This is a genomic window from Streptomyces capillispiralis (assembly GCF_007829875.1).
Taxonomy (GTDB): domain Bacteria; phylum Actinomycetota; class Actinomycetes; order Streptomycetales; family Streptomycetaceae; genus Streptomyces; species Streptomyces capillispiralis.
In genome coordinates, this window is sequence record NZ_VIWV01000001.1 from 3,855,643 (window position 1) to 3,912,579 (window position 56,937).

Annotated in this window: 48 protein-coding genes and 1 pseudogene (1 of these 49 only partly in view); 22 read left to right on the plus strand and 27 right to left on the minus strand. The window is 73.2% G+C overall.

Annotation, left to right across the window (positions count from 1 at the left end; all coding sequences use genetic code 11):
• Together FHX78_RS16440 and sigJ are read right to left on the minus strand one after the other, a co-directional pair.
• A protein-coding gene (locus FHX78_RS16440; protein WP_145868210.1) for an NAD(P)/FAD-dependent oxidoreductase crosses the window boundary here: on the minus strand, positions 1-971 show its 5' portion. Its footprint begins 256 nt before the window's first position; 971 of the gene's 1,227 nt are visible here — the first part of the coding sequence; its start codon is at positions 969-971; its stop codon lies off the left edge, out of view.
• Positions 972-1,064: 93 nt separating this feature from the next.
• Positions 1,065-2,009, minus strand: coding sequence for an RNA polymerase sigma factor SigJ (gene sigJ / locus FHX78_RS16445; protein WP_145868211.1), 945 nt, complete (start codon positions 2,007-2,009; stop codon positions 1,065-1,067).
• 51 nt (positions 2,010-2,060) lie between these two features.
• Between sigJ and FHX78_RS37475 the strand changes: the two genes are divergently transcribed.
• The 4 genes from FHX78_RS37475 (at position 2,061) to FHX78_RS16470 (ending at position 8,199) form a co-directional block, all read left to right on the plus strand.
• The gene (locus tag FHX78_RS37475; RefSeq protein WP_373313022.1) at positions 2,061-2,270 is read left to right on the plus strand and encodes an MmyB family transcriptional regulator; all 210 of its coding nucleotides are present in this window, start codon (positions 2,061-2,063) and stop codon (positions 2,268-2,270) included.
• A 531-nt stretch (positions 2,271-2,801) separates the two neighbouring features.
• Positions 2,802-3,872, plus strand: a complete 1,071-nt coding sequence (locus FHX78_RS16460; RefSeq protein ID WP_145868212.1) for an acyltransferase family protein — start codon at positions 2,802-2,804, stop codon at positions 3,870-3,872.
• A 107-nt stretch (positions 3,873-3,979) separates the two neighbouring features.
• Positions 3,980-6,301 (plus strand): esterase-like activity of phytase family protein, encoded by a 2,322-nt coding sequence (locus tag FHX78_RS16465; RefSeq protein ID WP_145868213.1) that lies wholly within the window; start codon positions 3,980-3,982, stop codon positions 6,299-6,301.
• A 317-nt stretch (positions 6,302-6,618) separates the two neighbouring features.
• The gene (locus FHX78_RS16470; protein ID WP_145868214.1) at positions 6,619-8,199 is read left to right on the plus strand and encodes a carbohydrate-binding protein; all 1,581 of its coding nucleotides are present in this window, start codon (positions 6,619-6,621) and stop codon (positions 8,197-8,199) included.
• 88 nt (positions 8,200-8,287) lie between these two features.
• On the opposite strand, the gene FHX78_RS16475 is transcribed toward FHX78_RS16470, so the two are convergent.
• Positions 8,288-9,421, minus strand: coding sequence for a sugar ABC transporter substrate-binding protein (locus FHX78_RS16475; protein ID WP_145868215.1), 1,134 nt, complete (start codon positions 9,419-9,421; stop codon positions 8,288-8,290).
• Between the two features lie 300 nt (positions 9,422-9,721).
• Here FHX78_RS16475 and FHX78_RS16480 point away from each other — a divergent pair, with 300 nt between their 5' ends.
• Entirely contained in the window at positions 9,722-10,639 is a 918-nt protein-coding gene (locus FHX78_RS16480) for an SCO2400 family protein (protein WP_145868216.1), read from the plus strand.
• Positions 10,640-10,672: 33 nt separating this feature from the next.
• Here the strand turns inward: FHX78_RS16480 and bla are convergent, their stop codons facing one another.
• Both bla and FHX78_RS16490 read right to left on the minus strand, forming a co-directional pair.
• The gene (bla, locus tag FHX78_RS16485) at positions 10,673-11,605 is read right to left on the minus strand and encodes a class A beta-lactamase (protein ID WP_145868217.1); all 933 of its coding nucleotides are present in this window, start codon (positions 11,603-11,605) and stop codon (positions 10,673-10,675) included.
• Between the two features lie 26 nt (positions 11,606-11,631).
• Complete coding sequence (locus FHX78_RS16490; protein WP_145868218.1) at positions 11,632-13,251, minus strand: penicillin-binding transpeptidase domain-containing protein; 1,620 nt, start codon at positions 13,249-13,251, stop codon at positions 11,632-11,634.
• Between the two features lie 85 nt (positions 13,252-13,336).
• On the opposite strand from FHX78_RS16490, the gene FHX78_RS16495 reads away from it, so the two are divergent.
• Complete coding sequence (locus FHX78_RS16495) at positions 13,337-14,302, plus strand: LysR family transcriptional regulator (RefSeq protein WP_145868219.1); 966 nt, start codon at positions 13,337-13,339, stop codon at positions 14,300-14,302.
• A complete protein-coding gene (locus FHX78_RS16500) occupies positions 14,299-15,201 on the plus strand; it encodes a serine hydrolase (protein ID WP_145868220.1) in 903 nt (300 codons plus the stop codon). Before FHX78_RS16495 ends, FHX78_RS16500 begins: the two co-directional genes overlap by 4 nt.
• 94 nt (positions 15,202-15,295) lie before the next feature.
• Here the strand turns inward: FHX78_RS16500 and FHX78_RS16505 are convergent, their stop codons facing one another.
• The 3 genes from FHX78_RS16505 to FHX78_RS16515 all read right to left on the minus strand — a co-directional run bounded on the left by FHX78_RS16505 (position 15,296) and on the right by FHX78_RS16515 (position 17,025).
• Positions 15,296-15,499 carry a cold-shock protein gene (locus FHX78_RS16505; protein WP_004985680.1) on the minus strand — a complete coding sequence of 68 codons (204 nt, stop codon included), beginning with the start codon at positions 15,497-15,499 and terminating at the stop codon, positions 15,296-15,298.
• A gap of 239 nt (positions 15,500-15,738) precedes the next feature.
• Entirely contained in the window at positions 15,739-16,116 is a 378-nt protein-coding gene (locus FHX78_RS16510) for a MerR family transcriptional regulator (RefSeq protein ID WP_145868221.1), read from the minus strand.
• A 180-nt stretch (positions 16,117-16,296) separates the two neighbouring features.
• Positions 16,297-17,025: a TetR/AcrR family transcriptional regulator gene (locus tag FHX78_RS16515; RefSeq protein ID WP_145868222.1), complete on the minus strand. Its 729-nt coding sequence runs from the start codon at positions 17,023-17,025 to the stop codon at positions 16,297-16,299.
• Between the two features lie 105 nt (positions 17,026-17,130).
• Between FHX78_RS16515 and FHX78_RS16520 the strand changes: the two genes are divergently transcribed.
• Together FHX78_RS16520 and FHX78_RS16525 are read left to right on the plus strand one after the other, a co-directional pair.
• Positions 17,131-18,327 (plus strand): cytochrome P450 family protein, encoded by a 1,197-nt coding sequence (locus tag FHX78_RS16520; RefSeq protein WP_145868223.1) that lies wholly within the window; start codon positions 17,131-17,133, stop codon positions 18,325-18,327.
• A gap of 279 nt (positions 18,328-18,606) precedes the next feature.
• Positions 18,607-18,978: a DUF6479 family protein gene (locus FHX78_RS16525; protein ID WP_145868224.1), complete on the plus strand. Its 372-nt coding sequence runs from the start codon at positions 18,607-18,609 to the stop codon at positions 18,976-18,978.
• Positions 18,979-19,009: 31 nt separating this feature from the next.
• Here FHX78_RS16525 and FHX78_RS16530 read toward each other — a convergent pair whose 3' ends face one another.
• The 4 genes from FHX78_RS16530 to thrS all read right to left on the minus strand — a co-directional run bounded on the left by FHX78_RS16530 (position 19,010) and on the right by thrS (position 24,146).
• Positions 19,010-19,777: an Ig-like domain-containing protein gene (locus FHX78_RS16530; protein WP_145868225.1), complete on the minus strand. Its 768-nt coding sequence runs from the start codon at positions 19,775-19,777 to the stop codon at positions 19,010-19,012.
• 187 nt (positions 19,778-19,964) lie between these two features.
• Positions 19,965-21,668, minus strand: a complete 1,704-nt coding sequence (locus tag FHX78_RS16535) for a glycoside hydrolase family 13 protein (RefSeq protein WP_145868226.1) — start codon at positions 21,666-21,668, stop codon at positions 19,965-19,967.
• Between the two features lie 178 nt (positions 21,669-21,846).
• Positions 21,847-22,830 (minus strand): nucleoside hydrolase, encoded by a 984-nt coding sequence (locus FHX78_RS16540; RefSeq protein WP_145868227.1) that lies wholly within the window; start codon positions 22,828-22,830, stop codon positions 21,847-21,849.
• 38 nt (positions 22,831-22,868) lie between these two features.
• Entirely contained in the window at positions 22,869-24,146 is a 1,278-nt protein-coding gene (thrS, locus tag FHX78_RS16545; RefSeq protein ID WP_308439671.1) for a threonine--tRNA ligase, read from the minus strand.
• Between the two features lie 243 nt (positions 24,147-24,389).
• Between thrS and FHX78_RS16550 the strand changes: the two genes are divergently transcribed.
• A complete protein-coding gene (locus FHX78_RS16550; protein WP_145868229.1) occupies positions 24,390-25,199 on the plus strand; it encodes a hypothetical protein in 810 nt (269 codons plus the stop codon).
• Between the two features lie 88 nt (positions 25,200-25,287).
• Here FHX78_RS16550 and FHX78_RS16555 read toward each other — a convergent pair whose 3' ends face one another.
• Both FHX78_RS16555 and FHX78_RS16560 read right to left on the minus strand, forming a co-directional pair.
• Positions 25,288-25,563 (minus strand): ribosomal protein L7/L12, encoded by a 276-nt coding sequence (locus FHX78_RS16555; RefSeq protein ID WP_145868230.1) that lies wholly within the window; start codon positions 25,561-25,563, stop codon positions 25,288-25,290.
• 133 nt (positions 25,564-25,696) lie between these two features.
• Positions 25,697-27,040, minus strand: coding sequence for a helix-turn-helix domain-containing protein (locus tag FHX78_RS16560; protein WP_145868231.1), 1,344 nt, complete (start codon positions 27,038-27,040; stop codon positions 25,697-25,699).
• 97 nt (positions 27,041-27,137) lie between these two features.
• Between FHX78_RS16560 and FHX78_RS36790 the strand changes: the two genes are divergently transcribed.
• The gene (locus FHX78_RS36790) at positions 27,138-27,302 is read left to right on the plus strand and encodes a hypothetical protein (protein WP_167531777.1); all 165 of its coding nucleotides are present in this window, start codon (positions 27,138-27,140) and stop codon (positions 27,300-27,302) included.
• Positions 27,303-27,597: 295 nt separating this feature from the next.
• On the plus strand, positions 27,598-27,969 hold the full coding sequence (locus tag FHX78_RS16565; RefSeq protein WP_229923908.1) for a DUF6401 family natural product biosynthesis protein: 372 nt from the start codon (positions 27,598-27,600) through the stop codon (positions 27,967-27,969).
• A 96-nt stretch (positions 27,970-28,065) separates the two neighbouring features.
• Here FHX78_RS16565 and FHX78_RS16570 read toward each other — a convergent pair whose 3' ends face one another.
• The 6 genes from FHX78_RS16570 to FHX78_RS16595 form a co-directional block, all read right to left on the minus strand.
• Positions 28,066-28,899, minus strand: coding sequence for a mechanosensitive ion channel family protein (locus FHX78_RS16570; protein WP_145868232.1), 834 nt, complete (start codon positions 28,897-28,899; stop codon positions 28,066-28,068).
• Between the two features lie 224 nt (positions 28,900-29,123).
• Positions 29,124-30,497 carry an extracellular solute-binding protein gene (locus FHX78_RS16575; protein WP_145868233.1) on the minus strand — a complete coding sequence of 458 codons (1,374 nt, stop codon included), beginning with the start codon at positions 30,495-30,497 and terminating at the stop codon, positions 29,124-29,126.
• Positions 30,497-33,124 (minus strand): vWA domain-containing protein, encoded by a 2,628-nt coding sequence (locus FHX78_RS16580; RefSeq protein WP_229923909.1) that lies wholly within the window; start codon positions 33,122-33,124, stop codon positions 30,497-30,499. The genes FHX78_RS16575 and FHX78_RS16580 overlap by 1 nt, the downstream gene beginning before the upstream one ends.
• Before the next feature lie 4 nt (positions 33,125-33,128).
• Entirely contained in the window at positions 33,129-33,491 is a 363-nt protein-coding gene (locus FHX78_RS16585) for an effector-associated constant component EACC1 (RefSeq protein ID WP_145868234.1), read from the minus strand.
• A gap of 51 nt (positions 33,492-33,542) precedes the next feature.
• Complete coding sequence (locus FHX78_RS16590) at positions 33,543-34,622, minus strand: hypothetical protein (protein WP_145868235.1); 1,080 nt, start codon at positions 34,620-34,622, stop codon at positions 33,543-33,545.
• Between the two features lie 63 nt (positions 34,623-34,685).
• Complete coding sequence (locus FHX78_RS16595; RefSeq protein ID WP_189908569.1) at positions 34,686-35,816, minus strand: PP2C family protein-serine/threonine phosphatase; 1,131 nt, start codon at positions 35,814-35,816, stop codon at positions 34,686-34,688.
• A gap of 210 nt (positions 35,817-36,026) precedes the next feature.
• On the opposite strand from FHX78_RS16595, the gene FHX78_RS16600 reads away from it, so the two are divergent.
• The 3 genes from FHX78_RS16600 (at position 36,027) to FHX78_RS16610 (ending at position 38,695) form a co-directional block, all read left to right on the plus strand.
• Positions 36,027-36,476: a hypothetical protein gene (locus FHX78_RS16600; RefSeq protein ID WP_145868237.1), complete on the plus strand. Its 450-nt coding sequence runs from the start codon at positions 36,027-36,029 to the stop codon at positions 36,474-36,476.
• Positions 36,477-36,558: 82 nt separating this feature from the next.
• On the plus strand, positions 36,559-37,584 hold the full coding sequence (locus tag FHX78_RS16605) for a hypothetical protein (protein ID WP_229923910.1): 1,026 nt from the start codon (positions 36,559-36,561) through the stop codon (positions 37,582-37,584).
• Between the two features lie 109 nt (positions 37,585-37,693).
• Positions 37,694-38,695 (plus strand): endonuclease/exonuclease/phosphatase family protein, encoded by a 1,002-nt coding sequence (locus tag FHX78_RS16610; protein ID WP_145868238.1) that lies wholly within the window; start codon positions 37,694-37,696, stop codon positions 38,693-38,695.
• A 57-nt stretch (positions 38,696-38,752) separates the two neighbouring features.
• Here FHX78_RS16610 and snpA read toward each other — a convergent pair whose 3' ends face one another.
• The gene (gene snpA / locus FHX78_RS16615) at positions 38,753-39,430 is read right to left on the minus strand and encodes a snapalysin (RefSeq protein WP_145868239.1); all 678 of its coding nucleotides are present in this window, start codon (positions 39,428-39,430) and stop codon (positions 38,753-38,755) included.
• A gap of 241 nt (positions 39,431-39,671) precedes the next feature.
• Here snpA and FHX78_RS16620 point away from each other — a divergent pair, with 241 nt between their 5' ends.
• Positions 39,672-40,613 carry a LysR family transcriptional regulator gene (locus FHX78_RS16620; protein WP_145868240.1) on the plus strand — a complete coding sequence of 314 codons (942 nt, stop codon included), beginning with the start codon at positions 39,672-39,674 and terminating at the stop codon, positions 40,611-40,613.
• A 29-nt stretch (positions 40,614-40,642) separates the two neighbouring features.
• Here FHX78_RS16620 and FHX78_RS16625 read toward each other — a convergent pair whose 3' ends face one another.
• Positions 40,643-42,715 (minus strand): PhoX family protein, encoded by a 2,073-nt coding sequence (locus FHX78_RS16625; RefSeq protein ID WP_145868241.1) that lies wholly within the window; start codon positions 42,713-42,715, stop codon positions 40,643-40,645.
• Positions 42,716-42,992: 277 nt separating this feature from the next.
• Between FHX78_RS16625 and FHX78_RS16630 the strand changes: the two genes are divergently transcribed.
• A complete protein-coding gene (locus FHX78_RS16630; RefSeq protein WP_145868242.1) occupies positions 42,993-45,056 on the plus strand; it encodes a VWA domain-containing protein in 2,064 nt (687 codons plus the stop codon).
• A 155-nt stretch (positions 45,057-45,211) separates the two neighbouring features.
• Positions 45,212-46,828 carry a methionine--tRNA ligase gene (metG, locus tag FHX78_RS16635; RefSeq protein ID WP_145868243.1) on the plus strand — a complete coding sequence of 539 codons (1,617 nt, stop codon included), beginning with the start codon at positions 45,212-45,214 and terminating at the stop codon, positions 46,826-46,828.
• A gap of 54 nt (positions 46,829-46,882) precedes the next feature.
• Here the strand turns inward: metG and FHX78_RS16640 are convergent, their stop codons facing one another.
• Together FHX78_RS16640 and FHX78_RS16645 are read right to left on the minus strand one after the other, a co-directional pair.
• A complete protein-coding gene (locus FHX78_RS16640) occupies positions 46,883-47,092 on the minus strand; it encodes a DUF397 domain-containing protein (protein ID WP_145868244.1) in 210 nt (69 codons plus the stop codon).
• Positions 47,089-47,385 (minus strand): annotated as a pseudogene (locus tag FHX78_RS16645) (Scr1 family TA system antitoxin-like transcriptional regulator); the annotation flags it as partial. The pseudogene FHX78_RS16645 and the gene FHX78_RS16640, both read right to left, overlap by 4 nt.
• Before the next feature lie 202 nt (positions 47,386-47,587).
• Between FHX78_RS16645 and FHX78_RS16650 the strand changes: the two are divergent.
• Both FHX78_RS16650 and FHX78_RS16655 read left to right on the plus strand, forming a co-directional pair.
• On the plus strand, positions 47,588-48,496 hold the full coding sequence (locus FHX78_RS16650) for an RpnC/YadD family protein (protein WP_189908564.1): 909 nt from the start codon (positions 47,588-47,590) through the stop codon (positions 48,494-48,496).
• 195 nt (positions 48,497-48,691) lie between these two features.
• Positions 48,692-49,057 (plus strand): PH domain-containing protein, encoded by a 366-nt coding sequence (locus FHX78_RS16655; protein WP_145868245.1) that lies wholly within the window; start codon positions 48,692-48,694, stop codon positions 49,055-49,057.
• A 170-nt stretch (positions 49,058-49,227) separates the two neighbouring features.
• Here the strand turns inward: FHX78_RS16655 and aspS are convergent, their stop codons facing one another.
• Positions 49,228-50,991 (minus strand): aspartate--tRNA ligase, encoded by a 1,764-nt coding sequence (aspS, locus tag FHX78_RS16660; RefSeq protein ID WP_145868246.1) that lies wholly within the window; start codon positions 50,989-50,991, stop codon positions 49,228-49,230.
• A 156-nt stretch (positions 50,992-51,147) separates the two neighbouring features.
• Here aspS and FHX78_RS16665 point away from each other — a divergent pair, with 156 nt between their 5' ends.
• On the plus strand, positions 51,148-53,295 hold the full coding sequence (locus FHX78_RS16665) for a SpoIIE family protein phosphatase (RefSeq protein WP_145868247.1): 2,148 nt from the start codon (positions 51,148-51,150) through the stop codon (positions 53,293-53,295).
• A 64-nt stretch (positions 53,296-53,359) separates the two neighbouring features.
• Here the strand turns inward: FHX78_RS16665 and FHX78_RS16670 are convergent, their stop codons facing one another.
• Together FHX78_RS16670 and FHX78_RS16675 are read right to left on the minus strand one after the other, a co-directional pair.
• A complete protein-coding gene (locus FHX78_RS16670; RefSeq protein WP_145868248.1) occupies positions 53,360-54,343 on the minus strand; it encodes a pirin family protein in 984 nt (327 codons plus the stop codon).
• A gap of 132 nt (positions 54,344-54,475) precedes the next feature.
• Positions 54,476-54,940, minus strand: coding sequence for an SseB family protein (locus tag FHX78_RS16675; protein ID WP_145868249.1), 465 nt, complete (start codon positions 54,938-54,940; stop codon positions 54,476-54,478).
• Positions 54,941-55,103: 163 nt separating this feature from the next.
• Here FHX78_RS16675 and FHX78_RS16680 point away from each other — a divergent pair, with 163 nt between their 5' ends.
• Positions 55,104-56,930, plus strand: a complete 1,827-nt coding sequence (locus FHX78_RS16680) for an acyl-CoA dehydrogenase (RefSeq protein ID WP_145868250.1) — start codon at positions 55,104-55,106, stop codon at positions 56,928-56,930.
• Positions 56,931-56,937 lie beyond the last annotated feature (7 nt).

A 56,937-nucleotide genomic window follows, 5' to 3' on the forward strand; every position in this document is an offset into this window, starting at 1 on the left:
TAGTAGCGCAGCGGCGCGTTCGGGAGCTTCCCGCCGGTCAGGCGGGCCGCGATGGAGTCGGCGGCCTGCCACGCGGTGGGGATGCCCGAGGCGCACGACATCCGCAGCGGCTTGCCGCCGGGGCCCATCGCCATGGCCGCGTCACCGATGGCGTACACGTCCGCGTGCGAGACCGAGCGCATCGTCCCGTCGACGACGATCCGGCCCGTGTCGGTGACCTCCAGAGCGGTGGCCCGTGCGATCGGGTGGACGGCGAAGCCGGTGGTCCACACGGTGACGGCGGCCGGGAGGGAGGTGCCGTCGGCGGTGGTGACGCGGTCGGCCTCGACGGCGGTGACGGAGGTGTGCTCGTGCACGGTGATGCCGAGTCCGTCGAAGACCTTCCGCAGGTGACGGCGGCCCTTCGGGGAGAGCCAGTCGCCGAGGCCGTCGCGGGCGGCGAGGGAGACGTCGAGGTCCGGCCGGGCCTCGGCGATCTCGGTCGCGGCCTCCACACCGGTCAGGCCACCGCCCACCACGAGAACGGACTGTCCGGCCTCCAGGCCCTTCAGCCGCTCGCCCAGCCGACGTGCTCCCGGGCGGCCGGCGATCTCGTACGCGTGCTCGGCGGTGCCGGGGACGCCCTGGTCGTTCCAGCCGCTGCCGAGGGCGTACACGAGGGTGTCGTACGCCAGTTCCGCCTCCCGGCCGTCGTCCGCGTCGAGGACGGCGACGGTCCTGCGGTCGGCGTCGACGCCGGTGACCCTCGCGATCCTCAGCTCCACCCCGGTACCCGCGAGCATGTCGCCGAGGGGGCGCGGCCTGAGCTGCTGGCCGACCGCGAGCTGGTGCATCCGGACGCGCTCGACGAAGTCGGGCTCGGCGTTGACGAGGGTGATGGCGACGTCATCGCGGTGCAGCCGCCTGGCGAGGCGTCCGGCGGCGACGGCTCCGGTGTATCCGGCTCCGAGGACGATGATGCGGTGCTGCATGGCGGGGCTCCTGTCATCGACGGGTTCGCCCCTTGAACCGGGCGGCCCGCCGTTTCCTGACAGGAGTGCGGTGTGACGCCGGTCACATGCCGGTCAGAAGGCGATGAGCAGGGGTTCGCCGTGGTCCGTGGCCGCCCACGCCCGGGTCGCGCGCTCCAGCTTGTCCGGGTTGACCTGGCTGCGGATGGCGGCGATCCCGTCGACGGTGGCCTCCAGACAGATGATGCCGACGATCCGCCCGTCGAGCACCGCGACCAGGGCGGGCCCGCCGTTGGCGGTCGTGGCGTAGATGCCGGGCGAGCCGCCGACCAGGTCGCGCTTGGCCTTGCCGGGCTTGAACAGGCCGCGCATGAACGTGGCGACCGCGAGGGCGCCTTCGAACGCCTTGGCGCGGGCCGGGACCTTCCCGCCGCCGTCCCCGATCGCGATGGCGTCCTCGGTGAGCAGCCGCACGAGCGGCTCGGTCCGGCCGCTGGTGGCGGCCGCGAGGAACTCGTCGACGATCCGCCGGGCGGCGGCCTCGTCGATCTCGGCACGGGCCCTGCCGTCCGCGACGTGCCGCTTGGCGCGGTGGAGGATCTGCTGGCTGGCGGCCTCGGTGATGCCGAGGATCTCGGCGATCTCCCGGTGCGAGTGGTCGAAGGCCTCCCGCAGCACGTACACCGCCCGCTCGTTCGGCGAGAGCCGCTCCAGCAGGACGAGGACCGCGTACGACACCGACTCGCGCTGTTCGGCGGTGTCGGCGGGGCCGAGCATCGGGTCGCCGGCGATCAACGGCTCGGGGAGCCAGGCGCCGACGTAGGTCTCGCGCCGGGCGCGGGCGGAGGTGAGCTGGTTGAGGCACAGGTTGGTGAGCACCTTGGTCAGCCACGCCTCGGGGACCCTGATGCGGTCGACGTCGGCGTCCTGCCAGCGCAGGAACGTCTCCTGCACGGCGTCCTCGGCCTCGCTCGCGGAGCCGAGGAGGCGGTAGGCGATGGCTTCCAGACGGGGCCTGGAGGCCATGAACCGGTCGACGTCGCTCATGGTCAGGGCCATGCCCGGATCCTAGCCCGCACCCGGCGCCCGGGACGGGCGCGGGCACACGAGCTGTGGCGCTCGGGCGCCGTCGGGGAGCACCGGGCCGCCCGCAAGACCGTCGACCACCCCCGCGTCGGCGCCGTGGTCCTGGACTCCGACGTCCTCGGTGTCGCCGGCAGCGACCTGCGGATCATGGTCTGCACGGCCCCGCCCGGCTCGGCGGACGCCGACCGTCCGGCGCTCCTGGACGCCGTGGGGACGCGGTCCCTCGTCGGGTGACCGACGGGGGCGCCCCCGGAGGCGGGGGGTGTCCCCCGGCCGTGTCGTGTCCGGCGATGCGGACCGGTGTGGCCCCGGGAGGCATGCGAGCGTGGTTTGCGGACAGGTGCACCGAGCTACTCCGACGCAGCCGGCAAGTGGGGAGCGATCTCGTTCATGGCCAAGGCACCGGACCCGACGACCGCGGAAGACATCGGACCGGAGACGCGGACGGCGGGAGCCGGAGCCCGAACCGGACCCGGAACCGGAGCCCGAACCGGACCCGGAACCGGAGCCCGGACCAGAGCCGGAACCGGGACCCGAACCGGAGCCCGAACGGGACCCAGACCCAGACACGGAACCGGAACCGGAACCCGAACCGGAACCCGAACCGAGGACGGAACCGGCACCGGAACCGAGGGCGGAACCGGCGCCCGGACCGGAGCCGGTGACCCCGCCCGGTCGTCCGGCCCGGCGACCGGGGCCCCCGGCCCCACCGCCACCCCGGCGGCGGACCGTGGCTTCCCGTCCGCGCTCGCGCACAGCGGACGCGTGCCCGCCCTGGACGGGCTGCGCACCTGCGCGGTCGCCCTGGTGGTCGTCTACCACGTGGCACCGGACCTGGTGCCGGGCGGCTCGGTCGCCGTGGACCTCTTCTTCACCCTCAGCGGTTTCGTCATCACCCGGCTGCTGCTCGCCGAGTACGCCCGCACCGGCGGTGTCGCGCTGCTCCCCTTCTACCGGCGCCGCTGGCTGCGGCTGGTCCCCGCGCTGCTGGTGCTGTGCGCGGTCTGCGCGGCGCTGTCGCTGACCACCTCGCTGTGGGGCTTCGCCGACTCCTGGCGGGCGGCGGGCGTGTCGGCGCTGTTCCTGGTCAACGTCGTACGGGCGACGGAGTCCGGCCCCTACTCGGACTTCACCGGACCGCTCGCGCACACCTGGTCGCTGGGCGTGGAGGAGCAGTTCTACCTGCTCTGGCCGCTCGTCCTGCTCGCCCTGCTGCGGTACACCCGGGCCCGCACGGTCCTGCTGTGCACGGCGGCCCTGTGCGCGCTGCCCGTGCTGTGGCGCTGCGCCCTGTGGGCCCCGGACGCGGCCCACCGCGTCTACAACGGCACCGACACCCGCGCCGACCAGCTGCTGGCCGGCGCGCTCGTCGCCGTGGTCCTGGCCCGGCTGCGCGCGGACGACCCCCGGCTGGCGCGGCTGCGCACCTGGGCAGGGCGGCTGGCCTGGCCCGCGCTGGGACTGCTGGCGCTCGTCGCCTGGCGGGTGCCGGTGACCGCGGACAGCGGGGCCTGGACGGCCGTCTGGTACACCGCCGGGTTCCTGGGGGTGGCGGTGCTCTCCGCCACCGTCGTCGCGGGGCTCGAACTGCGGCCCGGCGGATGGCTGTCACGGCTGCTGTCGCCGGCCCCCCTGGCCTGGACCGGCCGCCACCTCAGCTACGGCGTCTACCTGTGGCACTACCCCGTCGTACGGCTGCTGGCGTCCCTCGGCATGGAGGACGGACGGCTGCCGGCCACCGTCGTCCTGACCCTGCTGCTGGCCCTGCTCTCCCACCGCCTTGTCGAGGCGCCCTTCCTGCGCCGGGCCCACCGCCCCGCCGTCCGGCGCCCGTGATCTTCGCCGGTTGTTCACCCGGGCGCCCGCCGGTCCTGGCCCCCGGGTGCGACGATCCGGCTCCGCAGGGGGCACACCGCTCCGCGGCGGAGCACACCGGAGGAACGATGCTCGCGAAGAGAACCCACGCCGCGCTCGCGGCCCTGGCCGTGACCGCGGGCGCCCTGGCGGGCGCGGGCGCGGCGAGCGCGGATCAGCGCACCGGCGCGGACCGCACGCCGAAGCGCCCGCCGGCGTTCGAACGCACCGCCACCTACCCGGTGTTCCAGAACCGGCCCGCCGGACAGGACGCCGCCGCCGAGACCGTCGCCGAGATCTCCGCGGTCAGCGAGGACGGCCGCACCCTCGTCCACACCGACGCCGCCGCCAAGCGCATCGGCTTCCTCGACATCAGCGACCCCGGCCGGGTCAAGGGCCTCGGCACGCTGTCGCTGGCCTCCCTGGGCGACGCGGAGGACGAGCCGACCTCGGTGACCGTCGTCGGCGACCACGTGCTGGTCGTGGTGAACACCAGCGCGAGCCACGCGAACCCCTCCGGACGGCTCGACGTCGTCTCGCTGCGCACCCGCGAGCGGGTGGCGAGCCACGACCTCGGCGGGCAGCCCGACTCGATCGCGCTGAGCGAGGACAAGCGGTACGCCGCCGTCGCCGTCGAGAACGAGCGCGACGAGGACGCCGCCCCGGCCGGCGGCGAGGAGGGCGATCTGCCGCAGGCGCCCGCCGGGTTCCTGCAGATCGTCGACCTGAAGGGCGCCTCCCCCGAGGCGTGGGGCCTGCGCAGGGTGCCGCTGACCGGCCCCGACGGCTCCGCGCTGCCCGCGCTCGCCGCCGCCGGGATCACCGGACCCACCGACCCCGAGCCGGAGTACGTCTCCGTCAACGGCCGGGGGCAGCTCGCCGTGACGCTCCAGGAGAACAACGGCATCGTCCTGGTCGACCTGCGCACCGGGCGGATCACCAAGGCGTTCTCCGCCGGTACGGCGTCGGTGCGCGGCGTCGACACCGTCGAGGACGGGGTGATCGACCAGAGCGGCTCGCTCACCGCCGTGCCGCGCGAGCCGGACGCCGTCGCCTGGCTCGACGACCGCTATCTGGCGACCGCCAACGAGGGCGACTGGCGGGGCGGTTCGCGCGGCTGGAGCGTCTTCGACAGCCGCACCGGCAAGGTCGTCTGGGACGCCGGGAACAGCTTCGAGCACCTCGCCGCACGCCACGGACTGCTGAACGAGGGCCGTGCCGAGAACAAGGGCGCCGAGCCGGAGGGCCTGGCCGTCGCCACGTACGACGGTGTGCGCTACGCCTTCGTCGGCTCCGAGCGGAGCAACTTCGTCGCCGTCTACGACGTCAGCCGGCCCGGCAGGCCGGTGTTCCGGCAGGTCCTGCCGACCACCAACGGCCCCGAGGGGCTGCTGCCCGTCCCGTCGCGCGGGTTGCTCGCGGTCTCCAGCGAGGAGGACGACGCCGACGCGGGCGTGCGCGCCACGGTCAGCCTGTTCCGGCTGGGCGCGGGCACGCCCGCCTTCCCGTCCGTCGTCTCGGCGCCCGGTGCCGACGGCGCGCCGATCGGCTGGGGCGCGCTCGGCGCGCTGTCGGCCGTCCCGGGCCGCCCGCACGAGCTCTACACCGTCACCGACGCCGCGTACGCCACCACCCGCGTCCTCACCGTCGACACCCGGCGCGAACCGGCCGTCATCAAGCGGGAGCTGACGGTCAGGGACGCGGCGGGCAACCCGGCCGGCTACGACGCCGAGGGGATCTTCGCCCGTCCGCGGGGCGGGTTCTGGCTGGCCGTCGAGGGGAAGACGGGCGCCGGGAACCGGCTGGTGCGCCTGGACCGGTCCGGTGTCACCCGGCAGGTCGTGCCGCTCCCCGCCGATGTCGCCGCGGGCCTCGGCTCGCAGGGCTTCGAGGGCGTCACCGCCACCACCGGCGCCGACGGCCGCGAGATCGTGTGGGCCGCCCTCCAGCGCGGGGTCGCGGGCGACCCGGCGGGCGTGGTCCGGCTCGGCCGCTACGACGTCCGGGCCGGCACCTGGAGCTGGTACGGCTACCGGCTCGACACCACCGCCACGCCCGGCGACTGGATCGGCCTGTCCGAGATCACCGTGGTCGGCGACCGGCTCGCCGTCATCGAGCGCGACAAGCTCAACGGCCCGGCGGCCGAGGTGAAGCGGATCCACACCGTCGGACTGCCGCGGGACGCCGCACCGGCGGGCGCGCTCACCGTCCTGCCCAAGCGGCTCGCCCACGACGTGCTGCCCGACCTGCGGGCCACCAAGGGCTGGACGCAGGAGAAGCTGGAGGGCCTGACCGTGGCGGGCGACGGCCGCGTCTACGCCGTGACCGACAACGACGGCCTGGACGACTCCACCGGGGAAACGGTCTTCCTCGACCTCGGCAGCAGCCGCGACCTGTTCGGCCGCGACTGACCGGGCGGGTCCCGGACGGGACCCGGTACCCCGGCCCCGGTACGACGGCCGGCCCCGCGGGGCCGGCCGTTTCCGTTGCCCGGACCCCGTGACCCGCCCACCGCTCTCCATTCACGCATATGAATCTGATCCAGCGTCACAACTCTTGACGCGTCCACGGCAGCGCCCTACGGTCCGAGAAAGCGCTTTCCCCCCTCCACCTTCGGGACAGCCCGCGACACCACCGTTCACGTACACGCACGCGACGCACCGACACCCCGACGCACCGACGCACCGACGCCCTCGTCCGACCAGCCCACCGAACCTGGAGACGAACGATGCACTTGAGACCCGCACTCGCCTGTACCGGCCTGCTGGCCGGTGCGCTCGTCGCGCTGTCCGGCACCACCGCTCAGGCCGCGTCCGTACGGTACGAGGCCGAGGGACCCTCGGCGGTCTGCTCCGGAGCCATCGAGTCGGAGTGGTCCGGATACTCCGGCAGCGGCTTCTGCAACGGCACCAACGGCACCGGCGGCTACGCCCAGTTCACCGTGAACGCCCCGGCCGCCGGCACCGCGACGGTCCAGGTGCGGTTCGCCAACGGCAGCGGCAGCGCACGGGCCGCGACCATCGTGGTGAACGGCGGCACCACCGGCTCCGCCTCCTTCGAGCACACCGGCGCCTGGGACACCTGGACGACCAAGACGCTCACCGTGCCCGTGCGGTCGGGCAGCAACACCATCCGGTTCAGCCCCACGACCTCCGCCGGGCTGCCCAACCTCGACTGCGTCGACGTGGAGACGAGCGGCGACACCACCACCCCGCCGCCCACGGCCTCCGCGCTCTACGTGGCACCGGGCGGCAGCGACGGCGCGTCGGGGACGCAGTCCGACCCGACGACGCTCACCTCCGCGATCGGGCGCATCACCCCCGGCGGCACCATCTACCTGCGCGGCGGCACGTACTCCTACGCGCAGACCGTCACCATCCCCGCCGGCACCAACGGCACCGCGGGCGACCGTACCGAGCTCGCCGCCTACCCCGGCGAGACGCCCGTACTGAACTTCTCCGCGCAGAGCGAGAGTTCGTCGAACCGGGGGCTCGCCGTCAACGGGTCGTACTGGCACGTCAAGGGGATCGTCGTCGAACGGGCCGGGGACAACGGCATCTTCGTCGGCGGCAGCAACAACGTCTTCGAGCGCACGGTGACGCGCCACAACCGCGACACCGGACTGCAACTGTCCCGGATGACCTCGGACACGCCCCGCGACCAGTGGCCGTCCCACAACCTGATCCTCGGCGCGGAGTCGCACGACAACGCCGACTCCGACGGTGAGGACGCCGACGGCTTCGCCGCCAAGCTCACCTCCGGCCCCGGCAACGTCTTCCGCTACGCCGTCGCCCACAACAACATCGACGACGGCTGGGACCTCTACACCAAGTCGGACACCGGCGCGATCGGCGCGGTGACCATCGAGGACTCCCTCGCCTACGAGAACGGCACCCTCAGCAACGGCGGCCAGGCCGGCAACGGCGACCGCAACGGCTACAAGCTCGGCGGCGAGGACATCGCGGTCGACCACGTCGTCCGGCGCAGCATCGCCTACGACAACGGCAAGCACGGGTTCACCTACAACCGGAACCCGGGCACCATGACCGTCTCGGACAACGTCAGCGTCGACAACGCCGAGCGCAACTTCTCCTTCGACGCGGGCACGTCGGTGTTCCGGAACAACACCTCCTGCCGCGGTGACGACGGGTCGAACGACAAGACCGTGGGCAACGCCGACGGCTCCAACCAGTTCTGGACCGGCTCCAACGGCTCCCGGTGCGCCTCCTACTCCGGCGCCCTGGACTGGTCCTTCGCCTCGGACGGCCGTCTGGTCGTCACCTTCGGCGGCAACGCGGTGACACCCTGAGGCCATGAGGCCCTGAGGCCGTCGCACGTCCCGAGCCGCACCGGCCGGCCCGCCCGCTCCCCGGGCGGGCCGGCCCGCGCCGCCCGCGCTACGTCAGACCGATCTCCGCGCAGTCCGCCGCGTAGGCCGGGGTGCAGATCTCCTCGACGGTGTAGACGCCGTCCTCGATCACCGTGTCCTCGATGTTCTCCCTCGTCAGCGCGACCACCGGCACGAGCATCGCCGGGATGTCCTGCTGCGTGGGGCTGTCGACCCGGTCCCGGGCCAGCGCGTCGAACTGGATCGAGCGGTCCTGCACCTTGGCCACCGCCATGTCGGCGGCACCGGTCGCCTGGAGCAGGAAGGACTTGTAGACCGACATGTACTGCTTGCCGGCGACGATCCGCCGCACCGCCTCCAGGTCCGCGTCCTGCCCGGTCACCGGCGGGAGGTCGGTCACCCCCGCCTCCTCCAGCGCCTCGATGACGGCGCCCGCCATGCCGTCGTTCGCCGAGTAGACGGCGGCCACGTCACCGAGGCCGACCTCCTTGATCGCTCTGCGCATGTTCTCCGCGGCGACCTCGGGCAGCCACTTCTCCGTGTCGTAGGACTTGGCGATGTCCACCCGGCCGTTGAGTTCGCTGAGCGCGCCCTTCTTGAACAGTGCCGTGTTCGGGTCGGCGGGCTCGCCGTTCATCATGACGACCTTGCTCTTCTCGGCGCCCTCGCCGAGCGCGTTCACCAGGGCGCGGCCCTGCACCTGGCCGACGAGTTCGTTGTCGTGCGAGACGTACGCGTCGACCGGGCCCTGGGCGAGACGGTCGTAGGCGATCACGGGTATGTCCGCGTCCTTCGCCTTGCGCACGTCCGGCGCGATGGCCTCGGCGTCCACCGCGTCGACCACGATCACGTCGACGCCGTCGGCGACCAGCTTGCCGAACTGCTCGCTCTGCCGCTCGGCACTGCCCTCGGCGTTGGCGTAGACGACCTTTCCCTGCTTGTTGGTGAGGGAGGAGATCCGCTCCTTGATCAGGGGATGGTCGAACTTCTCGAAGCGTGCCGTGTCCCGGTCGGGCAGCAGCAGGCCGACCGTCATGTCGTAACTCCTGCGGGACGACGCCGAGTCCTCCCCCGCACCGGATCCGCCGACGACACCGCACGCGGTGAGCGAGAGGGCGGAGAGACCGGCGGTCAGGGCAAGGGTGACACGGCGTACACAGTGGGGGGTGGTACGGGGGATCACGTGAGATGCCTTCCGGGCGATCGTGCAGCGCGGGCGACCGAACGACTGGACGGCCGACGCGGCACCTCCGTGCGGCGTCAAGGCCAACTTCCGTCACGGGCCCGAACGTTGTAGTGAGCAGTGTGTCCATTGTGCGGTGGTGCGACGGTCGTGCTCACGACCTCCCCGCCGACCGTGCAGAGAATGTGCGCAGGAGAGGCACACAGGCTGCACACAGTCGGGGGTGGCCCTCGTTAGCGTGGCTGTGCCCTGCCCCCGGACCAGTCGCCCCTGGGCGCCGGTACCTCACCTGAGGAAGACATGGACTACTGCTCCACGTGCCGCCGTCATCTCAACGGCGCTCTGGTCTGCCCCGGCTGCGGCGCCTACGCTCCCGACATCGAGCCCGCCGTCGTCGGCGACCGGGCCGTACCCGCCGCGACCGCCGCCGCGACCGCCGCCGCGACCATCGGCGCGACCACCGGCGCCGCGTTCCCCGGTGACGGCACGGACCCCGGTGACGGCGCGTTCCTCGGTGACGGCACGGACGCCCCGCCCCCCGCCGGCGCACCGCACGCGGTGGCCGCGGCCTCGGGCACCGGCCGGGCGGCCCGGCGGCGGCAGCAGGTCCGCTGGCGCAAGACGCAGCGCCGGGCCCTGGTCGCCACGGCCGTGGCCCTGGTCGGCGGCGGCATCACCCTGGCCTCACTGGACCGGGGCACCGGAGACCGCGCCCAGGCCGCTTCGGCACCCGACCTCAAGGGCATGGGCGGCGCCAAGAGCCCCACCGACCGGTACGGCGACCCGGACATACCGACGCCCGGACCGGAGCGGACCACGCGGTCGTCCTCGACGGACGACCGGCCCACCCGCCCCGCCGACGACGACACCCCCGCGTCCACCACCTCGTCGGACACCCGCACGGACGGCACCGCCACCCCGCGCACCGCGGTGACCACCCAGCCCCGCACCACGTCCCCGGACTCCGGTTCCGCCGCCCGTCCGGACACCACGACGGGCACCTCCACCGGCTCGGACGACGCCGCCGGCACCGGCGGTGCGGCCCCGGTCACCCAGCCGGCGGACCCGCCCCCCGCCACCGACGACGGCACGGGCACCGGCTCGGACAGCGGCACCGGCCAGGGCACCGGCGGCTCCGAGCCCGCCCCCACCACCCCGTCGGCCACCACCCCGGACTCCTCCCAGCTCTGCCTGCTGGTCATCTGCCTCGGCGGCTGACCCGGCGGCGCACACGGCCGGGGCGCCCGCGCCTCAGCGCAGGACGGCGAGGGTGCGCCGGGTGGCCTCGGCGACCAGCGGATCGCTCGGCGCGGCGGCGCGCTCGGGCAGTTCGGTCAGCACCGCCAGCACGATCGGCGCGCCCCGGTCGGGCCACAGGACGGCGACGTCGTTGGCCCGGCCCCAGTCGCCAGTGCCGGTCTTGTCGCCCGCCTTCCAGCCCCGGGGCACGCCCGCCCGGATGCGCTCCCCGCCGGTCGTGCTGCGGACCAGCCAGTCCGTCAGCAGCTCCCGCTGGGCGGCGGGCAGGGCGTCGCCCAGGACGAGGGCGCGGTAGTCGGCGGTCACGGCGCGTGGGGTGGTGGTGTCGCGCGGGTCGCCCGGCGGGTTCCGGTTCAGCTCGGGCTCGTTGTGGTCGAGACGGCTCACCCGGTCGCCCAGTCCGCGCAGGTAGGCGGTGAGCGCGCCGGGTCCGCCGAGGTGGCGCAGCAGCAGGTTGGCGGCCGCGTTGTCGCTGTGGCGTACCGCCGCGTCGCCCAGCTGACGGAGCGTCATCCCGGTGCCGACGTGCTTCTCGGCCACCGGTGAGTAGGCGACGAGGTCGTCCCGGGTGTAGGTGACCCGCTGCTCCAGGCCGTCGAGCGGGCCGCGGTCCAGGACGGCGGCCGCGGCGAGGGTCTTGAACGTGGAGCAGAACGCGAAGCGTTCGTCGGCGCGGTGCACGACGGTGGCGCCGGTCCCGGTGTCGACGGCGAACACGCCGAGCCGGGCGCCGTACTCGCGCTCCAGGTCGGCCAGGGCGCGCGGGTCCACCGGGGCGGGGGCGCCGCGGCCCGGGGCGGCGGAGTCCGCCGGTGCCGTGGAGGACGCGCGGGGCTCGCGCGCCGGGGTGCCGGTGGCGCATCCGGCGACGGGGGCGAGGGCGGCCGCCAGCAGCAGCGCGCGGCGGGAGGGAGGTACGGACACGGGGGTTCCCCTTCTCTGTGGTGCGGTCAGGACTCGGGTACGGCGGACAGCAGGGCGTGCAGCACGGGTCCCGCGGAGCCGCCCCCGGTGACGCCCTCCTCGACCACGCAGGCCACGGCCACATCGCCCCGGTGGGCGACCATCCAGCCGTTGTTGTCCTGGTCGTCGGAGACCTCGGCGGTGCCGGTCTTGGCGCCGATCTCCCCGGGCAGGTCGGACAGCACGCGCGCGGTGCCCTCGGTGACGGTCGCCCGCATCAGTGCGCGCAGCTGGGTCACGACCCGCGCCGGGAGCGGCGTCGTGGCCGTCGTGTCCTCGGTGCCGGCGACGAGCGAGGGCTGGTGGAAGGTGCCGGACACCGCCGTCGCGGTGACCGACGCCATGATCAGCGGGTTGGCCTGGACCCGGCCCTGCCCGATCATCGACGCGGCCTTCTCCGTCGCGTCGCGCGGGACCGGCACCGAGCCGTCGTACGAGGGCACCCCCACATGCCAGGTCTGCCCGACGCCGAAGTACTTCTTCGCCACGTCCCCGAGTTCGCCCTCCCCCAGCTTGTCGCGCAGGCTGATGAACGCGGTGTTGCAGGACTCGGTGAAGTCCTTGCGGAAGGTGGCGCCCGGGTGTTCGGAGGTCTCCACGTTCTGGAACCGTTTGCCCACCGTGAGGTACTGGGGGCAGTCCACCACGTCGTCCGGCGCGACCGCGCCCTTCAGCAGCAGGGCGCCGCTGGTGACGATCTTCCAGGTGGAGCCGGGCGCGTAGGTGCCGGAGACGGCGCGGTTGAAGCCGGACACGGGCGAGTTGGCGACGGCCAGGATCTCGCCGTCGTCGATGCGCAGGGCGACGAGCGCGGCGTTCTTGCCGTCGGCCCGGGCGAGGGCGTTCTCGGCGGCCCGCTGCCAGTCGGCGTCGAGGGTGGTGCGGACGGGACCCTCGTCCCCGGCGGGGTCCTTCCCGCCGAAGGACACCTCGGTGCGCCGCACCGTGCCGGTGGCCCGGTCGACGAGGTGCACGGCACCGCGCGGTCCGCCGCCGTCCGCCGCGCCGGCGAGCCGGGCGAGGACGGGACCGAGGGAGGGGTGGGTGGCGGCGGAGAGGGTCTCGCCGTCGCGGTCGGTGGCCTCGACGGGCTCGGTCTCCTCGCGTTCCAGGCGGAACTTCTCGGTGTCGCTGAGCCGGGGGTGGACCAGCGACAGCTTCCAGTCCACCTTCCAGACGCCGCCGGCCTGCTCCCGCAGCGGCAGCTTCGCGCTGTACGTCCAGGTGCCGAGGCCGGTGACGGGCATCCGGGCGGTGAAGGGCACGGTGACGGTGCCGTCGCCGGTGTCCCGCGGGTCCTCGGCGGTGAGCTTCGGCCTCCCGATGTCGAGTCCGGTGGTGAAGCTGCCCAGCACCTGCTCGGCGCGCCCGGGTCGGGTCGTGCGGGCGGCGGCGTCCGGGAACCGTCCGGCGGACCAGTCGGCGAGGAAGGCGCGCGCGGTGGCGGCCGCCGCCGGGTCGGGTCCGCCCCCGTCGTCGAAGGGCGGCAGTCCGGCCGCGTACGTCCCGCCCGCGGCGACCGCGGCCACCACCGCCACGGCGGTGAGCGTCCTGGCCGTCCGGCGCGGGCGACGGCCGGTGCGGGGGAGGTCGGGGTAGGAGTTCATGCCCCGACCACAGCAGCGGCGGGGGCCTTCCGTCCAAGTCCGCTATCGATCATGGATCGATCAATACTCGATATGATGACTGGTCGTGGACCTGGTGCGGCACCTGGAGTGCTTTGTGGCTGTTGCAGAAGAGTCACACTTCGGGCGTGCCGCGGCCCGTCTGGGGATGGCCCAGCCGCCGCTGTCGCAGCGCATCCAGCGGCTCGAACGGGAGCTGGGGGTCCGGCTGTTCGAGCGGACCAGCCGTCAGGTGAGGATCACCGAGGCGGGGCGTCTGCTGCTGGCGGAGGCCCGTGAGCTGCTCGCCCGTTCCGATGCGTTCCTGGCCTCCGCGCGGCGGGTGCGGGACGGCGAGACCGGGCTGCTGCGGGCGGCCCTGCCCCCCGACCTCTCCGGTGAGACCGTCGCCGCCCTGCTCTCGGACTTCGGGCGCCGTCACTCCTCGCTGGAGCTGGAGCTGCACGAGCTGTCCACCGCGCAGCAGCTCGCCCGGCTCGCGGCCCACGAACTGGACGTCGGCGTCGTCCACCATCCGTGTGACGTGGCCGGTCTGGAGCTGGGCCCGGTGCTGCGGCGGGAGCTGGGTGTCCTGCTGCCGCGCGGTGCCTCCGCGGCCGGGCTGGAGGAGGTCCCGCTGGTCGCGCTGAGCGGCCGGGACCTGATCCTCTTCCCGCGCGCCGCGGCCCCGGCCGTCTACGACGACCTGCTCACCACCTGCGCCCGGGGCGGCTTCACCCCCGCCGCCGTCCGTCACGGCCAGGGCGCCAGCTTCGTACGCGGTCTGGTGCTGTCCGCCGGGGCCGTCGCCCTGTGCCCGCGCGACGCCCTGCCGCCGTCGGGGGACGGGGACCCGGAGGTCGTGTGGCGTCCGCTCACCGGGGGAGCGCCGGCGCTGCGCCATTCGGCCGCCTGGCCCAAGGGGCGCGGGGACGCCGCGGTGCAGGCGTTCGCCGAGGCGGCCACGCGCGCGTTGCGCACCACCGCCGGGGCAACGCCCGACGCTCCGGCCCGCCCGCTGCACCTGCGCCCGGCATCGGAGTACTGGCTGTGACCGACGCCCTCGCCCGCATCCACGCGGCCTTCGCCGACGCCGGGGTCACCGGCTGGCTGCACGCCCTCGACATCGACTCCGGCGCGCAGCTCGACGCCGGGGCGGACCAGCCGGTCTGCACGGCCAGTGTCCACAAGCTGTGTGTGCTGGTCGCCCTGCACGAGCAGGCGGCGGCCGGGATGCTGGACCTCACCGAGCAGGTGGAGTGCCCGCCGGCCGGGCGCACCACGGGTCCCACCGGGGTCGCCGCCATGCTGGACGCGGCCCGGCTGTCCCTGCGCGACCTGGCGTATCTGATGATGGCGGTCAGCGACAACGCCGCCGCCGACCTGCTGCTGCGCCGGGTGGGCCTCGACGCCGTGAACGCCACGACAACCCGGCTGGGGCTGACCCGTACCCGCGCCGTTCACTCCTTCGGCCAGATGCTGGCCACCATCAGGGAGGACGCCGGCCCCGACGGCGCCCGGGCGCTCACCGACCCGCATGTCATCACCCGGCTGCGCGCGCTCGACCCGGCCCGCACCAACCGCAGCACGCCGCGCGACATGACCCGGCTGCTGGGGGCGGTGTGGCGGGACGAGGCGGGTACGCCGGAGCACGGCGGCGCCATGCGGCGGATCCTGGGGCTCCAGGTGTGGCCGCACCGTCTGGCCTCCGGTTTCCCCTTCGACGATGTGCACGTCGCCGGAAAGACCGGCAGTCTGCCCACGCTGCGCAACGAGGTCGGCGTCGTCGAATATCCGGACGGCGGGCGTTACGCCGTCGCGGTGTTCACCCGCACCGCGCAGACCGCGGCCACCCTTCCGGCGGCCGACGCGGTGATCGGCACGGCGGCGCGGATCGCGGTGGACGCGCTGCGGGCGGAGGGATTGCGGGCGGAGGGGTTGCGGGCGCGTTGATCCGAGGAGAAAAGCAGGCGAATGGAAACGCGAAAACAAAGAGCAGGGGCCCGCACCGAAGTGCGAGCCCCTGCTCTCAAACCCTGCGTGCAGGTCAGGCGGGAACGATGTTCTCCGCCTGCGGGCCCTTCTGGCCCTGGGTGACGTCGAAGGTCACCTTCTGGCCTTCCTGGAGCTCGCGGAAGCCCGAGGTGGCGATGTTCGAGTAGTGGGCGAAGACGTCAGCGCCGCCGCCGTCCTGCTCGATGAAGCCGAAGCCCTTTTCCGAGTTGAACCACTTCACGGTACCGGTGGCCATATCAAATCTCCTGAGACAGTGCTGGGACTCGCACTTTACGAATCCCTTCATCGTCGCGATGATCACCTGCCCGGAGAACCGGTAGCAAACTGGCAACCACAACTGCAACTGACGTCAGCCTAGCACGGAAGGCATCAGCGGCAAGCGAGGAAAATCACCGGAGAAAACTCCGGCGGCAGGTTTAGGGAATGTTATTTTGGCAGTGATGGAGGAATTTCTGTCGCGGCGACGGCAGGTTTTCAGCGGTGACCGTGGACCGTGTCCGCGCCCTGCCGCAGCTCCTCGTTGGCCCGCTCGGCCCCTTCCAACTGCTCCTCGAGGCTGATGATCCGGCACGCGGCGTCGACCGGAGTCCCCTGGTCGACCAGCTCACGGGCGCGCGCGGCCAGTCTGAGCTGGTGGCGCGAGTAGCGGCGGTGACCGCCGTCCGACCGCGTCGGCGTGATCAGCAGTGCCTCGCCGAGCGCACGGAGGAATGCGGGTGTGGCTCCGACCAGTTCCGCGGCCCTGCCCATGGTGTAGGCCGGGAAATGGTCGTCGTCGAGCCGGTCCGCGACGGGGAGCCGGTCCTGGTCCGGCTGCCGGCCGTCGTCGTACGGCTGACTTTCCGAGGGCATACGCACCTTTCCGCGGACCACAACGGGCACGGTCCGCCACGGGGACGGATTCCCCGCAGAGGAACTCTAGTCGCCTCGACGGAAAATCTGTCGCGGCGGCGACAGATGCAGTCCCCCGAGTCCACTCGCCCCGCGGGCCGGTCGCCCTCCGCACCAGGAGCCCTGCGCCGGGAACGACGCCTACGGCGCCTGCGGCGCCCCGTCCTTCGTCCGCGTGTCCTCGGCCGGCCGGGCCCGGTGCGGACCCATCTCGGCGAGCACGGCACCGAGTGCGTCCTCGGTGAGGGGGCTGCCGGGGAGGGGGTGCGGTGGGGTGGCCGGGGTGGCGCGGAGGCCGTCGAGGAAGAGGGCGAGGGGCCGGCGCCAGGCGTCGGGGGCGGTGGCCGTGGTGAGGGGCGGGACGGCACGGCCGAGGGCGGCGAGGGCGAACAACACGTCCTCGGTGGTGACGTCGGGGCGCACGGTGCCCTCCGCACGGGCGCGTTCCAGCAGGAGTTCGACCGTGCGGCGGTTGTGGGCGTGCACGGCTCGGAGGGCCTCGACGTCCGGCAGGCGGGTGGTCATGAGGTCGTTGGTGCCGCGGTCGGCGGCCAGGGTGCCGAAGACGGCGCGGAGGTAGTCGTTCAGCCCCGTCCAGGCGTCCGGGGCGGTCCGGGCGCGCTCGCCGGCGGCCATGGTGCCGGTCAGCTGGTCGCGGAAGACCGCGTCGACGAGGGCGGCCCTCGTGGGGAAGTGCCGGTAGAGCGTCGCGTTGCCGACGCCGGCCCGGCGCGCGATCACGTCCAGGGGGGCGTCGAGGCCCTGCTCGGTGAAGACCGCGTGCGCCGCCTCCACCAGCCGGTCCCGGTTGCGCCGGGCGTCACGCCGCTGCCGGGGGGCGGGGGCGGGGGGTCCTTCACCGACGGTCATCGTCTTCCTCCGTACGAAGCGGGGAGCACTCCCCGGTGCGATGCTATCGTCGGCCAAAGAAGTGGGGAGTGGTCCCCGTTTCCGTCGCGGAGAGAGGACGGTGTCGTGCGAGCACCCACCCTGGACGAGCTGGCCCCTGCGGGCCACGACGCGGCGGCCGGTCCGTACGCCGTGCACGCGGCCCTGCGGGCCAGGGGGCCGGTGCACCGGGTCCACGTCCCGGGCAGCGGGGACGCCTGGCTGGTGCTGACCCACGAGGCGGTGCGGGCCGCGCTGACCGACCCCCGGCTGCGCAACGACATCCGGCACTCCGCGAGCTGGGAGACCGACGGCGGCCATGCCGTCGGGCGCAACATGCTGCAGAGCGACCCGCCCCACCACACCCGGCTGCGACGGCTGGTGGCGGGCCACTTCACACCGGGCCGCGTCGCGGGGCTGCGGCCGGGCATCGAGCGGGTGGCGCGCGAGCTGCTGGCGCGACTGCCCCGGCCGGGCACCGCCGACCTGGTGAGCGGTTACGCCCTGCCGCTCCCGGTCACGGTGATCTGCGATCTCCTCGGGGTGCCCGTGGCGGACCGCGCGGCCTTCCACACCTGGTCGAACGAGCTGGTCCTGCCCACGGGAGAGGAGGCCGCCGCCGCTTCGAGCGCCGCACTGACCGGCTACCTCACCGACCTGATCGCCGAGAAGACCCGCACGCCGGACGGCTCCCTGCTCGCGGCCCTGGCCACGACCGCCGGTCACCCGGGCTCCGGGGACGGCCTGAGCCGCGAGGAACTCCTCGGCATGGCCTTCCTGCTCCTCGTGGCCGGTCACGAGACGACGGTCGACCTGATCTCCGCGACCGTGCACAGCCTGCTGACGCACCCGGACCAGCTCGCCCTGCTGCGCGCCGACCCCGCCCTGACCGGTGCCGCGATCGAGGAGTCCCTGCGCTTCAACTCCCCCGTCCACGCGGGCGCGTTCCGCTTCGCGGCCGAGCCGCTGGAACTGGCCGGCACCCGGGTGGCCGCCGGTGACGCGGTGCTCGTCTCCCTGGCCGCGGCCTCCCGTGACCCGCTCGCCTTCCCGGACCCGGACCGCTTCGACATCACCCGCCGGCCCCAGGGCCACCTGGCCTTCGGGCACGGCGTCCACCACTGCCTCGGCGCCCCGCTGGCCCGCACGGAAGCCGCCCTCGCCCTCCGCCTCCTCTTGGAACACCACCCCGCCCTCGCGCTCGCCGCCGACCCGGCGGCCCTCACCTGGCGGACCGGCACCCTGCTGCGGGGCCTGACCGCACTGCCGGTGCACCTCGGCTGACCTGCGCCTGCTTGCTCGCGACGGGCACGGCGCTCACCGTCACCGGGCGGACGACGCGCGAGTCGGGAAGGCCGGGGCCGGGCCCCGAGCTGCACACGTGGGGACGCGACGGCCCGTCCCGGCCTTCCCTCTGGCCGCAATCTGCCACGGGGGCACCCCGGCCGCCCGCCGGAACGGGCCGAACGAGCGGGGAGCGGAGAGAGGAGCAGGGGTGGCCCGGGGAAAACCGACGGGACATTCCGGGCGCTTTATCGCATTTCCTCGTCCATAATCGGAAGCATGAGCATGGCAGCGTATGAAGTACTGGCCGCGAGCCAGCACGTGTGGAACGTGTTCGCGGCGTTCATCGGCGGACTGGTCGTGTCCGGCGCGCTGATCTGGGCCGTACGCGTCGGCATGCGGTACATGGACCAGGAGGAACCCCGTCCGAAGGCCGAGGAGCAGCCGAGACTGCCGGACGGTGGCGCGGTGCACGAGCTGCGGGAGATGCGGGAACCGGACGAGATGCCGGACATGTCGAAGACCGGGTCCCGGATGATGCCCTACGAGCTCCATCACGCCGCGACCAGGACGGGCAAGGACCAGAAGCGCAGGCGCTGGCTGCCCGGCTCCAGCGGCGCCTTCGGCAGCGGGGGCCCGGGACACGTGTGACGTGACGTGACCGTGCGGACGCCGCCCCGGGTCACCGGCCCGGGGCGGCGTCCCCCACCGTGATCTGGATCTGCTCGCTCGCGGCGCTCACCCCGTTCAGGGTGGCGGTGGCCTGGAGGCTGCCGGGGCCTGCGGGCAGGGCGGGCCCGGGGGTGCAGGTCCAGTGGCCGTCGGGTCCGGCGGTGTCGGTGCACACCTCGCCGCCGTCCTGGCCGGAGACGGTGATCTGGGCGCCCGGGTGGGCCGTACCGGCGATCGTCGGCCGTGCGTCCAGCGGTACGCCGGACTCCGGGCTGGTCAGAGTCGGCGAGGCCAGCCCCACGGTCACCTGGCAGCCGCCGGCCGCCCGCACCGCGCCGTGCGCGTCGGCGAGGCTCAGGGCGCAGCCGCTCAGCCGGGTTCCGGGCACCGCGTCGGCGGACATCGCCAGTACGAAGGGAAAGCGCCCTTGCCGCCAGGGCCGTTCCACCGAGGGGGTCGCCGTGTACGTGGCGGTACGGCCGTCGGCGCCCACGGCGCCCCGGTAGCCGGGGGTGCCGAGGGGGACGCCGGTCACCCGGGTCCCGGCGGGGGCGGTGAGGGTCAGGGTGGAGCCGGCGCCGAAGGCCGCCCCGTCGAAGCCCGCCGCCTCGACGACGCCCTGCCGGCCGGGCGGGATCGTCACCTCGCCCCACAGGACCCGGGCGACCCGGGGCGGGTCGTCGGCGGCGGCCGGGGAAGCGGCGGCCGGCCACGCGCCCGCGAGGATGCCTGTCGCGGCCAGCGCGACGGCGGCCGCTGTCCTGCTGGATCTGTTCATCGTCGGCGGGCTCCTCGCACGTCCGGCACGGACACCCCTGGCACCGATTGTGGCGGCGGACACGCACGGGCCGCCCGCGCTGGACGGCCGTACGGGTGGCGCTCGTGAGGTGCCTTCGCGGTGCCGCGTCGGTCACACCCCGCCCCCGGCCGGCCCGCGTGGGCCGGCCGGGGACGCGGGGTGCGGTTCAGCGGCCGAGCCAGGCCGTCGTGTCCGGGCCGAGCCGGCCGTCCTCCAGGGGGGCGCTGGTCAGCAGGACCTCGCCCGCCGGGAGGGAGACCGGGTCGGGGGACAGGTTGGTCACGCAGCGCCAGCCGTCCCCGCGGTCGAACTGGAGCACCCCGGGCGGGGTCTCGTCCGCCCACGTCAGGGACTCGCCGTCCAGCAGCTTGCGGCGCAGCCGCAGGGCCGTGCGGTACAGCTCCAGGGTCGAGCCCTCGACCCCGTCCTGCGCCTCGACGGCGTACGCGGCGAAAGCGGGCGGCTGCGGCAGCCAGGCGCCGGCCGCCCCGAAGCCGTACGACGGTCCGGTGGCCGTCCACGGCAGCGGGACCCGGCATCCGTCGCGGCCCTTGCGGACACGGCCCGTCTGCTCCCAGATCGGGTCCTGGAGGACCTCGGTCGGCAGGTCGGCGACCTCGGGCAGACCGAGTTCCTCGCCCTGGTAGACGTACGCCGAACCGGGGAGCGCCAGCATCAGCAGGGTGGCGGCGCGCGCCCGGCGCAGTCCGGCGTCCGGGTCGACGGCGGGGGCGTGTCCGCCGGACAGCAGCCAGGCGTTCTCGTCCGTGTCCGGCGGCAGCATCAGCCGGGAGGCGTGCCGCACCACGTCGTGGTTGGAGAGCACCCAGGTCGCCGAGGCACCCGCGGCGTGCGCCGTCGTCAGCGAGTCGGTGATCACCTGGCGCAGCTCCCCCGCGTCCCACGGGGTCTGGAGGTACTCGAAGTTGAACGCCTGCCCCAGCTCGTCCGGGCGGGCGTACAGGGCGCGCCGGGCACCCGGGACCCACGCCTCGGCGACCGCCATCCGGGGCGGGGAGTAGGCGTCGAGGATCTTGCGCCAGTCGCGGTAGATCTCGTGCACCTCGTCGCGGTCGTAGAACGGGTGCGTGCCGGGCTCGAACTCGGTGAGGGCGGCCTCGCCGCTCAGCTCGGGCGCGCCGAGGTCGCGCAGCGGGTCGGCGAGGTCCTTGGTGAGGGCGTGCGCGACGTCGACGCGGAAGCCGTCCACGCCCCGGTCGGACCAGAAGCGCAGGGTGGTGCGGAAGTCGTCGCGGACGTCCTGGTGGCCCCAGTTGAGGTCGGGCTGCTCGGCGGCGAACAGGTGCAGGTACCACTGCCCGTCCGGCACCCGCTGCCAGGCGCTGCCGCCGAACACGGACTGCCAGTCGGTGGGCGGCAGCTCGCCGCCGGGGCCGCGGCCGTCGCGGAAGACGTAGCGGTCGCGGGCCGGGGAGCCGGGTCCGGCGCGCAGCGCCTCCTGGAACCAGACGTGCTGGTGGGAGGTGTGGTTGGGGACGATGTCGACGATCACCTTCAGACCGAGCCGGTGGGCTTCGCGGACCAGGGCGTCGAAGTCGTCGAGGGTGCCCAGGCGCGGGTCGACGTCGCGCGGGTCGGCGACGTCGTAGCCGCCGTCGGCCAGCTCGGAGGGGTAGAAGGGGCTCAGCCACAGGGCGTCGACGCCCAGGGCGGCGAGGTGGGTGAGGCGCCGGGTGATGCCGCGGAGGTCACCGAGCCCGTCGCCGTCGGCGTCGGCGAAGCTGCGGGGGTAGACCTGGTAGACGACGGCCTGCCGCCACCAGTCGGGGTTCTTGGAGGAGAGGTCGGGCGTGGCGTCGGGGGCGGGGTGCGGGGGCCGGGGGCCGGGCGTGGCGGTGCGATCGGTCACGCGGTCTCCTCTGGGTGCGTGCGGGCGACAGAAGTAAATCTGTCCACATCACCGTAAAAGCGAACACCCGGGCAGCAGGAGCCATTCCCACGGGTGTGGCGCACCCCACCATTCGTCCCGCATCCCACCATTCGTCCCGATGTGCCGGACGGCCGCCGGGAGAGCACCCGGCGGCCGGCTACGCCCCGGCCCGCTCGACCGTCGCCAGGTACAGCTCCACGTAGCGCTCCACGTCCACGTCCAGGCCGACGTCCACCAGGGGCTGCTCGCGCGTGCCGCCGTGGATCTCGGACTCGCCGACGCGCGGGCGGCGGTCGACGACGGTCTGGCCGCGGGTCGGTCCCGGGGCCAGGGAGACCTCGACGGGGAGCCGGTGGGTGGTCAGCCCCTCCGGGTCGGCGACCGCGCAGAGCGCGCCCGCGTCGCCGAGCCCGCCGGCGTCCTCGGCGGGGTCGTCGGGGCGGCTGCCCGGGGTGGCGGGGCGGTGCGCGAGCAGCTCACCGGCCAGCCGGGTGCCCGGTTCGGCGCTCGCGCGCAGCCGCCGGACCTCCGCCCCCGGGACGACGACCCGGGTGAACACGTCCAGGCCGTACATGGTGATCGGCACCCCGGCCGTGAGCAGGATCGCGGCGGCCTCGGGGTCGTGCCAGACGTTGAACTCGGCGACCGGTGTGGCGTTGCCCGCGCCCGCCGCGCCGCCCATGAACACGATCCGCTCGATGTTGCGGGTGACCTCGGGGTGGGTGCGCAGCAGCAGCGCGATGTTGGTCAGCGGGGCGGTGGGCACCAGGGTGACCGGGCGCGGGGAGGCGAGGATCTCGCGCCGCAGCAGGGTCACCGCGTCCACGTCCACCGGGGTGCGGCGCGGGGCGGGCAGGCCGAGGTCGCCCATGCCGTCGTGGCCGTGGACGTGGCGCGCGGAGCGCGGTGCCTCGATCAGCGGGCGCTCGGCGCCCCGCGCCACCGGGACGTCCGGGGCGCCCGCCTGCTCCAGCACGGTCAGCGTGTTGCGGACGACGCCGTCCACGTCGGTGTTCCCGGCCACGCAGGTCACCGCGCGCAGGTCGATCCCCGGGTGGCGTACGGCGAACAGCAGGGCCAGGGCGTCGTCGACACCGGTGTCGCAGTCGATGATCACCGGGGTGGGCTGTCCGTGTGTCACGTCGGAGGCTCCTTTCGAGCGGCTGCGGCCCGTCGACCCTACGCGGGGTCCCAGAGCGCGGTGCCGCGCCGGGCCGAGCGGTCGGCGACCCGGCGCAGCACCTCCGCCACGGGCAGGGCGCCGGGCCGCCGCCCGTCCCTGAGCCGCAGCGCGAGCAGCCCGTCCGCGGCCTCCCGCGCCCCGAGCACCGCCTGGTACGGCACCAGCCGCGCCCGGCGGATCCGCGCCCCCAGACTGCCCTCGCCGGTCCCGGCCATCTCCGCCCGCAGTCCGAGCGCACCGGCCCGGCGGACGACCTCGTACGCCCGTTCCTCCTGCTCCTCGCCCACCGGCAGCACCACCAGCTGCACCGGGGCCAGCCACACCGGGAGGGCGCCGCCGTGCTGTTCCAGCAGGTGCGCGACCGCCCGTTCGACGCTGCCGATGACGCTGCGGTGCACCATGACGGGGCGGTGCCTGGCGCCGTCGGGGCCGATGTAGCGCAGGTCGAAGCGTTCCGGCTGGTGGAAGTCGATCTGCACGGTGGAGAGGGTGGACTCGCGGCCCGCAGGGTCGGTGATCTGCACGTCGATCTTCGGGCCGTAGAAGGCGGCCTCGCCCTCGGCGGCCTCGTACGGGATGCCGGAGGAGTCCAGCACCTCGCGCAGGAGCGCGGTGGCCCGTCCCCACAGGGCCGGGTCGGCGACGTACTTGCCGCCGCCGCCCGGCAGGGACAGCCGGTGGCGGGCGGCGCGGATGCCCAGGTCGGCGTAGGCGCGGGCGATGAGGGCGAGCGCGGCACGGGCCTCCTCGACGGCCTGGTCCAGGGTGCAGAAGATGTGCGCGTCGTTGAGCTGGATGGCCCGTACGCGGGTGAGCCCGCCGAGGACACCCGACAGCTCGGCGCGGTACATGCCGCCCAACTCGGCCATGCGGTACGGCAGTTCGCGGTAACTGCGGGAGCGGGAGCGGTAGATGAGGGCGTGGTGGGGGCAGAGGCTGGGGCGCAGCAGGACCTGCTCCGCGCCGAGTTCCATGGGCGGGAACATGTCGTCGCCGTAGTGGTCCCAGTGCCCGGAGATCTCGTACAGCTCGCGTTTGCCGAGCACGGGCGAGTACACGTGCCGGTAGCCGGCCGCGCGCTCCGCCTCGCGGACGTACTCCTCCAGGGTGTGCCGGACGAGGGCGCCGTCGGGGAGCCAGTACGGCAGTCCCGCGCCCATCAGCGGATCGGTGTCGAACAGGCCCAGCTCGCGGCCGAGACGTCGGTGGTCGTGCACGGCGGTCTCCTCGTGGTCGTGAGGCGAGCGGCACCGTGCGACGAAGCCCCGGGGCACTCGCCCCGGGGCTTCGCGGTGGTCAGCTGTCAGCGCGCCGGGACACTCTCCGGCGTCGTCGTGAGCGACAGGTCGGCACGCTGCATGCCGGCGACCGTAACAGGGGGCGGCCGGGCGCGCGAGCCGGTTTCCCGCGCGGGCGGCTCACCCGGACGGCCCGCCGCGCTGGTGGGGCGGTCGGCCCGGTGGTGCCGTAGGAGCACGTCCGCCCGTGGACGGCCCGGTTCCCCAGGAGGCACCCCGATGACCCATGCCCTGGCCGCCACCCGCGCCCTCTTCGCCTCCGCGCTGTCGGTGGGCGCCCTGCTGGCCGCGGCGGGCTGTTCCCTCGGGGACCGGGAGGTGCCCCGCGCGCTGCCCGCGGGCGTGTCCGATCCCCCGTCCGCGTCCGCGTCCGCGTCCGCCGCCGCCTCGGAGCAGCCGTCACCGGCGGCCCCGCCCGCGCTGAACGAGGCGCAGATGAGGGCGGCGTTGATCACGGAGGCGGACCTGGGCGAGCCGTGGATGGCGAGCCGCGGCGCGGCGACCTGGCGGGACGGGATGCTCAAGGCGGAGACGGAGGACGCCGACTGCCGGCGGCTGCTCGACGCCCTCTACACGGAGGAGCTGTTCGGCACACCGGCCGGCCCCCGCGCCACGGCCACCCTGGACGACGCCTACAACGACACGCAGCTGCGCTACCAGGTCGCCGCGTACCCGTCCGCCGACGTGGACCGCGTGCTGGCATGGCTGAGCGGACTGCCGGAGCGCTGCGGGGAGTTCAGGGCCACGACCACCCGGGCCGGCGCCCAGCTCGTCGAGGTGACGGAGCTGCCGCTGCCGGAGGCCGGTGACGCGCGGGCGGCCCTGCGGCTCACCATGACCGGGGAGGCGTCCGACGGGATGCCGACGTACCTCACCGTGGACGTCGCCGCCGTCCGCGTCGGCGAGGACACCATCACCCTGACCAACGGCGGCTTCGGCGCGGTCCTGCCCGAGGTCACCCAGGCGGTGTCCCAGCTCGGCGCGGACCGCCTGGCGGAGGTCGCACGCCAGGGGCGGGTACGGGTCTGACGGGTACGGGTCCGACGGGTACGGGTCCGACGGGTACGGGTCCGGCGGGCCGGGCCGACGACGGGAGCCGGCGTCGCGCCGGCTCCCGTCAGCTCATGCGGTCCACGGCCTCCTTGGCCTCGACCAGGTCCGCGCCGGTGGCCTCCCGGTAGACCTTGATCGCCTGCACCTTCCTGCCCTGCCGGACCAGGGCGGCGATCTCGTCCGCCCGCGGCACCTCCTCGCGCAGGCCCAGGTGACCCAGCACCAGGTCGAGCTTGCGCTCGGCGCGGGCGGCACGGCGCTCGGCCCGGGTCAGGCGGGTCTGGAGGGCGGCGACACCGAGGATCACGACGCAGGTGAGGAAGAGTACGGCTGTGTCCATGGGCGCCAAGGGTAGGGAACGGGAGGCTGGTTGGCGCCGCCGGGTGCCGTGCGGTGCGGTGCCGTGGGCTGCCGGGCGGTGCGGTGCTGTGGGCTGCCGGGCGGTGCTGTGGCGTGGGCTGCCGGGCGGTGCGTCAGAGCGGGGGCTGTGCGGGTGCCGGGCCCAGGGTCGTCGTGCCCGGGGCGGTGCGGTGGCCCAGGCCCGTGCGGTAGGCGTCCAGGGCCGCCTCGACGCGGCCGGTGCGGCGCAGCAGGTCGCCGAGGAGGCGGCACAGGTCGGCCAGGTCACCGGCGGCGCCCGCGCGTTCCAGCAGGCTCATCGCGCGGACGTAGTGCTCCTCGGCCTGCTCGGTCCGGCGGGCGTCCTCGGCGATGATGCCGAGCAGCCGGTGCGCGGCCGCCGCGTGCACCGCGCCCCGCTCGGGGGAGAGCCCGCCGAGCACGTCCCGCAGCAGGTCGGCGGCCTCCTGGGAACTGCCGCGCCGGTGCAGGACGTCGGCCAGCTCGACGGTGACCTGACTGCTGTAGAGGGACGCCCGCTTGGCCGACAGCATCTCCAGCGCCTCGCGCAGCTCCCGCTCCGCGCTCTCGAGCCGGCCGTTCTGCGCGTAGACGTAGCCGCGCATCCAGTGGCAGTTGGCCAGTTCGGTGCGCAGTTGCAGTCCGCGGTACAGCTCCGCCGCCTTGGCCAGCGAGGCGTCCGCCTCGGCGAGGCGGCCCTCGGCGAGCAGGGTGCGCGCCACCGACCGGTGCATGCGCGCCACCAGCGCGGGATCACCGGACTGCGGCGCGAGCGCCAGCGCCACCTCGGCCGCCTGCGCGGCCCGCGCATGGGCGCCCATGTCCATGTACGGCCCGATCGCGCTGGCGTAGAGCAGCAGCAGCGCGTCCGGGTCGTGCAGCCCGCCGCGGTTCAGCTCGTCGATCGTGGATTCCAGCAGGTAGACCGCGTACCGCAGCTCCCCGGCGAGGTAGTGCGCGACCGCCCGGCCGCGCAGCGCCGGCACCCGGGCGGGCAGCGGGGCCTCGGCGAGCCGGGCCTCGGCCCGCTCGAAGTACTGGCGGCCCTCGACCAGCTCGCCGGTCTCCAGCGCGCACTCCCCGAGCCCGAGCAGCGCGGCGGCCTGCTCCTCGGGCAGGCCGTGCGCCTCCGCCTCGGCCAGCAGCCCGGTGTACTGCTCCACCGCCGCCTCCGCCTCACCGACGGCGAGGGTGCGCTGCGCCCCGGTCAGCCGCAGGTGCAGCTCGGTCACGAGGCGGGCCGGGCGTCCGGTGGCCAGTTCGTCGAACGCGACTCCGAGGCGGTCGGCGAGATGCCGTAACGCCTCGTCGGAGGGGCGCACCCGTCCGGCCTCCAGGGTGGAGATGTACGCGGGCGTGTACACCGGCTCGGCCAGCTGTTTCTGGGTCAGCCCGCGCTCCACGCGCAACTGCTGCACCCGGCGTCCGATGGTCCCCGGCTCGTCCCGCTCCCCCATGCCAACTCCCCCAGCGCCCCTTGCCGTTCGCGACCGACAGCCCCTAGGTTAAACCGCGAATTAAACGTGCTTAACCCATCGCTGTTGCGAGGTCGCCGTGCTGGAACGCACACGCACCACCGAGCGTTACGCCCGAGGCTTCGCCGCGGCCGTCGCCGCGGTCGCGGCACTGGTCCTGGCGGCCAACGCGGGCCCGGCCAGAGCCTCCCACCCCGAGCCCGACCACCAGCCCACGGCACCGGCGGAGGCGGCGGTACGGTGAGTCCGCCACCCGGCGCACTCCGGCGCCCGGACCCGGGCACCTTGGTGCCCTCGGTGACCGGCCGACGACGTCCCGGTGCCCCGTTCCCCTGCCGCCCGGTGTCTGACTCCCCGCTGCCCGGCCCCCGACGCCTCCCCCGGTGACCGCCTCAAGGCGCCCCCGTCGACCGGTGCCGACGCCCGCCTCCCCCTGACCGCCCCCGCCCCACACCCGCCGCTCCCGCGTCCCCCCGGGTGACGCAAATCATCGCTTTCGTGGCTCCTCGGCCCCCTCGGCCCCGCTTACGGTGGGACGCATGTCCCCTCTGGCCGAGATCAGCAGCGCGTTCGCGCCCCGCTTCGCGGAGTTCGCGTTCGAGCCCGCGTTCACGGCTGCCGTCGACCAGCACGTGGCCGAGATCAGGGACCGGCTGTCGGCCGGCGGCCCCGCGCTCGTGCCCCCGCCCCCGCCGCACGAGGACCTCACCGACTACGCGCTCGGCTTTCTCGACGCGCTCGCCGAGCTGGACTGGCGCGAGCCCGTCGGGCACGACTACGCCGTGTGCCGACTGACCGCCATCAGCTGGCTGGTCCACCGGCACGGCCTCCTCGACACGAACACCACGGGCCCGGACGAGGACACCGCCGGTCTCGACGACCACGAGGGCCGCGAGAGCCAGGAGCGGTAGTCCGGGAGCGGTGGTCCGGGAGCGGTGGTCGGGGAGCGGTGACCGGCGAACGGGCCGCCGGCCACCGGAGTCCGTATCGGGCGGGCCCGGATCAGATCACATACCGGGGCCGCCACCCATGTCCGTACCGCCCATGTCCCGGCCGCCGCGCATGTCCCGGCCGCCCGGCATGTCCGTGCGCTCGCGGGCCGGCTGGTTGCGCATCGCGTCCTCGCGGCCCGACTGGTACGCGCTCGCCCCCGCTCCCGCCTTCGCCCGCTGCTGCTCCTCCTCCATGGTCGACAGGGCCCGCTCCCACCGCTGCCGCATCGGCTGCACCATGCCGCCGCCGACACCGACGATCATGATGCCCGCGACCGTGGCCAGCGCCGCGTAGAGCAGCGGCCGGGTGATGTCCGTCGCGATGCCGGCCTGTCCCAGCGCCGCGATGACGCCGAGGACGACGATGCACGCCCACAGGACCCGGGCCACCGTGTTGCCGTACGACCGCGAGGACAGCGCGCTGGAGACGATGCCGCGCACCGCGTTGGCGATGGCCATGGCGACGACCACCAGGACGACGGCGACGATGGCCCGCGGCAGCCAGGCGACGATGCCGTTGATCATCGCGCTGACCGGGTTGGGACCGAAGACGCCCAGGGCGAGCTGCACGGTGACCAGCAGCAGCGCGTAGTAGACGATCTTGCTGACGATGCCGGTCATGTCGTACTTGGAGTTGGCCAGCATCCGCTCCGTCCCGGCCCGCTCCGAGAGGCGTTCCGAGCCGACCTTGCGCAGCACACGGTCGAGGACGCGCGCGATCATCTTGGAGATGAACCAACCGATGGCCAGGATGACCAGGAATGCGACCAGCTTCGGCACGAAAGTGGCGATCTTCGACCAGGCGTCGTCGAGGCCCCCGGTGAAGTCGATGGAAAGCGTGGTGGCCATGAGCGGCCCCTCCTTCGGTCGGTGGCTTCCCTCTCCCTCGTGGATAGCAGCGGGGAGGGGGACCGGCCGCCGCAGCGCCGCCAACCGGGTGACGCGCCCCCGTCAAGCGGGCGGCGCGCCGCCCGGGTCCTTGCGCACGGGCCGCAGACGCCCCAGCCGCGAGCGCCTCGGCCTCGGTCGCCTCAGCCCCGGGCGCCTCAACGGCAGCCGCAGCCGCTGCCGCCTCAGTCGGGCAGTGCCCGGCGCAGCGCCTCGTCCAGCCGCGCGGCCAGCGCCTCGTTCCCGGGCGGATCGTCGCCCAGGAGCGGGCCGAGCTGCGCGGTGAACGTCTGGGTGAACGCCCCGTACAGCGGGGTCCGCGGCCGGTGCACCGCGTCGCGCAGGGCCGGCAGCAGGATGGTGCGGGCGTAGGCCGGGCGGCCGTCGTCGTCGCGCGGGACCCGGTCGGCGCCCTCCCCCGTGGGGGAGGCGGACGGCGCGCCGGCGGCCGCGGGGCAGCGCACGCCGTCGCCGTAGGCCGAGACGCGGGTGGCCGCGAACCCCGCGTCCAGCAGACAGCGCTCGCTCTGCCGGCCGGTGAGGAACCGGATCAGCTCCGCCGCCTTCCCCGGCCGCGTCGACTCCCGGGTCACCGCGAGGTTCTGCCCGCCGAGCACCGCCCGCCCCGGCAGCGGCACCACCCCCAGCTGCTCCCGCGTGAAGGTCCGGTGCAGCGCGGGGTAGACGTACGGCCAGTGCCGCAGGAAGGCCGTACGGCCCTCGGCGAAGTCGCTCAGCGAGGCGGCCTCGTCGGAGTGGACGGCGTCCGGGAGGGTGTACGCCGTCTCGGTGCGCCGGCGCAGCTCCGCGATCCCCTCGGTCAGCTCCTCGACCGTCCCCGTGTAGTGGCCCTCCTCGTCGACCAGCGCGAAGTCCTCCACCGCCGACGCGAACGCCTCCACCGCGTTGACCGTTCGGCCCTCGTAGGCGGCGAGCTGGGTGGTCCAGCCCTGGCTGTAGCCCGGGACGGGACGGCCCTCGACGGTGTCGATGAGTTTCCGCAGCTTCTTCCAGGTGAGGCCGGGGCGCAGATCGGGCCGTTCGACGTTCGCCCGCTCCAGGTGGTCGCGCCGGTAGTACAGCAGGCCGACGTCACTGTTGAACGGCGCCGCGTACACCTTGCCGTCCCACCGGGCCGTCTCGGCCACGGACGGGATGACGTCACCGTCGACCAGGTCCTCAGGGAGCGCGCCGATCAGCCCGGCGGAGGCGAACTCCGGCACCCAGGTGACGTCCAGGTTGACCACGTCGTACTTGGCGCTGCGGGACTGCAGGGCGCCGAGGAGCTGACTGCGCTGCTCGTCGGCGCTGCCCGGCAGTTCCACCAGCCGGGCGCGGTAGTGGGAGCCGGCCCGCTGCTCGCGCAGGTTCCAGGCGTCGATGAGCTGCTGGCGGACGCCGTTCTTGCCGGTGACGTCCCGGCCGCTGGCGACGACGATGACGCCGGGCACGTCGGCCGGGGCGGACGCGGCCGGTGTCCCGTCGCCGTCGCCGTTCCCGCCGCCGGTGCAGGCGGCGAGCAGCAGCAGTGCCAGCAGTGCGGCGAGCCGTCGGACCATCAGCCCTCCCCCGTTCCGGTGCGGGCGACCTCGTCGTGCAGGGCCGCGCCGAGGTCGTCGTCGGCGTCCAGGCAGCGGCCGTCGCTCGCGTCGGCGATCCGGCGGTCCGGACGGTCCCGGTCGCAGCCGCCGCTCTGCAGGGACACCACGGTCACCGGCACCCCGGACGTCCGCGCGGCGGCGAGCACGTCGTCGAGGCGGTCGCCGGTCAGCCGGTCGTTGTCCTCGCCGTCGGTGATGTGCACGATCAGCTGGGGCCGGTCGTCCCCGCGTTCGCGCATCTCGTCGAGCGCGGCGAGCAGGGCCGCGTGCGGATCGGCCTCGGCGTCCCGCACCCGGGCGCCGGTGCCGACGGCCCGCTCGGCGTCGGCCCGTGCGTGCGGGCCGAGGGGCAGCAGCGTCGCGTGGGCGGGGTCGTCGCCGGCCACCGTCCACACGCCGTACTCGTCCCGCCCGCCCAGTCCGCCGAGCGACTGCCGCAGCAGCCCGGGGCCGCCGCTCGGCCCCTCCCACAGCCCGGCCATCGAACCGGAGCTGTCCAGCAGGAACAGCACCCGGCCCGGGCCGCCCGCGTCCTGGTACGCGTCCAGCGCCCGCGCCATCGCGTCCCGGCCGGCCGACTCGTCGAGCGGTGCGGGCTCGCGCAGCACGCCCTCGGCGACCTGCTCGTCGTCCAGCAGTTTCTGGTCGTCCGCGGAGCGGAAGCCGTCCCGGGCGAACACCTGGCCGCCCTCCTGCTCACCGGTCAGCCAGGCGCGGAACCCCTCGGCCGACGCGTCCCGGGCCGCTTCGTCGCGGTCGCCGCCCCGCCAGCGGACCCGCACGAACACCGGCTCCACGCCGGGGACGTCCTCGGGGTACTGGGCGAGGCGCGGGCTGCGCGTGGTCGGGTCGCAGCCGACGCCGCTGCGCAGCAGGAACTCGGGGACCAGGGCGGCGGTGCTGTTGTCGACGGCGTCGTCGTCGGGCAGCGTGCACAGCAGGTCGGCGGCGGTGGGGGAGGGCGACCCCGGCTGGGCGACCAGGCGTTCCCCGCGGGCGACGGCATGCCCGCCCTCGCCGTACAGGCCGACCGTGGCGAGCAGTCCCACGTCCGTGAACTCCGGGTCGGGGCGGCGCACCGTGGCGTTCGCGTCCCGCGCGGTCAGGTCGCCGATCATCTCGTCCAGGGAGAGGCCGGTGCGCTCCTCCAGTGCCTCGGAGGCGATGTTCTGCGGGACGGCGAGCACGACGGGGGAGTAGGCGAGGGGTTCCTCGTCCGCCTCCAGGGAGGCGTCGGCGTCGGTGTCCTGGCCGTCCTCGACCCGGTCGACGTCGGCGCGGGAGGCGGGGATCCAGATGTCCGGCTGCGGGCCGATGTCCCGCTGCGGGTTGACGTCCCCGTCCGGGGGCTCCCGCCAGGCACCGGACTGTCCGCGCAGCGCGCCGACCACGTCGGAGGAGCCGGCGCTGTAGACGGTGACGCCGGTGCGCCGGCAGCCGTCGTCGGTGATGTTCCGGTCCGAGGTGAGGTAGGCGTCGGCGGCGGCGCGGACCGTCGGCTCCAGGTCCGGGTCGGTCAGCACCCGCAGCTCCAGCGGTGGGACGCAGACGGTGTCGTCGCCGCCCACCAGCCCGAGCCGGAAGAGACCGAGGCCGAGGAGCCCGGTGACGACCGCGGCCGGCAGCACCACGCGGAACACGGTCCTCCAGGACGGGCGCGGCGGGAGGACGGAGCGGACGAGCCCCATCAGGGTGGCGCACACACCGCGCAGGCGGGCCGACGCCCCGGACAGGACCGTCCGTAACCAGGGCCGGGGAACCGGGTCGGGGCCCGGCGGTCCGGGGAGGGGATCGTGCGGCCCGGGGACGGGGACCGGCGCCGGGACCGGGCGTCCGCGGCCGGCCGCCCCCGACCGCAGCAGCACGTCGACGCCGAGGTCGGTGCGGAGCTGCGGCTCCCACGGGTCGTCGCGCAGGGTCCGCAGACCGAGCGCCGCCATCCGCTCCCCCAGCCGGTCGGCGAGGTCCGACAGCGTCGCGTCCCGGTCCTCGTCGAGGAGCGCCGCCAGTTCGGCGGTGAACGGCGTCGGCGTCCGCGCGTCCCCCGCGTCGATACGGTGGTTGGCCTGCACGCTCATCAGCAGCAGCACGCGCCGCTTGTCGTCGAAGTGCTCCCGCACCGGCGCCGCGTTGCCCGCGAAGCAGCAGTCCAGGACGACCACGATGCGCCGCGCCGCGCTGGTGGCCAGCACCGTCGCCAGCAGGTCGCCGATCTTCTCCGCGCCGTGGAACACCGTGTGCCGGCCGGCGATCACCCGGGCGTCGCGCATCTGCAGGTACAGCTCGTCGGCCCCGCTGGGGATGGCGCCGTGCCCCGCGAAGTAGACCAGCAGCAGCCCCTCGGCCTGCCTGGCCGACCGTTGCAGCACCTGCCCGAAGTCGGCCAGGTACGGCGACGGCAGCACCTTGACGTCCTGCTCGCCGAACACCTGCCCGCCCGTGAGCACTTCGCGCATGCGGTTCAGGTTGTGCTTGACCGCCGGAAGGTCGCCCGGCACGCCGTGCGGCGGCTCCGTGTGGTCGTACTCGGACACGCCGACCAGCAGCGCCCGGTTCACCAACCCGCGCGGGTCGAAAGGGATCACCGGCCTACCTGTCGTCGAGGTCCACCGGTTCGACTCCGCCCTCCGGCGGTTCGCCGTCCTGGACGTCGCGCCGGTTGGCCCGCCATGCCGACACGGCCCGCTTGACCTGGTCCAGCAGCTCCTGGGCGACCGCGCCCGCACCCGCGCCGACGAGGACGACCACGATGTCCATGCCGACGCCCATCGGGGCGCCCGACTCGTCCGTCCTGGGCCGCTCGTGGATCCGCAACTCGCCCGCGCGCACCCGCTCCTCGAGCGGTTTCTCCCGCTCCAGCCAGGTGCGCAGCGCCCCGATGTCGCTCTCGGTCGCGGTTCCGTCCAGCCGTACCCGAATGCCTTGGTTGGCCACACCGTCCCCCTCAGCCATACGTCACATCATGGCACCGCCGCGGCCCGCTGGGGAGGGTTCGTCCGTCACTCAGCCCTGGGTCTGCAACTGCCGCAGCTGCTGCCGCACATGGTCCAGCGCGCCCTCCCGCCGGCCCGGTACCCGGCCGCGCAGGTCCGCGAGCGCCGCGCCCAGCTCACGGGCGCGGGCCGGGTCGCCGATCCGCCCCCACTGGTGGTGCGCCCGGTCCACGGCCGCCTCGACCGCGGGCGCGTCCGGCGCCTGACCGGCACTCAGCCGCGCGCCGGCCACCGCCATCCACGCCCCGCAGCTGCGGGCCGCGTCCCCGGCCAGCATCGCCAGGTCCGCCCGCACCTCGGTCCAGTGCAGCGCCTCCTCCGAGGCGGGCCCGTGCGCGAGACCGGCCGCCTGCTCCAGCCGCGCGGCGAGCGCGTCGGCGTCCGCGTGCCGGCCGGAACGCACGGCGGCGGTCACCGCCGCGTGCGGGTCGCCCGGGACAGGCCCGCGCTGGGCCAGCACCAGGTCGGTGCCCCCGCTCTCCGGCGCGATCCGCGCCAGCGCCTGCTGGTGCAGGTCCTCCTCCGGCGGCCGCCACCCGCTGCGCAGGATCGTCGCGACGGCCTTCATGTACGCCGGTGCCGCGACCCCGCGACGGGACGGCGGCGGCGCGATCCGCCCGTACACCGCGTTGTCGCGGCCGCAGTCGAGCGGGGACGGGCCCGGCGGCCGGGCCGCGCCCAGCAGCTGCCAGGTCTCCGCGTCGGCGTGCAGGTCGAGGATCAGTGTCGTCGCGCCCGCGGCGCGCAGCCGCAGTTCCTCCCGGAACCAGTGCCAGGGCAGTGCCGTGTACCGCACGGTGGACGCGGTGGTCCGGGCCAGCGCCAGGTGCGGCAGGCGTTGTCTGCGGTCGAGCTGGAGCTGGCCGGTGACGTACACGGTCAGCGGTCCCGGCGCGGCGGCCGCCGCCCGCAGCCGGGTCAGCACGGCCTGCGGCTCCAGCGGATCGGCCAGTTCGACGACGTTCGCGGTGTCGGTGCCGGACAGCACGGCGGGCGGCACCGCCGCGAGGACCGGGAGCACGGACGCCGCGTCCACCAGCCGCCCGCGGCCCAACGGCGAGGCCGCCAGCAGCAGCACGGTTCCGGGCATGGTCCCCTCCCCTGTCGATCACTTACGTCAGCACGGTAACCGCTGCGGCCGCGAAGGGGGGCGTCAGGAGGGTGAACGTCCCCCTTCGTGGCCTTCGCCCCCCGTCACCCGGGTCCGCCGCACCGCGAACGCGGTGGTGTCGTCGGCCAGGTGGCCGCCGCTGTGCCGCAGCGTCCCGTCCCGTACGACGGCGACCAGCGGGGCCGGTGCGGCCACCCGCGGGTCCGCGGTCACCGCGCGGGTCACGTCGTCGGCGAGCCGGTAGAAGTGGCCGGCCGCGTCCCGTGCCTCGGTCACCCCGTCGGTGACCAGCAGCAGCGTCTCGTCGTCGGCCACCGGCACCCGGCACACCCGCGGCGGGCCGGGGGCCAGGTCGCGGTAGCCGAGCGGGAGCCCCCCGCCGACCGGCAGGGTCCGCACCCCGCCGGCGCCGACGGCCAGCGGCGGTTCGTGCCCGAACACCACGGCGTCCACCACACCGGTCCGGTCCGCGGGGAAGCCCAGCAGCACGGCGGTGGCGAACCGGTCGCCGTCGTCCCGCCCGAGCGCCCCGATGTAGTCGCGGTGCCGCGCCATCCGGGTCTCCAGCCGCTCCGCGACGACCGCCAGCTCCGCCTCGTGGTAGCCGGCCTCGCGGAAGGCGCCGAGCAGGACCGACGCCGTCTCCACCGCGCCCAGCCCCTTTCCCTGCACGTCGCCGACGAGGACGCGGGTGCCGTGCGGGCCCGGCTGGATGTCGTAGAAGTCGCCGCCGACCCGGGCCTGGGTGTCCGCGGTGAGGTAGACCCCGGCGTGGTCCAGGCCGCCCCAGCCCGGCGGCAGGGGACGCAGCACGGTGCGCCGCACGGTGTCGGCGACGTCCCGCATGTGCAGGGCACGGCGCTCCCCGCGCACCCGCACCGCGCAGGCCAGGGTGGCGAGGACGCCGCCGGCGGCGACGAGGATGAAGTCGGGCAGCCCCGCCTGGAACTGGTGCGGCCAGGCGTTGTCCACGGCGGTGTACGCGGCCATCGCGAGCACCGCGAACAGGGCCGTACCCCACACCCCGCAGATCGCGGCGGCGATGCCCGGCACCAGCACGATCCAGGAGATGATCCGGAACTCGCCGGTGGTGTTGTAGTCGGCCACCGCGATGGCGGTGAGCAGCAGCAGCGGCGGCACCCAGGCGACGCTGCGGTCCCCCAGCCGGAGCATCTCGTGCCGGTGCGCGACGTCCCGCCGGCCGGCCGACGGGTACCGGTCGTGCAGGCCGTGTCCCCCGCTGCCCGGATTCACGGCCCCAGCGAAACACGGGCCCGTGCGGCCCGCATCCGGTCCCCGGCGACGGATCAGCGTGCCCGACTTGCCGCCGGCTCCCGGGGGGTGTGCCCTGGTAAGCGGGGGCGAGGAGAGAGGAGTGCTCCCATGGCGCATGCGGCACCCCGGTCCAGGGGCCCGGTCGAGCGGACCGACCCGACCGACCCGACCGCCCTCTTCGGTCCCCGGGCCCACCGGGCGGCGAAGGTGGCGGTCCCCGTCCTCATCGGGCTCGTGTACGGCTACTGGGCGGCGGCCAACCGGCGGGACGCCGGGCCCGTCACCGGCTGGAACCTGCTGTTCGGCTTCCTCACCGCGCTCGCGTTCGCCCTGGTCTTCATGGCGCTCCTGGCCCTGGCACCGAAGCTGCGGCGCGAGATGCACGCGGTGCTCTGGGCGGCCTTCAGCGGCATCGCGGTCGGCTTCCTTTTCAACCAGTCCGACGGCAGCGTCCTGCGGTCCACGGCCCTGGGACTGGTGGTCGCGGCGGGCGTCTTCGCGATGATGTTCTACCGCTTCTACACCCACGAGGACGCAACAGGCCACCCCGCCACATGACCCCCGCCCCGCACCCACCCCGGTGCCGCCCATTCGGCTCCCACCACTCGCGCCCCCCGCCCCCACCCCCTTGCCTGGACACGTGCCCCGCCACCCCGAAGCCGCCCCCCACACCCCCCTCCGCAACGCCCTGTCGGCCACACTCGTCGCCCTCGCCTGCCTCCTCACCCCCTGCGGCGCCCTCGCAGCCTGGGCGACATTCGGACTCGCCGACACCGGCAGGTACGTCAGCACCGTCGCCCCCCTGGCCACCGACCCGGCCGTACGCGACGCGGTCGCCGCCGCCGTGAGCGACGAGGTCGTACGGGAACTGAACCTCGCACCGGAACCGGAACCGGAGCCGGAAGCGAACCCGATCCCGGACCCCGACCCGGACCCGGACCCGGACCCGGCCACAGTCGCGGCACACCCCACCCTCGCCCCCTTCGTCCACGACGCCATCCGCTCCTTCACCCGCACCGAGGCGTTCCGCACCGCCTGGGAAGCGGGCAACCGCGCCGTCCACGACGCGGTCCTGCACGCCCTGCGCGACGACACGGCCCCCCGCGGCCCCGTCACCGTCGACCTGGCGCCCGTCATCGCGCAGGTGAGACACCACCTCGTCGCCGACCGCATGCCCTTCGCCGACCGCATCCCCGTCGAGCACACCGAGGTCGCGGTCGTACCGGCCGGTGAGCTGGCCGGGCTCCGGAAGGGGTATCACGTGCTGGACACCGCCGCCTTCTGGCTGCCGCTCACGGCCGTCGTCCTCGCCGTCACCGGGATCGCCGTCGCCGCGTGCCGGCGCCGTGCGCTCACCGCCACCGGTCTGGGCACGGCCCTGGGCGGTGCGCTGCTCGCCCTCGCCGTCGCCCTCGGCCGCCGCCTCACCCTGGCCGACCTGCCCGAGCGCCTGCACCGCCCCGCGGCGGCCGCGGTCTACGACGCCCTCACCGCCACCCTGCGCACGGCGGCCTGGCTGCTCCTCGCACTGGGTCTGACCGTGGCCCTGGCCTCCTGGCTGACCACCCGCCGCCCCCACCGCCCCCAGCCCCTCGCCCACCCCACACCGTCCCCCACCCCCACACCCGTCGACGCCCCGGCCCCGTCCCCCCGGACCGGCGTCTGACCCCGCTCCCCAGCCGTTCACCGCAACCCGCCCCCCTCCCCCCACGTCTTCGAGAACGTCCCCGAGGGAGGATTCGGGCATCGCACCCCGCGAGTGGAGGGCCGCAACCTTGGACACAGCCACTGCCGATCCGGCGGTCACCGACGACGGGACCGGGCGGCCTGGGGGAGGACGGCGGTTCGGTGCCTGGTGCGCGGCGCTGCTGTTCGCCGGGGTGAGCGCGGTCGTCGGCTGCCGGATCGCCGACATCGACGGCGTCACCCCCGTGCCCCAGCTGCTGGCCTTCCTGCCCTGGCTGCTCGTGCCCACCGCCGTCGGGCTGCTGTGCACCGTGCCGGCCCGCTGGTGGACCGGCGCCGTGTGGGGCGTGGCCCTGCTCGGACTGCTGGCCTGGTACATCGAGCCGTACGGCAGGACCGGCGAGCCCGAGGGGCCGCCCGTCGCCGAACTGCGGGTGCTGACCTCCAACGTGGAGTTCGGCCAGGGCACCGGCGCCCTGCTCGACGCCGTACGGCGGGAGAAGCCGGACATCCTGTTCGTGCAGGAGTGCGAGTACACCTGCGACGCGACGCTGCGGCGGGAGCTGGCCGCGACCCATCCGCACCGGCAGGCCGTCGAAGGCGGCGGATCCGAGGGTTCCGTCATCCTCAGCCGCTTCCCGCTCACCGCCCGGGACGAGGTGCCCGGCACCATGGGCATGCCCGGTGCCGTCGCCGACGTCGACGGGCACCCCGTACGGCTCCAGCTCGCCCACCCCATGCCGCCGCTCCCCGACCAGGTGGGCCTCTGGCAGCGGGAGCTGGGCCGGCTGCGCGACGCGGCCGCCGCCGGCCGGGACACCCCGACCGTGCTGGCCGGGGACTTCAACGCCTCCCAGGACCACGCCGCCTTCCGGCGCATCCTCGACACCGGTCTGCGCGACGCGGCCCGGCTGGACGGGGCGGACCGGACACCGACCTGGCCCGCGCGGACCACTCCCGCGTTCGGTACGCAGATCGACCACGTCCTGGTGTCCGAGGAGTTCGCCGCGCGCCGGGCCCGTTTCCTCGACCTCGCCGACACCGACCACCGCGCGCTGGTCGTCGACCTCACGCTGCACGGCGGCCGGTGACACGTCCGCGGGCCGCCACCCCGGGGGAGGGTGACGGCCCGCGAGCGCGACCGGCCGCTACCGCGCGGACTTGGCCAGCGCCTTCTCCGCCTTGTCCAGCGCGGCGGCGAAGCCGTTCGCCCACAGCTGGTTCACCCGGGACCGCTCGGTGGCGTTGGGGTAGGCGTTGGTGCAGGACGGGCCGGGACCGCCACCGGACATCAGCTCGCTGCACGGACCGCTGTAGTGGTCCGGCAGTCCGAGCACGTGGCCGGTCTCGTGCGAGGTGACCCGCGTGGAGTCGTAGGTCTGGTTCTGCCGGTAGTCGAGGAAGATGTAGCCGCTGCCGTGCCCGTCGGTGGAGGCGTACGAGCCGCGCGAGTCGTTGCCCTCGTAGTACCGGAAGTCGACGCCCGAGGTGCCCGACTGGAGTCTCACGTTCGACACCGAGCTGTTCCATATCTGGGTGCTGCGGGCTATCTGCGTGGCGAACGTGGGCGCCCGGGAGGCGTCGTAGACGACGGTGACGGCGGCCGCGCCCGTCGGGTTCGCGGCCCGCTTCTCGGCCGCCGACTTCAGCACCGCCTCGAAGAAGGCGCGGTTGGCCGCGGCCTCCTCGGCCGAGCCGTTGTACGCGGCGACCCCGGACGGGGCGGAGGGGGCGGGCGCCGCCGAGGCGGGGGCCGTGCCGAGTCCGAGGGCCGTGAGGCCGAGACCGGCGGCGGTGAGCACGGAGAGGGGCATGCGCATGCGCATCGATGACTCCTTGGGGTGGGGGTGAGTCATGTCATCGGTGAGTGTCCGCGCCCCTGTGGCGGCTGTGATGATGGCAACCGGTGATAGCTCCGCCCTATCACCCCTCTCCGGCCACCCTCCTTCGGCCACCCGCCCCCCGGCCGCCTGACTCCCCGGTCGCCTGACTCCGCCTGACTCCGCCTGAACGGACGGGATTTGTGCGTCTGGTGAAACCTGAACTTCCGCCTTACCCTCCCAGGGCATGGAGCTGGAGGTCAGGCACCTCAGGGCGCTGTGCGCGATCGCCGACACCGGCAGTCTGCACCGCGCGGCACGACAACTCGGCGTCGCGCAACCGTCGTTGAGCACGCAGCTGCGCCGCGTCGAGGAGGAGCTGGGCGGCGCGCTGTTCGTCCGCGCGCGCACCGGCTGCCGCCCCACCCCGCTGGGGCGGCTGGTGCTCAGCCGCGCCCGCCCGCTGGTGGCCGAACTGCGCTCCCTGGTCACCGAGGCCCGCGACGCCGCGGCCGGCGGCCGGCAGTTGCGCATCGGCTCCACCGCCAGCCGCGCCCTGCCGGGCTGGCTGCGGCGGCTGCGCCGGCACTGCCAGGAACCCACCCTGCACATGGACGTCTCCGCCAACGCCCTGCTCCGCATGGTCGCCGACGGCCAGCTCGACGTCGCCTTCGTGCACGAGGTCGAGGGTTTCCCGCTGCGCGTCCCCGAGGGCCTGCGCACCCGGGTCCTGGTCGAGCGCGAACCGCAGTTCGTGTCCCTGCCCGCCGACCACCCGGCCGCCGCGCACCCCGTCGTCCACCTGTCCGACCTGGCCGGCGACCGCTGGATGATCGACCCCGCGGTCGACGGCGAGTGGGACGCCGTACGCCGGCTGCTGCGCTCCTCCGGCCTCAACCCGCGCGTCCTGCACGGCGATTACCACACAGCCGCGTCCCTGGTCGCCATCGGCGAGGCCGTCACCGTCTGCCAGCCGACCTCGCCCTCCCGCCCCGAGACGGCGGTCCGCCGGCTGTACGGCGACCCGCTCGGCGTACGGCTGCTGCTGGCGGCCCGTACGGACACGGAACTGGAGGGCGTCTATCCCGACCTGGCCGAGGCGTACCGGGAGGCGGCCCGGCAGGCACCGGCCTACCGGGAGTGGCTGGAAAGCGGAGGGCAGGAACCACCGGTCCCGGCCCTCCCCTGACACCACTGACGCGCTGACGCGGTGACGTGTCAGACGCCGATGTCCCGGCCGTCCGCGCGCCACACCGCGACCACGGCCGGACGGACGTAGGTGCCCGGCCCGTCGGGCCAGGTGCTGGCCGGCTGGTCCACCGACGCGCCGTCCACCTCGCCCGGGTGCTGCACGGCGACGAGCACCCGCCGGTCCTGGATGATCGGGCCGCAGGTCTCGGCGCCGTTCGGCACGGTCAGGAACTGCTTCAGCTCACCGCGCCGGTCGCCGCGCGTGGCGACACCGAAGAGGCCGTCGTGGGAGCCGAGGGCGGAGCCGTCGGTGGAGATCCACAGGTTGCCGTGCGCGTCGAAGGCGACGTTGTCCGGGCAGGAGATCGGGCTGACGGAGTCCTTCGGGAAACCGGCGAAGTACGTCGCCGGGTCCTCCGGGTCGCCCGCGACCAGGAACAGCGACCAGGCGAAGCTGGTGCTCTCCGGCCGGTTCCAGCGCTCGGTCAGCTCCAGCACCTGACCGTGCTTGTTGGAGTTGCGCGGGTTGGCCTCGTCGGCGGCGGCGTAACCGGCCTTGCCGCGGTTGGAGTTGTTGGTGAGGGCGACGTACACCTTGCCGGTGACCGGGTTGGGCTCGACGTCCTCGGGGCGGTCCATCTTGGTGGCGCCCACCTTGTCACCGGCCAGGCGCGTGAAGACGAACACCTCCTCGGCGGTCATGCCCTCGACGTGCGAGACGGCGCCGTCGGCGGTGGCGGTGGCCAGCGGGATCCACTGACCGCTGCCGTCGAACTCGCCGTCCTTCGGCAGCTTGCCCGTGCCGTCGATCTCGATGGCCGGGGAGTCGCCGGTGAGCTTGGCGACGTACAGCGTGCCCTCGTCGAGCAGGGAGAGGTTGTGCTCGCGGGCGGACCGGCTGTTGCCGTGCCGCATCCTCTTGCTGCCGACGAACTTGTAGAAGTAGTCGAAGCGCTCGTCGTCACCGGAGTACACGACCGGACGCCCGTCGTGCGTCAGCCGCACGGTCGCGCCCTCGTGCTTGAAGCGGCCGAGCGCGGTGTGCTTGCGGGGCGTGGAGTCGGGGTCGTACGGGTCCAGCTCGACGACGTACCCGAAGCGGTGCACCTCGTTGGGCTCCTGGGCGACGTCGAACCGCTTGTCGAAACGCTCCCACTTGCGCTCGGTGGCGGCGGTGCCGATGCCGTACCGCTTGTCGGTGGCGCGGCTGCTGTTGGCGAAGTACTGGTTGAAGTTCTCCTCGCCGTGCAGCGTGGTGCCCCACGGGGTGGTGCCGCCGGCGCAGTTGTTCAGGGTGCCGAGCACCTTGGTGCCGCTCGGGTCGGCGGAGGTCTTCACCAGGTCGGACCCGGCGACGGGCCCGGTCAGCCGGAACTCGGAGGTGGCGGTGAGACGGCGGTTGAGCTGGTGCCGGGTGACGGGCGTCAGCCTGCCGCTGCCGCGCTCCTCCTCCACCGCGACGACGGCGAGGCCGTGCGCGGCCCAGGCGATCTCCACCTGCTCACGGGTGGGGTTCGCCGGGTCGTAGTCCCGGAACATCAGGACCTCGTCGGTGTACTCGTGGTTCGCGACGAGGATCTGCCGGTCGCGCTCGCCGCGCAGCGGCAGCAGGGCGAGGAAGTCGCAGTTGTACCCGAACTGCCCGGCCTGCGCCTTGGCGCTCTGCTTCTCCGGGTCGAAGGCGGGCGCGCCGCGCAGGATGGGCTCGCCCCAACGGATGACGACGTCCTGCCGGTAGCCCTCCGGCACGGTGACGACGTCGTCGGTGTTGGGCGCGACGGGCGTGAACCGCAGACCGCGGGCGCCCTTGGGTTTGCCGTGGTGGCCGCCCTTGGCGGCCGGGGCGGCCTGCGCCTCGGGCGCGGCGGCGACGCCGACGGCCCCGGCACCGGCCGCGGCGACGGTCACGACCGCGGCGGCGCGCATCATCGAGCGGCGGCTGAGGGCGCCGGCGATGACGTCACCGACGTACTCGTTGGAGCTGGTGTTGGGCACCTCGTGGAAGCAGGCGTCACCACACCGGAAACGACAGGTCATGGCGGACCGGCCGCCGGGGTGGGAACCGGACGGTGTTCCGATCAGCGGCAGCAGCTTTCGCACGTTTTTTCTCCTTGGGTGCCCGTGGTGTCAGCGCGACCGTAGGTGCACATATGTGCGGTAGCCGGGCGCCCGGGTGAACGGTGAGTGAACCTGCGGCAGCGTTAAGGAAGTTACGCTCGGTGGCCACGGGCCGACGTCCGCAGACCGGATCGCCCCCTTGACATGTACGATCCGGCAAACCCAACCCTGCCCAAGATCGCCCTTGCGGGCCGTTAACCTTACGTGTCCGTCCTGGCCAGGGATTGACGGGCATCAACTCACGCGAAGGGTTGCGCACATGGGCATTCTCACTCTCCTGCGGAACGCGTTCGGACGGTCACGCAAAGCGAGGTCCGCCGAAGCGGAGGGTGCGGCGCCGGCCGCCGGGACGACGAGCACGTCCCCCGAGCCGACCACTTCGTCGGCCACCTCGCCGGCCACTTCACCGGCCACCTCGCCGTCGCCCGAACCGCAGGCCCCGGAACCGTCCGCGGAGACACCCGCGGTCCCGAAGGTTCCCTCCCCGTCCCCCGAGCCCACCCCGCCGTCCAGCACGGCGTCCGTCCCGGAGCCCCGCGAGGAACACGACCTCGTCGCCGCGGCCTTCGACAACGTCTCGGTCCCCACCCCCCTGGCCACCCCGCCCGACGACACCCCGACTCCGATCCCGGCACCGGCACCGGTTCCGGCACAGGAGACCACGGAGGAGACCACGGAGGAGCCGACCTCGGCCGAGGAGCAGGCGGCGGCGGAGTCCCCGGTCAAGGAGAAGGCGACCGAGGAGAACGCGGCTGAGAAGGACGCGGCCAAGGAGAACACGGCTGAGAAGGCTGCGGCCAAGGAGGCTGCGGCCAAGGAGGACACGGGCAAGGAGGACACGGCCGAAAAGACTGCGGCCGAGGAGTCCTCCACCGAGGAAGCCCCGATCACGGAGGCACCCGCCGAGGACGCCCCGGCCGCGGAGGCCCCTGCCGCGGAGGCCCCTGCCGAAGAGGCACCGGCCGAGGAAGTCACCGCCGAGAAGACACCGGTTGAGGAGGCACCCGCCGAGGACGCCCCGGCCGACGAGGACCCGGTCGCCGACGCCCCGGTCGCGGAAGCACCTGCCGAAGAAGCACCGGCGGAGCAGGTCCCCGCCGAGGACGCACCCGTCGCTGAGCAGACTCCGGCTGTCGAAGCCCCCGCCGAGGAGACCTCCACCGAGGAAGCCCCGGTCGCGGAAGCACCCGCCGAAGAGGCACCGGCTGTCGAAGCCCCGGCCGAGGAAGCCGCAACGGCCACCACGGACCCGGCTCCGGAAGCGGAAACGGAGACGCCGGAGGCGAATGAGGTCACGGAGACGGAGACGGTGACGCCGGAGGCGAAGGCTGCTCCGGAACCGGCTCCCGCCCCGGAGGACGAGTCCACGCCGGAGCCCGAGGCGGCCCCCGAGGCCGTGGCCACCCCGGACCCCGAGCCCGCTCCCGAACCGGAGCCGACCCCGGAGGCCGAGGCAAAGCCGGAGGCCGAGCCCGCGACCGAGACCGCCACCACCCCCGAAGCCGACGTCACCCCGGAGCCCGAGGCAACCCCCGAGCCCGAGCCGGACGCCGAGCCCGAGTCCGCCCCCGCCCCCGAGGCCGCCGACGGCGACGAGGCCCCCCAGGGGCCACCCGCACCCGACGACGAGAGCCGCACGGGTGGTACGGGTGGGGACGAAAGCCCGGCCGAAGGCGGAGCCGAGGCCGTCCCGGCCACCCTCACCACCGCCCACGACGCGGCCACCGCCGCCCTCGCCAAGAGCAACCTCACCGGCACCCGCGCCAAGGTCTACCTCGTACTCGACCGCTCCGCCTCCATGCGCCCGTACTACAAGGACGGCTCCGCCCAGGCCCTCGGCGAGCAGACCCTCGCCCTCGCCGCCGCCCTTGGCACCGGCACCGGCACGACCGTCCACGTCGTCTTCTTCTCCACCGAACTGGACGGCACCGGCGAGCTGACCCTCACCGACCACGAGAACAAGATCGACGAGCTGCACGCCGGCCTCGGCCGCATGGGCCGTACCAGCTACCACGCCGCCGTCGAGGCCGTCCTCGCCCAGCACGACAAGGAGCCCGCCGGCACCCCCGCCCTGGTGGTCTTCCAGACGGACGGTGCCCCCGACGCCAAGACCCCCGCCACCCAGGCCCTCACCAACGCGGCGAAGAGCCACCCCGCCGTCTTCTTCTCCTTCGTCGCCTTCGGTGAGCACGACAACAAGGCCTTCGACTACCTCCGCAAGCTGAAGACCGGCAACGCGTCGTTCTTCCACGCGGGCCCCACCCCCCGCGAGCTCACCGACCAGGAGCTGTACGAGGGCATCCTCGCCACCTGGCGCCCCTGACCCGGGCCCCACCGGATCCGAACGGATCCGACCCGATCCGACCCACCGGGGCGGGCGGAGCGCACGTACGAACGGACATTCCGCCCCGTACGCACGCACCGCCCGCCCCGAAACGCATGTGAGTCGATCTCCACGGGGCCAGTAGGATTTCGACCATGGCGGCCACTGGATCCGAGAAGCAGGGGGCGAAGGCGTACTACGTCTCGACCCCCATCTACTACGTCAACGACGCTCCTCACCTGGGCCACGCCTACACGACCGTTGCAGGGGACGTGCTCACGCGCTGGCACCGTCAGCGCGGCGAGAAGGTGTGGTACCTCACCGGCACGGACGAGCACGGTCAGAAGATCATGCGCACGGCCGAGGCGAACGGGGTCACCCCGCAGGCCTGGGCCGACAAGCTCGTCACGGAGGCATGGAAGCCCCTGTGGGAGCACCTCGACATCGCGAACGACGACTTCATCCGCACCACGCAGAAGCGGCACACCGACCGCGTCAAGGAATTCGTCCAGGATCTCTACGACAAGGGCGAGATCTACAAGGGCGGCTACGAGGGCCCGTACTGCGTCGGCTGCGAGGAGTACAAGCTCCCCGGTGAGCTGCTCGACGGCGAGGGCGAGTACGCGGGCCAGAAGCTGTGCCCGATCCACAAGAAGCCGGTGGAGATCCTCAGCGAGGAGAACTACTTCTTCAAGCTGAGCGAGTACGGCGAGAAGCTGCTCGCCCACTACGAGGCCAACCCCGGCTTCATCCAGCCGGAGTCCGCACGCAACGAGGTCGTGAACTTCGTCCGCCAGGGCTTGCAGGACCTGTCCATCTCCCGCTCGACGTTCGACTGGGGCGTGCCCGTCCCGTGGGACGACAAGCACGTGATCTACGTGTGGATCGACGCGCTGCTGAACTACGCCACGGCGGTCGGCTACAACGAGAACCCGGAGAAGTTCGGGGCGACGTTCCCCGCCGACGTCCACCTGGTCGGCAAGGACATCCTCCGCTTCCATGCGATCATCTGGCCCGCGATGCTGATGGCGCAGGGCCTCCCGCTGCCCGGGAAGATCGCCGCGAACGGCTGGCTGATGGTCGGCGGCGAGAAGATGAGCAAGTCCAACCTCACCGGCATCAAGCCGCAGGACCTGACCTCGCACTTCGGTGTGGACGCGTACCGCTGGTACTTCCTGCGGGCCATCGCCTTCGGCCAGGACGGCTCCTTCTCCTGGGAGGATTTCTCCGCCCGCTACACCAGCGAGCTGGCGAACGACTACGGCAACCTGGCGTCCCGCGTCGCGGCGATGGTCGGCAAGTACTTCGGCGGCGAGCTGCCGGCGTCGGCGGCCGACGGCGACGCGGAGCAGGCGATCCGCGACGGCCTCACCAAGGCCGTCGCGGAGGCCGACCGGAAGATCGGCGAGGAGCTGGACTTCCAGGGCGGCATCCTGGCCGTGTTCGACTTCGTGAAGCAGGTCAACGGCTACATCACCGAGCAGGAGCCCTGGAAGGTCGCCAAGGACACCTCCGACGAGGGCAGGGCCCGCCTGGCGACGATCCTCTACACGGCCGCGGAGTCCCTGCGCGCGGTCGCGGTCCTGCTCAACCCGATCATGCCGGAGACCTCCCAGAAGCTCTGGGACTCCCTCGGCGCGGAGGCCGGCCTCGGCGCCCTGGCGGACCAGAAGGTCCAGGAGTCCGGCACGTGGGGCCTGCTCCCCGCCGGCTCGACGGTCACCAAGGGCGCGGTCCTCTTCCCCCGCCTCGAGGAGAAGCCGACCGCATAGGACGGACGACACACGCCCAGAGGCCCGGAAACGACACGTTCCCGGGCCTCTGGTTCAGCTTCCCGACGTGTACGCCACGAAGTCGGCCCACGCGTGGCGCGTGAGCGCGAGCCGAGGCCCCCCTATGTGCTTGGAATCGCGGACGTGCACGACGTCGGGGGCCGTGGCGACCTCGATGCAGTCGTTGCCGTCGCCGCTGCTGCTGTAGCTGCTCTTGAACCAGGTCAGGTCGGAAGCGTCGTGGCTGGTGGAGGTGCCGGTCATGTCTCTCCAAGCATCTGCTCGATGAGGGCCCGCGACTCTCGGGGCGTGAGAGCCTGCGCCCGGATCATTCCATAGCGCAGTTCAAGGATCCTGAGCTGCTTCGGCTCGGACACCGGGCGACCGCTGAAGGCACCTTCGGAGCGGCCCACCGCCGTGCCGTCCGGGAACTTGAGCACCTCGATCAGTCCGCCCGTGCCGAAGTGTTCCTCGCAATCGGTCGGCATCACCTGAATCGAGACGTTCCGCAACTGCCCGAGTTCCAGCAGACGTTCAAGCTGCCGCCGCCAGACCATATGCAAGGCCCCCTGACGGGCCGGCCAGGCCCCAGAACCCGCCCGAGACTGACTTGCAGACGCCTTCACCCGTCCAGGTGAACATGGCCAACTCTGGTGCTGTCGAGCCCGGTTACCGGCCTACGCTCCACACGGAACAGGCAGTGGCATGTGCCACAGGCAATACCTTCACCATCCCCTACCCTCACTAACAGGAATTCCTATGGTCAGCTCGCCCCACGAGGCGATGCACCGCATCTTCCAGGAGAATCCGGGCCTCTTCTCCGGGCTTTCCGAGGTACTCGGCATCGACTTCCCCCCGCCCACCTCGGTCACCGTCCTGCCCAACGACCTCACCGAGACCAGCCCCGTCGAGCGCCGCGTGGACACTCTCCTGCGGCTGGACACGGAGGACGGCGAGCCGCTGCTCCTCGCGGTCGAGGCGCAGGGCGGGAAGGATTCGGGAAAGCCCGCCAGTTGGGCGTACTACGCCGCGTACCTGCTCGCGAAGTACCGGCTGCAGCCGCTCCTGCTCGTCGTCTGCCAGGACCGCGCCACGGCGGAATGGGCCGCGCGTGAGGTCCACTTCGGTCCCCGTCAGTGGCCGGTGCTGACCCTGCGGCCGCTCGTCGCGGGACCACACAACATGCCGGTGATCACCGACCCGGCCGAAGTTCGCAAGGATCTCGCCCTCGCTACTCTGGCAGCGATCACCCACGCGACGCACCCGGACGCCGGGGCCATACTCAAGTCAATGACGACCGTTCTGCGGGACACACCGCAGAGTATTGCCGACCCGATCATCGAACTCGTCGCACAAGGCCTGGGTAAGCACCCGGCCGCGGAACTCTGGAGGAAACTGGTGGCCGTGGACCTCTCCTTCTACAAGTCGTCCCTCTCCCAAGAACTCCGTGACGAAGGCCGAGCGGAAGGCCGAGCGGAAGGCCGAGCCGAGGGTGAGGCGCGTCGCGCCGCCGAGGACATCCTCGACATCCTGGAAGTGCGCGGCATCGACGTCCCCGAAGCGGTCAGGGAACGCATCACCGGCTGTGGTGACCCCGAGATCCTGCGCCACTGGCACCGTCGTGCGGTCACGGCCCCGACAGCCGAAGACGTCCTCACAGAGGAGTAACCCCGCCCCCTGACCGCAGGTCGGGGAGCGCCGGGAGCCGACGCGCACGTCTCGGGGAGAAGCCGACCCCGTAACGTGATCGCTACAGCGGGGCCCCGGGGGACGAGCGGACCTTCTCCCGGGCCCCCCGTTTTGCGAAGATCACGTGAAGGCGGTCGACATCCGGCCGCCGCCACTCATGTGGGGGGATCTTCCATGGCACTCTTCGGCAACGCGCACACCGTCGACCCGGCCCAGGCACAGCAGGACTACGCCCGGCTGCTCGGCCACGGCGAGCAGGTGCACGCCGCGTTCCTGCTGATCCGCGACACCATCCTGTTCACCGACCGCCGCCTGATCATGGTCGACAAGCAGGGGATCACCGGCAAGAAGGTGGAGTACCACTCCATCCCCTACCGCAGCATCACCCACTTCGCGGTGGAGACCGCCGGCACCTTCGACCTCGACGCCGAGCTGAAGATCTGGATCTCCGGCACCCCGACCCCCGTCGAGAAGACCTTCACCAAGGGCGTCGACATCTACGAAGTCCAGGCCATCCTCACCCAGTTCGTCGCCCGCTGACCCGCACGGGCCCTCATGACCTGGTTCGACCGCTCGCTGACGGCCACCGCGGCCGAGGACCTCTTCGCCAAGGCGGACGAGGCGTAGGAACCGGCTTCCTGAGGCGCGCCACGGCGAGGGGCCCGGAACCGATACGCGATACCGGTTCCGGGCCCCTTCCGTGCGTCGGGTTACTTCGGCTGCGGCTTGCGCACCGTCAGGTGGAGTTCCTTCAGGCGGGCCTCGTCCAGCTCCGTCGGTGCGCCCATCATCAGGTCCTGGGCGTTGCCGTTGAGCGGGAAGGCGATGGTCTCGCGGATGTTGGGCTCGTCGGCGAGCAGCATGACGATGCGGTCGACGCCGGGGGCGATACCGCCGTGCGGCGGCGCGCCGAAGCGGAACGCGCGGAGCATGCCGGCGAACTTCTCCTCGACCGTCTCGCGGTCGTAACCCGCGATCTCGAACGCCTTGAGCATGATCTCCGGCTCGTGGTTCCGGATCGCGCCGGAGGACAGCTCGACACCGTTGCAGACGATGTCGTACTGCCAGCCCAGGATGTCCAGCGGGTCCTGGGTCTCCAGGGCCTCCAGACCGCCCTGCGGCATCGAGAACGGGTTGTGCGAGAAGTCGATCGCGCCGGTGTCCTCGTCCTTCTCGTACATCGGGAAGTCGACGATCCAGCAGAAGCGGAAGACGTTCTCCTCGAAGTGGCCGGCGCGCTTCGCGGCCTCGACGCGGACCGCGCCCATGATCTTCGAGACCTCGTCGAACTCGCCCGCGCCGAAGAACACCGCGTGGCCCGCGGCCAGCGAGAGCCGCTTGGTCAGTTCGGCGACGTTCTCCTCGGTGAGGAACTTCGCGATCGGGCCGGACAGCGAGCCGTCCTCGGCCACCCGCACCCACGCCAGGCCCTTCGCGCCCTGGGAGACCGCGAAGTCACCGAGCTGGTCGAAGAACTTGCGGGGCTGGGCGGAGACGTCCGGCACCGGCAGCGCACGCACGTGCTTGCCGGCGAACGCCTTGAACTCCGAGCCCTCGAAGATGTCGGTGATGTCGACGAGCTCCAGCTGGGCGCGCAGGTCCGGCTTGTCGGAGCCGTACTTCAGCATCGCCTCGCGGAACGGGATGCGCGGGAACGGGGACGTCACATGACGCCCGTTGCCGAACTCCTCGAACAGCTCGGTCATCAGCTTCTCGATCGGCTGGAAGACGTCCTCCTGCTCGACGAAGCTCATCTCCACGTCGAGCTGGTAGAACTCGCCCGGCGAGCGGTCCGCGCGCGCGTCCTCGTCACGGAAGCAGGGCGCGATCTGGAAGTAGCGGTCGAAGCCGGAGATCATCAGCAGCTGCTTGAACTGCTGCGGCGCCTGAGGGAGGGCGTAGAACTTGCCCGGGTTCAGACGGGAGGGGACGACGAAGTCACGGGCGCCCTCGGGGGAGGTCGCGGACAGGATCGGCGTCGCCATCTCGTTGAAGCCCAGCGCCGTCATCTTCTGGCGGATCGCCGAGATGACCGACGTACGCAGCAGGATGTTGCGGTGCATGCGCTCACGGCGCAGGTCGAGGAAGCGGTACTCCAGGCGCCGCTCCTCGTTGACCCCGTCCTCCGCGTTGATCGTGAACGGCAGCGGAGCGGCGGCGCCCAGCACCTCGACCACGCCGACCTCGACCTCGACCTCACCGGTCGGCAGCTCGGCGTTGACGTTCTCCGTGCCACGCGAGACGACCTTGCCGTCGACGCGGACCACCGTCTCCTTGGAGAGCTTGTCCAGCGCCTCGTAGGCCTCCGTGCCCGGACGGGCCACGAGCTGCGTGATGCCGTAGTGATCGCGCAGATCGATGAAGAGGATGCCGCCCAGGTCGCGCCGATTGTGCAGCCAGCCACTCAGCCGGACGTCGGTGCCGACGTCAGAGGCGCGGAGCTCGCCGCAGGTGTGGGACCTGTACCGATGCATCGTCGTTCATCCAGCCTTCGCGGATCGGGGGCGTTGTTTCACGTGAAACTCCTCCCAGCCTACCGGCCACCCCAAGATCGCTTCTCCGCCATTACTCATCGATCGCGCTTCCGACTTCGGTGGCACTTTTCGGCGCCATCTTCATAAAGTGGTGCAATGCGTACTGGTGAGCCCCTGCCCGCCCTGGGGGACGTCCTCGCCGCCCTCGACACCGGCCTGTGGCACTGGGACACCGCCGCGGGGCTGGTCACGGTCGACTCCATGTCGGCCCGGCTGCTCGGACTGCCTCCCGAACAGGCGACGCTCACCGAGGCCCAGATCCGCTCACGGCTGCACCCCGTCGACTGGAACGAGATCACCGGCGTCGTCCAGCTCGCCGTCGCCGAGAGCACCCTCGCCGAAGTACGCATCCGGATCATGGACGACCGGAACCGGGTCCTGCGCGTGGTGCGCAGCCGTCTCAAACCGTCCTTCGACCGCATGCGCAAGGCCTATGTCCTCACCGGCACGCTCCAGGAGGTCACCGAGCCGACCCCGGGCACGCCCGCGGGCCGCAGCGCGGTCACGGGCGACTGGCGGCGCTCCCGGGAGGCGTTCCTGCTGGACGCGGGCCGGGCCCTGGCCGAGGCCAGGTCGACGCAGGAGGTGCTGCGGGTCGCCGCCAATCTGTCGATGCCCGGCTTCTCACCGGACGGACTGGCCGTGTTCGGCGTCGAGGGCGACCGGCTCACGATCATCGGCCACCACGGACACGAGCCCGGCGCCGACAATCCGTTCACCTACATGCCGATCGACACCGATTACCCGGCCGCCGAGGTGGTGCGCACCGGACGCGCGGTCTACCTCTCCTCCCCGGAGCAGTACAAGGCCCGCTACCCCCTCACCTGGCCGCTCGCCCAGCGCTTCGGCCGCCAGTCCTGGGCCTTCCTGCCGCTGACCGCCTCCGGCCGCACCATGGGCGCCTGGCTCGCCGCGTTCGCCTACCCGGTCGCGTTCACCCCCGACGAGCGTTCCGTGCTGACCACGGTGGCGCGGATGCTGGCCCAGGCGCTGACCCGCGCGGGCACGGCCGAGAGCGAGCGGGCGCTGACCGACGACCTGCAGCGCTCCATGATGCCGAAGCTCGGACCGCGCATCCCGGGCATGAGCGTCACCGCCCGCTACGTCCCCACCGGCGGCGGCCTCCAGGTCGGCGGCGACTGGTACGACGTGATCCCGCTGCCGAGCGGACGGTTCGCGCTGGTCATCGGGGACGTCCAGGGCCATGACGTACGGGCCGCCGGGCTGATGGGACAGCTGCGGATCGCGCTGCGGGCGTACGCCTCCGAGGGCCACCGCCCCGACGCCGTGCTCTCCCGCGCCTCCCGCTTCCTGCACGGGATCGGTGAGGCGGACCCCGCCGACACGCGCTTCGCGACCTGCCTCTACGTCGAGGTCGACCCCGCGAGCGGGGTGCTGGAGATAGCCCGCGCCGGGCACCCGGATCCGGTGATCCGGATGGCCGACGCGACGGTGCTGACCCGTCCGACGGCGGGCGGACTGCCCCTCGGCATCGACCCGGACGCCGACTACCCCACCACCCCGCTGCTCCTGGAGCCCGGCGAGACCCTGCTGGTCTGCACGGACGGGCTGATCGAGACCGGCGGCCACGACCTGGAGACCGGCTGGCAGCGGCTGCGCGCCATCCTCGAGGGGCACAAGGGCAACCAGGAGGAACTGGCCGACGCCCTGGTGCAGGGGGTGCACGGCCCCTCCTCGCACCACACCACCGGCCCGCTGGCCGACCGCCGCGAGGACGACATCGCCGTACTGCTGCTGTGCCGGCAGGGCGACGGATGCGGCTGCGGCGCGGACACGGACACCGTGCGGCCGCCGGTGCGCCGCACGATGCTGACGGTGGCGCAGGCCGAGCCCGAGCGGGTCGCGGTGGCCCGGCAGCAACTGCGCGAGCTGCTGCACGACTGGTCCTCGGCGGACCAGGTGGACTCGGCGGTGCTGCTGCTGTCGGAGATGCTCACCAACGTGCTGGTGCACACCGACACCGACGCCCTGCTGCTCGCCGAGGTGACCGGCGGCGGCGACGGCCGCCGTATGCGCATCGAGGTCACCGACGCCGGGGACGACCTGCCGCACCTGCGCAGACCGGGTGAGCTGGCGTCCTCCGGACGCGGCCTGCTCATGATCGAGCTCCTCGCCCACACCTGGGGCGTCGACCCGCGCGGCGAGGGCAAGAGCATCTGGTTCGAGCTGTACGAGCGGGAGGGCGAAGGGCACCGGCGGCCGGACGGCCACCACCACCACTGAGGCGAGCCCCGCCCCGGTCGTGACCGGGACGGGGCTCGTACGGCGACGGACGGCTCCGGCAGCCCTACCGGTCCGCCCCCGGCCCCTCCTCGGACATCCCGTGCACGGCCGGGATGGTGCCCAGGCGGCCCTTCTGGAAGTCCTCGAACGCCTGCTGCAGCTCGTCCCTGGTGTTCATGACGAACGGACCGTAGTGCGCCATCGGCTCCCGGATCGGCCGGCCGCCGAGCAGGACGACCTCCAGGTCCGGCGTGTGCGCGTCCTGCTTGTCGTCCGCGCGGACGGTCAGCGAGGACCCCGTGCCGAACACCGCGGTCTGCCCCGTCTGCACCGGGCGCCGCTCGCTGCCGACGCTGCCGCGGCCCGCGAGGACGTAGGCGAGGGCGTTGAAGTCCTCCCGCCAGGGCAGCGTGACCTCGGCGCCCGGCGCGAGCGTCGCGTGGATCATCGTGATCGGCGTGTGCGTGATGCCCGGGCCCTCGTGGCCGTCCAGCTCACCGGCGATGACACGGAGCAGCGCGCCGCCGTCGGGGGAGGTGAGCAGTTGGACGCTGCCGCTGCGGATGTCCTGGTAGCGGGGGGCCATCATCTTGTCCTTGGCCGGGAGGTTCACCCAGAGCTGGAGCCCGTGGAACAGCCCGCCGGAGACGACCAGGTGTTCCGGCGGCGCCTCGATGTGCAGCAGGCCGGCGCCGGCCGTCATCCACTGGGTGTCGCCGTTGGTGATGGTGCCGCCGCCACCGTTGGAGTCCTGGTGGTCGAAGATCCCGTCGATGATGTAGGTGACGGTCTCGAAGCCGCGGTGCGGGTGCCAGGGGGTGCCCTTCGGCTCCCCGGGCGCGTACTCCACCTCGCCCATCTGGTCCATCATGATGAACGGGTCGAGATGGCGGTAGTTGATCCCGGCGAACGCCCGGCGCACCGGGAAGCCCTCGCCCTCGAACCCGCTCGGAGCGGTCGTGACGGTGAGCACGGGACGTGCCAGGGCGTCGGCGGCCGCGGTCACGCGGGGCAGCGTCAACGGGTTCTCGACGGTCACTGCAGGCATGTCGGTACCTCCTCGGTTAACGCCCACTTTAGTTGAGCGTTGAACTTCCTGCTACCCGGAACAGAGAAAGCCCGGAGGGAATTCCCTCCGGGCTCAGCGTGCGGGCAGGGCCGGCCGGCCGCACTCGGGGCACTATCCGTACATACGGCGCATGGCGAAGTCGACCATCTGCTCCACGGCCTTCGCGTCGAACACCATCCGGTGCTCGCCCTCCATGTCCAGCACGAAGCCGTAGCCGGTCGGCAGCAGGTCGATCACCTCGGCGCCGGTGATCACGAAGTACTTGGACTCCTTGCCCGCGTACCGCCGCAGCTCCTTGAGCGAGGTGAACATCGGGATCACCGGCTGCTGGGTGTTGTGCAGGGCGAGGAACCCCGGGTTGTCGCCGCGCGGGCAGTACACCTTGGAGGTGGCGAAGACCTGCTGGAAGTCCTCGGCCGCCATCTGGCCCGTGGTGAACGCGCGCACCGCGTCGGCGAGCGAGGGCGCGGACGGCTCGGGGTACAGCGGCGCCTGCTGCCCGTACCCGCCCTGCATCTGCTGCTGCGGCGGGACGTAACCCTGCTGTGCGCCTGCGCTCTGGTCGTAGCCGTACATGCCGCACAGACTACTGACCCCGCGGGAGGGCTGGGTCACAGATGTCCCGATCGGGGTTGCTTCTTATTACCGACGGGTAGCATCATCGTAGCTACTTGTCGGTACGTGAATCAGTTGCGAGGAGTCAGTGCCTCGCCGATCCCTCTCTAACGGAGCCGTCGCCATGGGGCACTACAAGTCGAATCTCCGCGACATCGAGTTCAACCTCTTCGAAGTACTCGGGCGCGACAAGCTGTACGGCACGGGCCCGTTCGAGGAGATGGACACCGAGACCGCGAAGAGCATCCTCGACGAGCTGACCCGGCTCGCGGAGAACGAGCTCGCCGAGTCCTTCACCGACGCCGACCGCAACCCGCCGGTCTTCGACCCGGAGACCCACACCGCGCCGGTCCCGGCGTCCTTCAAGAAGAGCTACCAGGCCTTCATGGACTCCGAGTACTGGCGCCTGGGCCTGCCCGAGGCCATCGGCGGCACCACCGCCCCGCCCTCGCTGATCTGGGCGTACGCCGAGCTGATCCTGGGCGCCAACCCGGCCGTGTGGATGTACTCCTCCGGTCCGGCCTTCGCCGGCATCCTCCACGACGAGGGCAACGAGACCCAGAAGAAGATCGCGCGGATCGCCGTCGAGAAGCAGTGGGGCTCCACCATGGTCCTCACCGAGCCGGACGCCGGCTCGGACGTGGGCGCCGGCCGCACCAGGGCCGTGCGGCAGGAGGACGGCTCCTGGCACATCGAGGGCGTGAAGCGGTTCATCACGTCCGGCGAACACGACATGTCGGAGAACATCCTCCACTACGTGCTGGCCCGCCCCGAGGGCGCCGGACCCGGCACCAAGGGCCTGTCCCTCTTCCTCGTCCCGAAGTACCTCTTCGACGTCGAGACCGGCGAGCTGGGCGAGCGCAACGGCGTCTACGCCACCAACGTCGAGCACAAGATGGGCCTGAAGGCCTCCAACACCTGCGAGATGACCTTCGGCGACCGCCACCCCGCCAAGGGCTGGCTGATCGGCGACAAGCACGACGGCATCCGCCAGATGTTCCGCATCATCGAGTTCGCCCGCATGATGGTCGGCACGAAGGCGATCTCCACGCTGTCCACGGGCTACCTCAACGCGCTGGAGTACGCCAAGGAGCGCGTCCAGGGCCCCGACCTGGCCAACTTCATGGACAAGACCGCGCCCAAGGTCACCATCACCCACCACCCCGACGTGCGCCGCTCGCTGATGACGCAGAAGGCGTACGCGGAGGGCATGCGCGCCCTCGTCCTCCACACCGCCTCCGTCCAGGACACGATCGCGGTGAAGGAGGCGAACGGCGAGGACGCCTCCGCCGAGCACGCGCTCAACGACCTGCTCCTGCCCATCGTCAAGGGCTACGGTTCCGAGAAGGGCTACGAGCAGCTCGCCCAGTCGCTGCAGACCTTCGGCGGCTCCGGCTTCCTCCAGGAGTACCCGATCGAGCAGTACATCCGGGACTCCAAGATCGACACCCTCTACGAGGGCACCACGGCGATCCAGGGCCAGGACTTCTTCTTCCGCAAGATCGTCCGCAACCAGGGCGCGGCCCTGAACTCGCTGGCCGAGGACATCAAGAAGTTCCTCGCCCTGGGCACCGGCGGCGAGGAGCTGGCCGGCGCCCGCGAGCACCTGGCCAGGGCGGCCGTCGAGCTGGAGGCCATCGTCGGCCTGATGCTCACCGACCTCGCGGCCACCGAGCAGGACGTCAAGAACATCTACAAGGTGGGCCTGAACACCACCCGCCTGCTGATGGCCTCCGGCGACGTGATCGTCGGCCACCTGCTCCTCAGGGGCGCGGCGATCGCCGCCGAGAAGCTCCAGACGGCCTCCGCCAAGGACAGGGCGTTCTACACCGGCAAGATCGCCGCCGCGAAGTTCTTCGCGGCCAACGTCCTGCCCGGCGTCACCCTGGCCCGCAAGATCGCCGAGGGCGTCGAGCTGGACCTGATGGAGCTGGACGAGGCGGCGTTCTAGCCCCACC

Bases quoted from the DNA above. Each gene is read 5' to 3' on its own strand.
- FHX78_RS16530 (WP_145868225.1), bottom strand. From the start codon at position 19,777: ATGAACAGATCCAGCAGGACAGCGGCCGCCGTCGCGCTGGCCGCGACA.
- FHX78_RS16675 (WP_145868249.1), bottom strand. From the start codon at position 54,940: ATGTACGGCTACGACCAGAGCGCAGGCGCACAGCAGGGTTACGTCCCG.
- sigJ (WP_145868211.1), bottom strand. From the start codon at position 2,009: ATGGCCCTGACCATGAGCGACGTCGACCGGTTCATGGCCTCCAGGCCC.
- snpA (WP_145868239.1), bottom strand. From the start codon at position 39,430: ATGCGCATGCGCATGCCCCTCTCCGTGCTCACCGCCGCCGGTCTCGGC.
- FHX78_RS16600 (WP_145868237.1), top strand. From the start codon at position 36,027: ATGGCGCATGCGGCACCCCGGTCCAGGGGCCCGGTCGAGCGGACCGAC.
- FHX78_RS16620 (WP_145868240.1), top strand. From the start codon at position 39,672: ATGGAGCTGGAGGTCAGGCACCTCAGGGCGCTGTGCGCGATCGCCGAC.
- FHX78_RS16590 (WP_145868235.1), bottom strand. From the start codon at position 34,622: ATGCCCGGAACCGTGCTGCTGCTGGCGGCCTCGCCGTTGGGCCGCGGG.
- FHX78_RS16550 (WP_145868229.1), top strand. From the start codon at position 24,390: ATGACCCATGCCCTGGCCGCCACCCGCGCCCTCTTCGCCTCCGCGCTG.
- FHX78_RS16555 (WP_145868230.1), bottom strand. From the start codon at position 25,563: ATGGACACAGCCGTACTCTTCCTCACCTGCGTCGTGATCCTCGGTGTC.
- FHX78_RS16560 (WP_145868231.1), bottom strand. From the start codon at position 27,040: ATGGGGGAGCGGGACGAGCCGGGGACCATCGGACGCCGGGTGCAGCAG.
- FHX78_RS16665 (WP_145868247.1), top strand. From the start codon at position 51,148: ATGCGTACTGGTGAGCCCCTGCCCGCCCTGGGGGACGTCCTCGCCGCC.
- FHX78_RS16490 (WP_145868218.1), bottom strand. From the start codon at position 13,251: ATGAACTCCTACCCCGACCTCCCCCGCACCGGCCGTCGCCCGCGCCGG.
- FHX78_RS16525 (WP_145868224.1), top strand. From the start codon at position 18,607: ATGAGCATGGCAGCGTATGAAGTACTGGCCGCGAGCCAGCACGTGTGG.
- FHX78_RS16655 (WP_145868245.1), top strand. From the start codon at position 48,692: ATGGCACTCTTCGGCAACGCGCACACCGTCGACCCGGCCCAGGCACAG.
- FHX78_RS16565 (WP_229923908.1), top strand. From the start codon at position 27,598: ATGTCCCCTCTGGCCGAGATCAGCAGCGCGTTCGCGCCCCGCTTCGCG.
- aspS (WP_145868246.1), bottom strand. From the start codon at position 50,991: ATGCATCGGTACAGGTCCCACACCTGCGGCGAGCTCCGCGCCTCTGAC.
- FHX78_RS16465 (WP_145868213.1), top strand. From the start codon at position 3,980: ATGCTCGCGAAGAGAACCCACGCCGCGCTCGCGGCCCTGGCCGTGACC.
- FHX78_RS16470 (WP_145868214.1), top strand. From the start codon at position 6,619: ATGCACTTGAGACCCGCACTCGCCTGTACCGGCCTGCTGGCCGGTGCG.
- FHX78_RS16670 (WP_145868248.1), bottom strand. From the start codon at position 54,343: ATGCCTGCAGTGACCGTCGAGAACCCGTTGACGCTGCCCCGCGTGACC.
- FHX78_RS16640 (WP_145868244.1), bottom strand. From the start codon at position 47,092: ATGACCGGCACCTCCACCAGCCACGACGCTTCCGACCTGACCTGGTTC.
- FHX78_RS16480 (WP_145868216.1), top strand. From the start codon at position 9,722: ATGGACTACTGCTCCACGTGCCGCCGTCATCTCAACGGCGCTCTGGTC.
- FHX78_RS16575 (WP_145868233.1), bottom strand. From the start codon at position 30,497: ATGGTCCGACGGCTCGCCGCACTGCTGGCACTGCTGCTGCTCGCCGCC.
- metG (WP_145868243.1), top strand. From the start codon at position 45,212: ATGGCGGCCACTGGATCCGAGAAGCAGGGGGCGAAGGCGTACTACGTC.
- FHX78_RS16585 (WP_145868234.1), bottom strand. From the start codon at position 33,491: ATGGCTGAGGGGGACGGTGTGGCCAACCAAGGCATTCGGGTACGGCTG.
- FHX78_RS16505 (WP_004985680.1), bottom strand. From the start codon at position 15,499: ATGGCCACCGGTACCGTGAAGTGGTTCAACTCGGAAAAGGGCTTCGGC.
- FHX78_RS16570 (WP_145868232.1), bottom strand. From the start codon at position 28,899: ATGGCCACCACGCTTTCCATCGACTTCACCGGGGGCCTCGACGACGCC.
- FHX78_RS16650 (WP_189908564.1), top strand. From the start codon at position 47,588: ATGGTCAGCTCGCCCCACGAGGCGATGCACCGCATCTTCCAGGAGAAT.
- FHX78_RS16595 (WP_189908569.1), bottom strand. From the start codon at position 35,816: ATGCTCCGGCTGGGGGACCGCAGCGTCGCCTGGGTGCCGCCGCTGCTG.
- FHX78_RS16510 (WP_145868221.1), bottom strand. From the start codon at position 16,116: ATGCCCTCGGAAAGTCAGCCGTACGACGACGGCCGGCAGCCGGACCAG.
- FHX78_RS16630 (WP_145868242.1), top strand. From the start codon at position 42,993: ATGGGCATTCTCACTCTCCTGCGGAACGCGTTCGGACGGTCACGCAAA.
- FHX78_RS16515 (WP_145868222.1), bottom strand. From the start codon at position 17,025: ATGACCGTCGGTGAAGGACCCCCCGCCCCCGCCCCCCGGCAGCGGCGT.
- FHX78_RS16680 (WP_145868250.1), top strand. From the start codon at position 55,104: ATGGGGCACTACAAGTCGAATCTCCGCGACATCGAGTTCAACCTCTTC.